This window comes from Coprococcus hominis (ex Arizal et al. 2022), assembly GCF_040094675.1.
Taxonomy (GTDB): domain Bacteria; phylum Bacillota; class Clostridia; order Lachnospirales; family Lachnospiraceae; genus Coprococcus_C; species Coprococcus_C hominis.
In genome coordinates this window covers 230686-288356 of record NZ_JBBNHG010000032.1, presented here as the reverse complement: position 1 = coordinate 288356, position 57671 = coordinate 230686, and the positions used below count along the sequence as shown (strand labels likewise).

Annotated in this window: 53 protein-coding genes, 1 tRNA gene and 1 pseudogene (2 of these 55 only partly in view); 5 read left to right on the top strand and 50 right to left on the bottom strand. The window is 45.7% G+C overall.

Features of this window, described 5'->3' with window-relative positions:
* The 8 genes from AAAT93_RS09510 to AAAT93_RS09475 all read right to left on the bottom strand — a co-directional run.
* A protein-coding gene (locus tag AAAT93_RS09510) for a S41 family peptidase (protein ID WP_227573160.1) crosses the window boundary here: on the bottom strand, positions 1-590 show its 5' portion. 664 nt of this gene lie to the left of the window's left edge; the window shows 590 of its 1254 coding nt (coding positions 1-590); it begins with the start codon at positions 588-590; the stop codon falls past the left edge of the window.
* 49 nt (positions 591-639) lie between these two features.
* Entirely contained in the window at positions 640-1845 is a 1206-nt protein-coding gene (locus tag AAAT93_RS09505) for a murein hydrolase activator EnvC family protein (RefSeq protein ID WP_227573159.1), read from the bottom strand.
* 11 nt (positions 1846-1856) lie between these two features.
* Entirely contained in the window at positions 1857-2765 is a 909-nt protein-coding gene (gene ftsX, locus AAAT93_RS09500) for a permease-like cell division protein FtsX (RefSeq protein ID WP_021985958.1), read from the bottom strand.
* Positions 2755-3444, bottom strand: a complete 690-nt coding sequence (gene ftsE, locus AAAT93_RS09495) for a cell division ATP-binding protein FtsE (RefSeq protein WP_021985957.1) — start codon at positions 3442-3444, stop codon at positions 2755-2757. Before ftsE ends, ftsX begins: the two co-directional genes overlap by 11 nt.
* A gap of 27 nt (positions 3445-3471) precedes the next feature.
* Positions 3472-4560, bottom strand: coding sequence for a PucR family transcriptional regulator (locus AAAT93_RS09490; RefSeq protein ID WP_021985956.1), 1089 nt, complete (start codon positions 4558-4560; stop codon positions 3472-3474).
* 231 nt (positions 4561-4791) lie between these two features.
* Positions 4792-5904 carry an ABC transporter ATP-binding protein gene (locus tag AAAT93_RS09485; RefSeq protein ID WP_021985955.1) on the bottom strand — a complete coding sequence of 371 codons (1113 nt, stop codon included), beginning with the start codon at positions 5902-5904 and terminating at the stop codon, positions 4792-4794.
* 188 nt (positions 5905-6092) lie between these two features.
* Positions 6093-6923 (bottom strand): YitT family protein, encoded by an 831-nt coding sequence (locus AAAT93_RS09480; protein WP_021985954.1) that lies wholly within the window; start codon positions 6921-6923, stop codon positions 6093-6095.
* Positions 6924-6998: 75 nt separating this feature from the next.
* Positions 6999-7553 (bottom strand): LytR C-terminal domain-containing protein, encoded by a 555-nt coding sequence (locus AAAT93_RS09475; RefSeq protein ID WP_227573158.1) that lies wholly within the window; start codon positions 7551-7553, stop codon positions 6999-7001.
* 213 nt (positions 7554-7766) lie between these two features.
* Here AAAT93_RS09475 and ymfI point away from each other — a divergent pair, with 213 nt between their 5' ends.
* A complete protein-coding gene (gene ymfI, locus AAAT93_RS09470) occupies positions 7767-8495 on the top strand; it encodes an elongation factor P 5-aminopentanone reductase (protein ID WP_227573157.1) in 729 nt (242 codons plus the stop codon).
* 37 nt (positions 8496-8532) lie between these two features.
* On the opposite strand, the gene AAAT93_RS09465 is transcribed toward ymfI, so the two are convergent.
* The 15 genes from AAAT93_RS09465 to spoIIID form a co-directional block, all read right to left on the bottom strand.
* The gene (locus AAAT93_RS09465) at positions 8533-9807 is read right to left on the bottom strand and encodes an ABC transporter permease (RefSeq protein WP_227573156.1); all 1275 of its coding nucleotides are present in this window, start codon (positions 9805-9807) and stop codon (positions 8533-8535) included.
* A gap of 1 nt (position 9808) precedes the next feature.
* Positions 9809-10756, bottom strand: a complete 948-nt coding sequence (locus AAAT93_RS09460) for an ABC transporter ATP-binding protein (RefSeq protein ID WP_227573155.1) — start codon at positions 10754-10756, stop codon at positions 9809-9811.
* Positions 10757-11019: 263 nt separating this feature from the next.
* On the bottom strand, positions 11020-12792 hold the full coding sequence (locus AAAT93_RS09455) for a Na/Pi cotransporter family protein (protein WP_118545459.1): 1773 nt from the start codon (positions 12790-12792) through the stop codon (positions 11020-11022).
* 66 nt (positions 12793-12858) lie between these two features.
* The gene (locus AAAT93_RS09450; protein ID WP_227573154.1) at positions 12859-15216 is read right to left on the bottom strand and encodes a sensor histidine kinase; all 2358 of its coding nucleotides are present in this window, start codon (positions 15214-15216) and stop codon (positions 12859-12861) included.
* A gap of 4 nt (positions 15217-15220) precedes the next feature.
* The gene (locus AAAT93_RS09445) at positions 15221-15919 is read right to left on the bottom strand and encodes a response regulator transcription factor (protein WP_118374365.1); all 699 of its coding nucleotides are present in this window, start codon (positions 15917-15919) and stop codon (positions 15221-15223) included.
* 127 nt (positions 15920-16046) lie between these two features.
* Positions 16047-16892: a nitrilase-related carbon-nitrogen hydrolase gene (locus tag AAAT93_RS09440; protein WP_227573153.1), complete on the bottom strand. Its 846-nt coding sequence runs from the start codon at positions 16890-16892 to the stop codon at positions 16047-16049.
* Positions 16893-16913: 21 nt separating this feature from the next.
* On the bottom strand, positions 16914-17837 hold the full coding sequence (locus AAAT93_RS09435) for an alpha/beta hydrolase (protein WP_118545451.1): 924 nt from the start codon (positions 17835-17837) through the stop codon (positions 16914-16916).
* A gap of 25 nt (positions 17838-17862) precedes the next feature.
* Positions 17863-18525 carry a DUF6320 domain-containing protein gene (locus AAAT93_RS09430; RefSeq protein ID WP_117780031.1) on the bottom strand — a complete coding sequence of 221 codons (663 nt, stop codon included), beginning with the start codon at positions 18523-18525 and terminating at the stop codon, positions 17863-17865.
* Positions 18518-19915, bottom strand: a complete 1398-nt coding sequence (locus tag AAAT93_RS09425; RefSeq protein WP_227573152.1) for a hypothetical protein — start codon at positions 19913-19915, stop codon at positions 18518-18520. Before AAAT93_RS09425 ends, AAAT93_RS09430 begins: the two co-directional genes overlap by 8 nt.
* Positions 19916-20063: 148 nt before the next feature.
* Positions 20064-20136, bottom strand: a tRNA-Thr gene (locus AAAT93_RS09420).
* A gap of 58 nt (positions 20137-20194) precedes the next feature.
* The gene (locus AAAT93_RS09415) at positions 20195-21880 is read right to left on the bottom strand and encodes an ATP-binding protein (protein ID WP_227573151.1); all 1686 of its coding nucleotides are present in this window, start codon (positions 21878-21880) and stop codon (positions 20195-20197) included.
* Positions 21881-21882: 2 nt separating this feature from the next.
* Positions 21883-22950: a metallophosphoesterase family protein gene (locus tag AAAT93_RS09410; RefSeq protein ID WP_117780029.1), complete on the bottom strand. Its 1068-nt coding sequence runs from the start codon at positions 22948-22950 to the stop codon at positions 21883-21885.
* Positions 22947-23330 carry a DUF3783 domain-containing protein gene (locus AAAT93_RS09405; protein ID WP_181985556.1) on the bottom strand — a complete coding sequence of 128 codons (384 nt, stop codon included), beginning with the start codon at positions 23328-23330 and terminating at the stop codon, positions 22947-22949. Before AAAT93_RS09405 ends, AAAT93_RS09410 begins: the two co-directional genes overlap by 4 nt.
* A 167-nt stretch (positions 23331-23497) precedes the next feature.
* On the bottom strand, positions 23498-24274 hold the full coding sequence (locus AAAT93_RS09400; protein WP_207738807.1) for a PocR ligand-binding domain-containing protein: 777 nt from the start codon (positions 24272-24274) through the stop codon (positions 23498-23500).
* An 88-nt stretch (positions 24275-24362) separates the two neighbouring features.
* Positions 24363-24617: a sporulation transcriptional regulator SpoIIID gene (gene spoIIID / locus AAAT93_RS09395; RefSeq protein ID WP_021985938.1), complete on the bottom strand. Its 255-nt coding sequence runs from the start codon at positions 24615-24617 to the stop codon at positions 24363-24365.
* A 343-nt stretch (positions 24618-24960) separates the two neighbouring features.
* Here spoIIID and AAAT93_RS09390 point away from each other — a divergent pair, with 343 nt between their 5' ends.
* Positions 24961-25602, top strand: coding sequence for a hypothetical protein (locus AAAT93_RS09390; protein WP_021985937.1), 642 nt, complete (start codon positions 24961-24963; stop codon positions 25600-25602).
* 68 nt (positions 25603-25670) lie between these two features.
* Here the strand turns inward: AAAT93_RS09390 and AAAT93_RS09385 are convergent, their stop codons facing one another.
* Entirely contained in the window at positions 25671-26456 is a 786-nt protein-coding gene (locus AAAT93_RS09385; protein WP_021985936.1) for a Uma2 family endonuclease, read from the bottom strand.
* Positions 26457-26723: 267 nt separating this feature from the next.
* On the opposite strand from AAAT93_RS09385, the gene AAAT93_RS09380 reads away from it, so the two are divergent.
* Entirely contained in the window at positions 26724-28109 is a 1386-nt protein-coding gene (locus AAAT93_RS09380) for an MATE family efflux transporter (RefSeq protein WP_118734728.1), read from the top strand.
* Between the two features lie 51 nt (positions 28110-28160).
* On the opposite strand, the gene AAAT93_RS09375 is transcribed toward AAAT93_RS09380, so the two are convergent.
* From AAAT93_RS09375 to AAAT93_RS09265, 23 genes are all read right to left on the bottom strand, one after another.
* The gene (locus AAAT93_RS09375) at positions 28161-29150 is read right to left on the bottom strand and encodes an aldo/keto reductase (RefSeq protein ID WP_117780027.1); all 990 of its coding nucleotides are present in this window, start codon (positions 29148-29150) and stop codon (positions 28161-28163) included.
* Positions 29151-29571: 421 nt separating this feature from the next.
* Positions 29572-32406, bottom strand: coding sequence for an excinuclease ABC subunit UvrA (uvrA, locus tag AAAT93_RS09370; RefSeq protein WP_118670993.1), 2835 nt, complete (start codon positions 32404-32406; stop codon positions 29572-29574).
* Between the two features lie 27 nt (positions 32407-32433).
* The gene (locus AAAT93_RS09365; RefSeq protein ID WP_227573150.1) at positions 32434-32754 is read right to left on the bottom strand and encodes a hypothetical protein; all 321 of its coding nucleotides are present in this window, start codon (positions 32752-32754) and stop codon (positions 32434-32436) included.
* A gap of 58 nt (positions 32755-32812) precedes the next feature.
* Positions 32813-34804: an excinuclease ABC subunit UvrB gene (uvrB, locus tag AAAT93_RS09360; protein WP_021985930.1), complete on the bottom strand. Its 1992-nt coding sequence runs from the start codon at positions 34802-34804 to the stop codon at positions 32813-32815.
* Positions 34805-34973: 169 nt separating this feature from the next.
* The gene (locus tag AAAT93_RS09355; protein WP_021985929.1) at positions 34974-35273 is read right to left on the bottom strand and encodes a Dabb family protein; all 300 of its coding nucleotides are present in this window, start codon (positions 35271-35273) and stop codon (positions 34974-34976) included.
* A gap of 60 nt (positions 35274-35333) precedes the next feature.
* On the bottom strand, positions 35334-35687 hold the full coding sequence (locus tag AAAT93_RS09350) for a helix-turn-helix domain-containing protein (protein ID WP_021985928.1): 354 nt from the start codon (positions 35685-35687) through the stop codon (positions 35334-35336).
* Between the two features lie 326 nt (positions 35688-36013).
* Positions 36014-38119: a glycoside hydrolase family 13 protein gene (locus AAAT93_RS09345; RefSeq protein ID WP_118545441.1), complete on the bottom strand. Its 2106-nt coding sequence runs from the start codon at positions 38117-38119 to the stop codon at positions 36014-36016.
* A gap of 357 nt (positions 38120-38476) precedes the next feature.
* A complete protein-coding gene (ftsH, locus tag AAAT93_RS09340; protein ID WP_021985926.1) occupies positions 38477-40372 on the bottom strand; it encodes an ATP-dependent zinc metalloprotease FtsH in 1896 nt (631 codons plus the stop codon).
* A gap of 30 nt (positions 40373-40402) precedes the next feature.
* Positions 40403-40924 carry a hypoxanthine phosphoribosyltransferase gene (hpt, locus tag AAAT93_RS09335; protein WP_021985925.1) on the bottom strand — a complete coding sequence of 174 codons (522 nt, stop codon included), beginning with the start codon at positions 40922-40924 and terminating at the stop codon, positions 40403-40405.
* Positions 40908-42326, bottom strand: a complete 1419-nt coding sequence (tilS, locus tag AAAT93_RS09330) for a tRNA lysidine(34) synthetase TilS (protein ID WP_021985924.1) — start codon at positions 42324-42326, stop codon at positions 40908-40910. The genes hpt and tilS overlap by 17 nt, the downstream gene beginning before the upstream one ends.
* Positions 42327-42395: 69 nt before the next feature.
* Complete coding sequence (locus AAAT93_RS09325; protein WP_021985923.1) at positions 42396-44393, bottom strand: SpoIIE family protein phosphatase; 1998 nt, start codon at positions 44391-44393, stop codon at positions 42396-42398.
* A 183-nt stretch (positions 44394-44576) separates the two neighbouring features.
* Complete coding sequence (locus tag AAAT93_RS09320; RefSeq protein WP_181985649.1) at positions 44577-44888, bottom strand: FtsB family cell division protein; 312 nt, start codon at positions 44886-44888, stop codon at positions 44577-44579.
* Between the two features lie 31 nt (positions 44889-44919).
* Positions 44920-45264: a spore cortex biosynthesis protein YabQ gene (gene yabQ, locus AAAT93_RS09315; protein ID WP_021985921.1), complete on the bottom strand. Its 345-nt coding sequence runs from the start codon at positions 45262-45264 to the stop codon at positions 44920-44922.
* A 30-nt stretch (positions 45265-45294) separates the two neighbouring features.
* On the bottom strand, positions 45295-45546 hold the full coding sequence (locus AAAT93_RS09310; RefSeq protein ID WP_181985554.1) for a YabP/YqfC family sporulation protein: 252 nt from the start codon (positions 45544-45546) through the stop codon (positions 45295-45297).
* Positions 45547-45631: 85 nt separating this feature from the next.
* Positions 45632-45871: an RNA-binding S4 domain-containing protein gene (locus AAAT93_RS09305; protein ID WP_021985919.1), complete on the bottom strand. Its 240-nt coding sequence runs from the start codon at positions 45869-45871 to the stop codon at positions 45632-45634.
* A 99-nt stretch (positions 45872-45970) separates the two neighbouring features.
* Positions 45971-46243, bottom strand: coding sequence for an HU family DNA-binding protein (locus tag AAAT93_RS09300; protein WP_021985918.1), 273 nt, complete (start codon positions 46241-46243; stop codon positions 45971-45973).
* Between the two features lie 173 nt (positions 46244-46416).
* Positions 46417-46965 (bottom strand): stage V sporulation protein T, encoded by a 549-nt coding sequence (spoVT, locus tag AAAT93_RS09295; protein ID WP_021985917.1) that lies wholly within the window; start codon positions 46963-46965, stop codon positions 46417-46419.
* Positions 46966-47132: 167 nt separating this feature from the next.
* The gene (locus AAAT93_RS09290; RefSeq protein WP_195540997.1) at positions 47133-47480 is read right to left on the bottom strand and encodes an Hpt domain-containing protein; all 348 of its coding nucleotides are present in this window, start codon (positions 47478-47480) and stop codon (positions 47133-47135) included.
* Entirely contained in the window at positions 47471-48301 is an 831-nt protein-coding gene (locus AAAT93_RS09285) for a substrate-binding periplasmic protein (protein ID WP_227573149.1), read from the bottom strand. The genes AAAT93_RS09290 and AAAT93_RS09285 overlap by 10 nt, the downstream gene beginning before the upstream one ends.
* On the bottom strand, positions 48298-48744 hold the full coding sequence (locus tag AAAT93_RS09280; protein WP_227573148.1) for a response regulator: 447 nt from the start codon (positions 48742-48744) through the stop codon (positions 48298-48300). The genes AAAT93_RS09285 and AAAT93_RS09280 overlap by 4 nt, the downstream gene beginning before the upstream one ends.
* Before the next feature lie 78 nt (positions 48745-48822).
* On the bottom strand, positions 48823-49038 hold the full coding sequence (locus AAAT93_RS09275; protein ID WP_021985913.1) for a hypothetical protein: 216 nt from the start codon (positions 49036-49038) through the stop codon (positions 48823-48825).
* Between the two features lie 4 nt (positions 49039-49042).
* A complete protein-coding gene (locus tag AAAT93_RS09270; protein WP_021985912.1) occupies positions 49043-49312 on the bottom strand; it encodes a hypothetical protein in 270 nt (89 codons plus the stop codon).
* 141 nt (positions 49313-49453) lie between these two features.
* Complete coding sequence (locus AAAT93_RS09265) at positions 49454-51571, bottom strand: glutamine synthetase III (protein ID WP_021985911.1); 2118 nt, start codon at positions 51569-51571, stop codon at positions 49454-49456.
* A 178-nt stretch (positions 51572-51749) separates the two neighbouring features.
* Here AAAT93_RS09265 and AAAT93_RS09260 point away from each other — a divergent pair, with 178 nt between their 5' ends.
* Positions 51750-53105 (top strand): sodium-dependent transporter, encoded by a 1356-nt coding sequence (locus AAAT93_RS09260; RefSeq protein ID WP_021985910.1) that lies wholly within the window; start codon positions 51750-51752, stop codon positions 53103-53105.
* 59 nt (positions 53106-53164) lie between these two features.
* A pseudogene (locus AAAT93_RS09255) lies at positions 53165-54821 on the top strand (SulP family inorganic anion transporter).
* Between the two features lie 85 nt (positions 54822-54906).
* On the opposite strand, the gene AAAT93_RS09250 reads toward AAAT93_RS09255, so the two are convergent.
* The 3 genes in view from AAAT93_RS09250 to AAAT93_RS09240 are tightly spaced (at most 37 nt apart) and all read right to left on the bottom strand, a layout consistent with a single transcriptional unit that may run on beyond the window.
* A complete protein-coding gene (locus tag AAAT93_RS09250) occupies positions 54907-55467 on the bottom strand; it encodes an alpha/beta hydrolase (RefSeq protein WP_195540994.1) in 561 nt (186 codons plus the stop codon).
* Positions 55468-55501: 34 nt separating this feature from the next.
* Positions 55502-57271 (bottom strand): RNA polymerase sigma factor, encoded by a 1770-nt coding sequence (locus AAAT93_RS09245; protein WP_117780018.1) that lies wholly within the window; start codon positions 57269-57271, stop codon positions 55502-55504.
* Positions 57272-57308: 37 nt separating this feature from the next.
* Positions 57309-57671 carry the end of an RNA polymerase sigma factor gene (locus AAAT93_RS09240; RefSeq protein ID WP_118374341.1) on the bottom strand. The gene runs 1458 nt beyond the window's last position, so the window shows 363 of its 1821 coding nt (coding positions 1459-1821); its start codon lies beyond the right edge, outside the window — the gene reads right to left on this strand; the stop codon is at positions 57309-57311.

Genomic DNA, 57671 nt, shown 5'->3' with positions numbered 1-57671 from the left:
GATTCGCCCTGACGGTAAATCTTCAGATGTGCCTTCGTTCCTTCTTCGCCACGGATCATATCTACTACCACAGAAAGCTCCTGATCGGTAATCTCCGTGTCATCTACCTGAACTAAAATATCGCCTGCCTTCAGTCCAGCCTGCTCAGCCGGGCTGTTCTTGATCGGACGTACGATTTCGACACGCATATCGGAATTCATCGTCACAACTGCACCGATACCTACATATTCACCCGAAGTATCTTCCTGCAGTTCTGCATACTCTTCCTTTGTATAATAGACAGAGTACGGATCATCCAGACCATCCATGATTCCGTCATACAACGCTTCTTCCTGCTTATCACGGTCAACATCGAAATAATAATACTTGTCAATCAGGGAATTGATCTCATCGACCTTCTTTGCAACTGAACTGTCCTGCCACAGATCCGATGCAACTACTGGTTCTGACGTATCTGCCTGTGTTGCATCCGAATCCGTCTGTACATCAATGGATTCCCGTGTATTCTTCTTTGACTCTGTCTGATTTCCACAACCGATACATGCAACAGATAACGCGGTTGCCAACGCCAAAGCCCATAGTTTTTTCATGTTCTTTTTCACGTCTACTTTTACTCTCCTTTAACCTTGCGCTTTCATCTTATTGTAAATACGGCCATGGATCAACATAGCTTCCATTGATTCTTAATCCAAGATGACAATGTGGACCTGTCGAATTTCCGGTACTTCCAGCAAGCGCAATGACCTGTCCACGCGATACCGTCTGTCCCACGCTGACACACAAGCTTGAATTATGCATATATGTAGTTGACATAGACGAACTGTGTGCAACCGTTACATAATTACCCATCGAGCTTGAGTAAGACGCCGCAATTACCGTTCCAGCCTCGCATGCTACAATCGGTGTTCCTGTCGGACATCCAATATCCAATCCCTGATGATATCTCGAACCAATACCTCCAGGACTCTCTCTCGGTCCAAATCTGGAAGTAACCGTTCCTCCAGTTGATACTGGCCACTGCAGGCTTCCACCTGTATATGTGATATTTACATCTGTCGGTGCCGTTGTTGTGCTTCCTGCAGCTGCTGCCGCGGCCGCTGCGGCTGCCTGCTGCTGTCTATATGCTTCCTCTGCGGCTGCGATTGCCTGATTGGTTGCCTCGATATCCTGCTCCAGCTCTGCAATCGTTGCCTCGTAATCACCGATGGATGATTCGTAGTTTGCTACCTGTACCTGCTTACCCTCGATCATAACCTCGACAGCAGCCTTGTTGTCTTCCACTTCCAGTTTGATATCCTCAACATCCTTCAGATCTTTTTCCAGACCGGCCTTTGTATCTGCGATCGTCTGTCGTGTCTCTACCAGATCATCAAACATATTCTTATCGTAAGAATAAATCTGATCTGCATATTCTGCCTGATTTACGATATCCGAGATATCGGAGGTTGAGAAAAGTACATCCAGATACGATGGATTACCATTTTCGTATGAGTATTTGATTCGCTCTTTCATCGCCTCATACTGTTCCTGCTCTTTCTCCTGTGCAGCCGTAAGCTCAGTCTGCTTCGTCTCAATATCTGCTTCGAGCTGAGTCTGCTGCGCCTCCAGATCCGTAATTTCATTTGTATATTCCGTTACCTGCGCATCCAGTTCTGCAATCGCATCCAGAATCGAATTCTGTTCTTTCTCCAACTGGGCGAGAACGGCTTCTGCTTCTTCCTTCTTGCTTTCCTTCTGATCTTTCTGATCCTTCAGATCCGAAATACTCGTCGCATTTACCGTCATACTCATGCTTCCAGCCACGGCAAATGCAATGATTGTTCTCACAAGCTTTTTACACTTCATATGCTTCCCTCCTAGACTTTCAAATGTTTCCGTGTTGTCAATAAACTACCAATCAAACCAAGTCCGATACCAATACCCGCAGATAATGGAATCAGAACTGCAAATATCTCCTTTGCCGGTACAAATGCAAATAAGCTCTGTACAACGGAGAACCGGCCGATGATGTACTGAACCACTGTATCATACATATAGTAGATCAAGATCAATGGAATCAATGATCCCACAAGTCCGATCACAACACCCTCTACAATGAATGGCGCACGTACGAAGAAGTTTGTCGCACCAATCAGCTTCATAATACCAATTTCTTCCTTACGCACAGTAATACCGATTGTAATCGTATTACTGATCAGGAAGATCGATACGAGCAACAGGATCACAATAATTCCGATGGATGCATAGCTGACAACGCTGTTCAGTGCTGCCACACCGTCTGCAGTTACCTCGGAGCTAAGTACCTTACGTACACCGGTCAATCCCTTTAAGTACTGTACAAATTCTGCCTGATTTGACAGATCCTTCAATGTGATCTTATATGATGCACTGTTCTTCAATGGGTTGTCCCCCTGGAATGCATCAATCGCTGCCTGCGGATCATCAAACTTCTCTTCTGCATACTGCTTCCATGCCTCATCTGCGGAAATGAAATCCAGCGTATTGACCTCATCACGCAGTCGAATCTGCTGACCGATCATCGTGATATTCTCATCTGTTACACCTTCATCAAAGAATACAGAGATCGTAACTGTATTCTCCAGATCCGTCATTGCTGTACGGAAATTCACGATCACACAATAAAATAAACCAAATAAGAACAGACAGGAAACAATTGTTCCGATTGATGCCAATGAGAACAAAAGGTTTCGTTTAATATTTTTAATACCCTGTCTGATACTATACATGAATGAACTAATCCTCATCGATATACCCACCTTTTTGCTCATCGCTGATTATTTCGCCATGCTTCAACGTGATTACACGTTTCTTCATCATATTGACGATCTCTTTGTTATGCGTTACAACGACAACCGTTGTTCCTTTCTTGTTGACATCCTCCAGAAGGCGCATAATCTCCCATGAATTTTTCGGGTCCAAGTTACCAGTCGGCTCATCCGCAAGCAGGATCTCTGGCTTATTTACCAGTGCTCTCGCAAGTGCAACTCTCTGCTGCTCACCACCGGACAACTGCTTTGGAAATGACTTATATTTATCCGCAAGTCCAACCAATGTCAACATCGCTGGTACCTGCCGGCGAATGTAGCGGCTTGGCGTCTCAATGACACGCTGCGCAAATGCAACATTCTCATATACCGTACGATCCTTGAGCAACCGGAAGTTCTGGAATACAACACCGATCTTACGACGGATCTTCGGAATATTTTTTCTCTTTAATTTACTGTAATCTGTGTCTGCAACCTTGATCTTTCCAGAGGTTGGATCTAACTCCTTTAACAACAGCTTAATCAGCGTCGTCTTACCAGATCCGGAAGAACCTACGATAAACACAAACTCGCCTTTTTCTATCTTCAAACTTACATCGTTCAAGGCATACGTCTTACTCGCCGGATACCTCATCTTCACGTGACTCAGTTCTAACATCTTATTATCTCCTTTTGAGCGTATCTTTTAATACTCTAACGATTCCATGTACTTCATATATTTCACAACCATAAGGGCAATCTTGAAGGTAATGGCATCCTCGAATACCCGGAGATCAAGTCCGGTACTCTTCTGAAGCTTATCCAGACGGTAAACCAAAGTATTACGGTGAATGTAAAGCTGACGGGATGTCTCAGATACATTCAGGCTGTTCTCGAAGAACTTGTTGATTGTTGTCAATGTCTCCTCGTCGAACTCGTCTGGTGATTTACCATCAAAAATCTCCTTGATAAACATCTTGCAAAGTGGAAGTGGCAACTGATAGATCAATCGACCGATTCCAAGATTGCTGTATGCGATAATCTTTCTGTCGCTGTAAAAGATCTTCCCTACGTCCAGTGCAAGCTTTGCTTCCTTATAAGAACGGGACACTTCTTTGATTTCGTTGACGATTGTACCGTATGCAACATTGACCGATGACATGGCTTCTGTATTCAGCATATCCACAATTACTTTTGCCGTCTTGCGCATGTCCTCGTAAGTCTCACTTGGCTTTATTTCCTTGACAAGAATAATATTCTTCTCGTCAACTGCCGTAATGAAATCCTTTGTCTTGCTGGAGAACAAGGTTCTGACTGTCTCCAATGCATTGGTATCCTTCTCCGTCTTTGTCTCGATAATAAACACGATACGTTTTACATCTGTCTCAATGTGCAGCTTCTTCGCACGGTTGTAAATATCCACCAAAAGCAGGTTGTCAAGCAACAGGTTCTTGATAAAGTTGTCCTTATCAAAACGCTCCTTATATGCCACCAGAAGATTCTGAATCTGGAAAGTTGCCATCTTTCCGATCATATAGACATCCTCGGCATCCCCTTTTGCCAGTATGACATATTCCAGTTCATTCTCATCATACACCTTAAAAAACTGGAAGCCACGAATCACCTGACTGTCCGCTGCTGATTCAGAGAATTTCACAACCTCATCCTCATACTCTTCCATTCCGCGCATAGTTGTCGCAAGTATCTTACCTTCGGTATCCATCACACAGAGTTCTACACGTGTAATTGACTTAATTCCAGTAACCGTATCCTGCAGTATCTGATTCGAAATCATTCGTCCACCCCTATTCTTTGTTGTGAATTTTTAAAAATTCTGTAACAAAATTGTAACATTTATATATTCTTCTGTCAATGTCAAATACTTTCCAATTATTCGACATTGCCTATACTCATACAAAGTACATTCTACACGAAAAATGCAAAAAAAAAAAGAGGAAACGCATAATTTTTATGCATTTCCTCTGAAAAATCACACTTTGTTCAAATTTTAGAACCAAGCACCTGACTAGTTGATGATGATCTCCTCTGTCTCCTTATCGAAGATGTGGATCTTGCTCAGGTCAAATGCGAACTGAACTGTATCACCAGGTCTTGCTGTTGTACGTGCATTTACTCTTGCTGTGATATCGAACTGATCGATTGTGAAGTACAGATATACTTCAGCACCAAGCATTTCGTAAATATTGATTCTTGCATCGATAACACTCTCAGGTGAAGACTCGATGAAGAGCTGCTCATCATGAATATCCTCTGGACGGATACCAAGAACAACTTCCTTATCAAGGAAATCACCGCTGATAAGCTTCTGAGCCTTAGCATCAGGAACCTTGATTGAGTGAGAACCGAACATAAGTAATACGTCTGCTCCAGACTTAACAACCTTACAATCGATGAAGTTCATAGGTGGCATACCCATGAATCCAGCTACGAACAGGTTGCATGGCTTGTCATACAGATTCTGAGGTGTATCAACCTGCTGGATGATACCATCCTTCATAACTACGATTCTTGTACCAAGAGTCATAGCCTCTGTCTGGTCATGTGTTACGTAAATGATAGTTGTCTGCAGTCTCTGGTGAAGCTTAGAGATCTCAACACGCATCTGAACACGAAGCTTAGCATCCAAGTTTGAAAGAGGCTCGTCCATAAGGAATACCTTAGGCTCACGAACGATTGCACGTCCCATAGCCACACGCTGTCTCTGACCACCTGACAAAGCCTTTGGCTTTCTGTCAAGCAGATGCTCGATATCAAGAATCTTAGCAGCCTCATGTACCTGCTTATCAATCTTCTCCTTTGGTACCTTTCTAAGCTTCAGACCGAATGCCATGTTATCATAAACTGACATATGTGGGTACAAAGCGTAGTTCTGGAATACCATCGCAATATCTCTGTCCTTAGGCTCTACATCGTTGACCATCTTGTCACCGATCCAAAGCTCACCGGAACTGATATCCTCAAGACCTGCGATCATACGAAGTGTTGTTGACTTACCACATCCTGAAGGTCCAACGAAGATGATGAACTCTTTATCTTCAATATCCAAGTTGAAGTCCTTTACAGCGTTGAAGCCATTTGGATAAATTTTATAAACATTCTTAAGTTGTAAACTAGCCATTTTGATTTTTCCTCCTTAGATTTTAGCTATAATCATCTGACTCATGATGTTTGTATGATACACCAAATGACCCGAAGTTGCCATATTACTATTCAACAAATAAGGCTGAAAAATATTGTGTAATTTGTATATGAAAAATTTTTTCATGATTTTTTTGTGGATTTTTCACAAACTTTACCGAATTCTGACTAGCTATATTTTGTGAAACCTTCACCATAAGCCTCCCGAATATCCCCCACAAAACAGATTGCCCGGTCATCCAGCTCATAAATTTTCCGCTTGACATTTACCATTTCTTTTGAACTAAGTGCACAGAGCAGCATCTGCTTCGGGCAGCCGGTATATCCACCCTGTGCCGGAACCCGCGTAACGCCCCGTCCCAGTTGTCCGGTAATGTATTCCGCAAGTGCTTTTTCTTCATTCGAAATAATATACATAAGTTTTGCATGGTTTGGTCCCTCCAGCACCAGATCAGAGACCTTTGTCATGACAAACAGGACAATCAGTGCATAAATTCCATTGCGAAGCCCAAACACGCCGATTCCGAACAGAATAATGATGCCATCCACGATTGCCATCAGCTTTGGAACGGATACATGCGGAATACGCCGATTGATGATCTGTGCTGTCATATCCGCACCGCCCGAGGACGCATTTTGCAGGAAGATCAAACCAAGTCCGCCACCCATGATCACGCCGCCACACAGCCCATCTACCAGTACATCACCTGTCAGAAGCGGCAGTGGACGGATCAATCCGAGAAACACAGACAGACACACCGTCGCATAGACTGTCCGGTAAAATATCAGCTTCCCAAGTACCTTATATCCTATGATAAACAACGGAATATTGACCGCCGCATTAACCAGCCACAGTGGGATATGAAACAAATGCTCCAGTAAGATTGCCAGTCCGGTCACACCTCCAGTTACCAGTTCCAGCGGATTAAAATAGACAACGACCGAGAAAGCCATCAAAAATGCCCCCACAGTCATCAGACCATACCTCTTTGCAATCATCACACAAACCTCCATACGAAAAAAGACTCCATACTAACCTCTAGTATGGAGTCCGCCATTGATTTTTATTCGCTTTTAATGATTGCTGTCAGATGCACCGATAATGATCACGACATCGTAACCGTCTGTGGATTCTGTCACATTGCTTGTCACAGTTCCAACTTCATAGCTGGCATTTGCAAAATACTGTACCAGTTCTTTGCCCACGCCATCTTCTCTTGCTACAATCTTTGTATCAGCGAGTGCTTCTGTGTAATCCGATGCATTTGTGTTTGCATATCCATTTGCATTTAATGTATCACACCATCGTCCTGCAAGTCCAGCAATATCGGTACTGTTCAGCACCAGGATCTTCCTATCCGTTGCACTGACTGTCTCAGCCTCCTGTGCAGCTTCGGTTGTCTCAGCCTCTGTGGATGGTGTGATCTGAAGATCATCCACCTGAGAATCCGTCAATGCATTCTCATCGAGGGTTGTCGCAGGCGTATCCTTCGCTGTGTTCCCCTTTAATGCCTGCATTACAAAAAATGCACCAAATGCCACAATGGCAAGTCCTAATATAATAACTGCCGCGCGAAGCAACATCGAAAAGAACAATCCTGCCGCCGTCTGCTGTTTTCTTCCACTCATAATTTTCTCCTATCTACGTCATACGTTGTTTCCATCTTTTTCTATTCGTATCTACCGTCGCTCATTCTAGTCTTTTTTTCAATACATTTTCCAAGTATAGCAAATGTTGTTGTTTTTTTCAACCGTTTATAGCATAATCATAGTATGGATTTTTTGTGAAGAACTTGCATCCTGATCATATATGCTACAACCAAACAAGGAGGTTCCAATCCTATGAAAACAGCACTTATTACCGGTGCTTCCCGCGGAATCGGCGAAGCCACCGCCTATCAGTTAACAAAAGAATACGACTGTGTTGCCATTATGAGCCGGAATACCGACGGAAAATTAAATACCGTTGCGAATCAGATTCACACCACAACCAATTGCGAATGCATTCCATTTACCGGGGATGTATCCGACTTTGCATTTGTCGAAGAATGTGTCCGGTCACTTGCTGCATCCGGACATCCTGTCGATACACTCGTCAACAACGCAGGCATCTCGCTCGTCGGGCTTTTTCAGGACATGACACCGGAGGAATTCGACCGCATCCTGCGCATCAATGTGACATCCGTCTACAACACCTGCCACGCTGTCATCCCAGATATGGTCCGCAACCAGCGGGGACGCATCCTGAATATCTCTTCCGTCTGGGGACTCGTCGGTGCCTCCTGTGAAGTTGCTTATTCAGCGACGAAGGGGGCCATCAACAGCCTGACGATGGCGCTTGCGAAGGAACTAGCCCCAAGTCATATCGCGGTCAATGCAATTGCTTTCGGTGCCGTGGACACGACCATGAACGCTCATCTGTCTGTCGAGGAGAAGAAGACGCTCTGTGAGGAAATCCCGGCAGAAAAAATGGCGGCTCCCGAAGAAGCCGCCGCCTGTATCTCTCATATTTTGGCAATGCCGGATTATATGACCGGCGAAATATTGAAATTCGATGGTGGCTGGATCTAGCCACCATTTTCCTTTTCTGAATTCTTTTCTGAATTCGTTATGAATCCTTCTTACGCAGGTTTTTGATTGCTGTTGTAAGCTTGATCGGATTTCCGTAACGCAATGTCGAACTCCGGAAGATCTTACCGCCGATCACACCCATAAGTGCAACGGAAATATACAGAATTACCGCAGATACGATGATCTCCCATGTCTGTACATGTCCCATCGCCACACGTGCAAACATGGCGCTGTAAGAGCTAAACGGCAGGAAGGAACAGACTTTCATCGGTACGCCATCCACCTTGTCAAGCTGAAGCAGCACAACAAAATATACGATCATGATAATCATCTGTGCTGATCCGGCAGACTTGTTCAAGTCCTCAATCTTCGATACCAGAGCACCAAGCGCACCGTACAGAAACGCATAGAACAGGAATCCGCCAATTCCAAATATGGCAAATACAACCAATACATTGGCTGGGATATCCAGGAACATGCCAAGGTCAATGCCCCAGAAATCTTTATTGTACTGGTACGAACCAAGCAGACAGACAGCAATGATTCCGACCTGAAATACCGTTGCCACGGCACCTGCAAATACCTTGCCGAACAACAGCGCCGTTGAATCGGTACTGGTAACCAGAATCTCGATGGAACGGTTGCTCTTCTCATTTGTAACAGAGGACGCAATACTCATGCCATACATGATGATGAGCATAAATATCAGGATTACCAGCACATAGCAGTACCAGAAATTCTGTGTGCTATCCTTGCCAAGCACATACTCGTCATGGGTAATCTCCTTATAGGATGCCTCCATGAATTCATTCAGATCCAGATCATGCTTCTCACAGTAATCCAGTTTGACAAGCATCCCCAGATAGCTGTCAAAGACGGCCGCATCGGAATTATCCATGCTCTTGTTATATACATAATAATCGTAGTCTGACAGCGAATGAACCGCAAATCCGGCGGCTGCTTCTTCCTCTTCAACCGCTTTTTTCAAAGTATCCTCACTGTCAAAGCTGACCAGATTTATTCCTGTTTCCATAGACCCCCATACCGAGCCATCCACGTCAATGATCAAAATTCCATCCGGATCGTAGACCCCATATGTATGCTCTGCATCCGCCTCTGCGGAAGAATCCTCCTTTGAAGCGCTGTCCTGAACGGTAGAATCCTTCTTATCTCCCGTAATTGCATCCTTGACACGCGGAACAAACATGATGCCCGCTGCCAAAACAGCAATCAGGATTGTAGATATCACGTATGACTTGCTCTTAAAATAGTTGTCCAGCTCAAACTTTAATATCGTGAAAAACTGTTTCATGTTATACCGCCTCCTTTGCTGCTTCCGCATCCGGTTCTTCATCCCCGACACAAGAGATAAAGATATCATTCAAGGATGGCTCATAGGCTCCAAACTGGTGAATTTCAACACCTGTCTGTTTACAAATATCAAGGATCTGCCACATATCAGCCTGGGTTTTCATTTCAAGCACCACGTACTTTTTAGTCACACGCTCAACAACTGCATAAGAAGACAGCTTCTCCCTGCAGATATCAGCCAGTTCCTGCGGGCTGTAATTATCCGCCGATATCGTCTTTCTGCCACGTCCGTACGTATCCTTGATATCATCAAGATGTCCGGCTAATACGACGTCGCCATGATTGATAATCGCGATATCCTCGCAGAATTCTTCCACATAGCTCATCTGATGGCTGGAGAAAATAACGATGCGGCCTTCACGGATCAATTCCCGGATGACGTCCTTTAACACCTGTGCATTGACCGGATCTAACCCGGAAAACGGCTCGTCTAATATTACCAGTTGTGGCTCACCGACCAGAGTTGCCGCAAGCTGTACCTTCTGCTGGTTTCCTTTTGATAATGTCTCTAATTTCCGGTCAATATATTCGGATACATGAAGACGATCCAGCCATTTTACAGTGCTCTCATTCGCCTGTTTCTTATTCATGCCACGGAGCATAGCAAGATACACCATCTGGTCACGTACTTTCTTCTTCGGGTAAAGCCCCCGTTCCTCCGGCAGATATCCAACCTGGCTTGCCGTCGGGTGAAATATTTCTCCATCGAGCATAATCTCACCGGAATTCGCATGGAATACATCCATGATAATCCGGATCGTCGTCGTCTTGCCTGCGCCATTTCGACCAAGCAGCCCGAGTGCCCGTCCGCTCTCCACCGCGAAGCTGACCCCATGCAGGATTTCTTTTTCCCCGAAGCTTTTTCTTATATCTTTTAATTCGAGCTTCATAACCTCTTCCTTCTTTCCTGTCTACCGATTTTGATTTTGTTATTCCCGCTTACCGCGTATTATACAAATCCAAAAATCTGTATAAAAATAACATGTCCCCAATATAGCAGAATTAATTGTCGTTTACAACTATCTGCCCCTGCATTTCATCTGTCCGCCAGATAAAATACAGGTCTATTGAAAACATGTTATGATCCGTCACCATGTATCCGCATGATGACCTGCATGCACATCCGTGCATATCTTTCTATTATTATCAACTGTTATGGCAGTGCATACTTCTGTTCATATGCGCGGTACTGTTCGTCGTACCACTTCGCATCCTGCTCTTTCACTTCTTTGCGATGCTCATGTGCATCGAGTTCATCATCCTCCACCTGGATTACGCAGGTAGCAATATTCGAGCAGTGATCGGAGATACGCTCGTAAGTATCCGAGATATCTGACAGACTAAGTCCAAGCTCAATCGTACATTTGCCTTTGCGGAGACGCTTGACATGACGTTTCTTGAGTTCTTTGTTCATATCGTCCATCAATTCTTCCAAAGGCTGTACAAGCGCTGCCTTATAACGGTCATTTTGCTCAAATGCATCGACTGTCATTGTCAGGATATCTTTCAATGCCTTGCTGTAGACAGCAAGCTCATCCATCGCCTTCTTCGAGAAAATCAGTTCTTTCTTATGCATCTGTTCCACTGCCAACAGTATATTCACCGCCAGATCCGAGATACGCTCAATATCTCCCAGCGAATGAAGCATCAGTGACAGGCGGTGTCCATCTTCCTTCGAAAGATCTTTCGTGGAGAGCCGGAGCAGATATGTGCCAAGCTGATCCTCGTATTTGTCGACGGTATCTTCTTCCTTGCGGATCCGTTCCGCTATTTCCTCGTCGTATGCGGTAAGCAATCCGACTGCACGTCCAACAGATTTCATGGAGAGCTCTGCCATCTCAGAAGCTACCTTCCGACACTGCATGATTGCGAAACCAGGTCTCTCTAAGAATACAGGATCCAAAAGCTGCAGTACCTTGTCATGCTTGCTAAGCTCATCCTCTTCCTCGTCGTCATCCTTGATGGTCTTGACAGCAAGAAACTCCAGGAATCCGGAAAGCGGAAGCAGCACAATCGTTGCGGCAATATTAAAGATCGAATGGATCGTTGCAATTCCTACCTCATTTGCCGCCTGCGGCAGGAATGCATAATGTACAAATGCATTGGAGATATAAAATACTAACATGAATACAACCGTTCCGATTACATTAAAGTAAAAATGAACCGCTGCCGCGCGTTTTGCATCCTTACTTGCTCCCACACTTGAGATCATCGCAGTCGTACAGCTGCCGATATTCTGTCCCATAATGATAGGGAGAGCAAGTGCATAGGAGACAGCGCCCGTGGAACAAAGTGCCTGCAAAATACCTACGGACACAGAGGAAGACTGCATGATTGTCGTCAATACAAAACCTGCAATAACTCCGAGAAGCGGATTCTCAAACTTCGTCAGAATCTGTGTGAACTGCGGAACATCCTTAAGCGGTTCCACTGCCGAACTCATTGCGGTCATACCATACATCAGAATCGCAAAACCAAGTAAGATCGTTCCGATGTTATGTTTCTTCTCACTCTTGCAAAATACAACTAAAATCGCTCCAATCACAGCCAGAATCGGCGTAAAAGAGGTCGGCTTCAGCATCTGAAGGAAGAAGCTTCCTCCGTCAATACCGGACAGTGACAGCAGCCACGAGGTTGCCGTTGTACCGATATTCGCGCCCATGATAATACCGACTGCCTGATTGAGCTTCATGATACCGGAGTTAACAAAACCAACGACCATAACCGTCGTCGCTCCGGATGACTGGATGACTGCCGTTACACCTGCGCCAAGCAACACAGCAGACCACTTATTGGAGGTAAGGCGTTCGAGAACCTTTTCCAGCTTACCACCTGACATCTTCGCTAATGCGTCTCCCATTATATGCATACCGTACAGAAACAATGCGAGACCACCAACCATGGATAGAACGTCAAAAATATCCATCTTTTTCTCCTATTCTCTTTATTGACATTTTATAAGCCGGTCTGCTGGATTTTACCCAAAATTCACCTAATTTTTACAGTTTCCGGTCTTTAACAATAATACAACCTTGAAGAGGTCTCCGTCAATCATTATTTCCACTTTGCCGTTCTGTAATTCCATCAGGCTCTGCGCAATGGATAGTCCGAGTCCATTGCCCTCTGTATTTCTTGAACGGTCGCCACGGACAAACCGTTCCTTTAATTCATCGCCAGAGATGTTGAGTGGTTCCTTCGAAATGTTCTTGAAGGTCACTGTAATCTCTCCCGGTTCTGCCTCGTCAATATCGATGTATACCCGGCTGTTTGGCTGGGCGTACTTGATGATATTTCCGATCAGATTGTCGAACACGCGCCACAGATGTCTGCCATCTGCCATGACATGGCAGTCTGCCTGCGCACCATATTTCTTCGTCAGATAATTCGTCACTACCGGCTGCAGCTTACATGCCGCAAGCCGCTCTTCGAATTCTCCGAGCGCCTGTTCTAAAAGCATTTCCACGTCGGTCGGTTCCATATGCACTTCCAGATTACCCGTAGACGCCTTGCTCGCTTCGATCAGATCCTCGATCAGCTTCTTGAGCCTTGCAGACTGTCGCTGCAGCACCCCCAGATATTCTGCTTCCTTGTCACTTAAATCGCCCTCCTTGGAGAGGATATCCACGTAATTGATAATAGACGTAAGCGGTGTCTTGATATCATGGGAAACGTTCGTGATAAGCTCCGTCTTCATCCGCTCGCTCTTCATCCGTTCTGCCACTGCCACGCGCACGCTGTCCTGAATACAGTTTAATGTCTCGCCATGTGCCGCAAATTCCGGCAGCATATGTGTCGTGTCGATCTTATAATCGGTCTCGCCGTCCGCAATCTTCTTCGCACCATCCTTCAGCCGATACATCTGCACGATCACGCGGATCAGGAATACCGCAAGCAAAGCCGCACATACCAGATCCAGCATGATTGCCAGTCCGGCAGAACCACTTGCAGCCACGAGGATCAACCGGAGCAGTGCGATTCCTGCCAATCCGCCAATCCATTTCCAATAGAGGTTAAAATGTCTTCCAAGGAAACGGAATAAATCCCGAAGCTTGCCAAACGCCCACTTTACAACCCGCACAAGCAGTTTACAAAGCCGCCAGATCAATGTGTTTGCAAACATTGCCCAGCCGGAAGCCTTCATTCTGGTTGATGTCGTCATCAGAAGCGGTGGGAAAAGCAATGCCACGACAGCCAGATAGATTGCTGCTAAAAACAGCTCATCAATCCCGGAATATACATAATAATTAATTACATTGACTCCCGTTGCAAAAACCGCGAAGAATACATACAAAAACAGATCATACGGTATCCGGTCGAACGCATTGCAGGTAATCTGTTCCTGCGCTTTTCTGTGTCCGGATGCAGTGATCAAAAATCCGCCCATAACCAGAATCAAAATGATCGAAGCAGCAAGCGTATAGGGTGCCGCCTTTACAACCGGCTTACAATACCGCAGCACGATCGACTCTGCATAGATATCACGTGCAGTCAGGTCGGATCTGACATAGGCATACAGCGTGTAAGAAACCGGTGTATACATATCAATGCCCTGCGTCAGGCTGCCGTCATAATCCAGCGTCAGGCTCTCATTGTATATCTGCACATCACCGGCTTTCTTCGTCGCACGTGCAACTGCCTTCTGATAAGCGGAATTGTTCGAGAGATAATAAATAAAATTTGTGTTGTCAAGCTGAATATACGGATCCGCATTGCCTTCGTCATCTACGGCACTGTCAACCACGGTCATATCCGCAAAGGAAATATTGCTCCAATCCCAGTACACGTCACGGATTGACATAGGAACTTCCCCGGATGTTGCAAATACAGTTTCGTCCGCTTCATAGCTGCTGTAATCCTCATCATATTCGTCCGGTACATAATTGTTCTTCCAGAAATCAATGATATCCTCCAGAGAAAGCTTACAGGTGATCGTCGTCTGTCCGGTATAGGTCATTATCCGCCTGGATCTTACGTCATGATACTGATACTCTTCTGCCTTGTAATTCGACAAGGTTGGATACTTCTTTGCATCATCCGGTACGACCTCGAAGTAGAAATTGCTGTTTTTCTCATTGAAATAATCCTTATAATACCGTATCGTATGATTCTCCTGCGTATCATCCTGACTTTCCACATATGCCTTGTAGTATTCGTCCACCTGATACGAGGAATTATCCACGAGATTTCCCATATAGCCATCGTAAATCGCCTCCGCCTGCATCTGGCTGGAACCGCCGTAGGAAATCGCCGCAACTACCACACAGCTGGAAACCGCTGCCATAAAAAGCGATACAGAAAGCAGGATTGCAGCAACCACCTTTGCCACTGCACTTTTCTTTAATTTGTCCATTTTATCATTCCTTCCCAAACATATACCCTTGTCCCCAGACTACCTTGATGTAGCGCGGTTCCGAAGGGTCTGCCTCGATTTTCTCACGCAAGTGGCGAATATGTACCGCAACAGTGCCCTCCTGTCCGAATGGTGCATCCTCCCAGACGGCACGATAAATATCCTTCGGTGCATACACCGTATTCGGATGTTCCATCAGGAATTTTAAGATTGCATATTCCGTCTTAGTCAGGTTCACAGGTTCTCCATCAATCGTAACCTTCTTCGCCCTGTCATCCAGACAAACCCCGCCGATCTCGAGCGCATCTGTCTCCTGCTTCTTCGGGACATTTCCGCCAAGCATCATGTAACGGCGCAGCTGTGCCTTTACTCTTGCGATCATAACAACCGGGTTAAATGGTTTGGTAATATAGTCGTCCGCACCGACGGAAAGTCCAAGGATCTTATCTGTATCCTCACTTTTCGCTGTGAGCAGGATGACCGGAACATTGGAAGTCTTACGGATTTCGTTCATCGCTGTGATACCGTCCATCACCGGCATCATGATATCCATCAGCACAAGCTGCACATCCTCGGTTTTCAGCTTCTCACAGGCTTCCTGTCCGTTGTACGCTTTCGTCACCTGGTACCCTTCTGCAGACAGGTAAATACCAAGTGCCTCCACGATATCCTTCTCATCATCACAGACTAAAATGTTATACATATTGTTCTCCTCTTCCCAATCGGTAATCTCCGACCATACAGGTATCCCTGTTGTTATGATACCTGTATTATCGCAAAATGAATTTTAAGATACTAGATTTCATATATTTAAGATTTTATTAAGAACGTTAAATTTCTTTTCGATCCTGCAATACCGGAAATGCCTTTCGGATCTTTGCCACATCGTTTTGTATGTCATATACGAGCAGTTTTTCTTCCTTACAAAGTGCATCCGTAAGTCGGATTTCCTTTGTCGGCACAAGCAGGCTGCCATCAGGTGCATATAAACCAGAATCGCCAGAATAATACTGTCCGTCCATATCGCCGCAGCAGTTCACACCTACTACATAACACTGATTCTCGATTGCGCGTGCGGCAAGAAGTGCTTTCCAATGTGATACACGTGATTCGGGCCAGTTCGCAGGCACGATAAAAAACTCAGTCTTCGGCACCATCGCCCGGAACTGTTCTGGGAAACGCAGATCATAGCAGATGCCAAGTCCCGCCCGAAACTCTCCAAGTGTTCCAGTACAAAGCGTCGTTCCTCCTTGGAAATGCTCATGTTCCTCGCCATAGGAAAATGGATGGATCTTTGCAAAATCCATTGCAACGCCGCCATCCGGCGTTACGATCGAATAATGGTTTTCACAGAGTGGTTCTGTCTTTTTCACCCAGCCGATACCAATTGTCGTGTGGTGCCGATCTGCAAGTGTTTTTATCTGTTCAATCGTCCAGCCGGTTGTTGGTTGGTTCGTCATGTCCGGAGTGCTATCCGTTTGCGCACGCGACTGTATCTCAGCATCCGGTTGACAAATTTCTGCCGTCACATCGGTATGCATCGAGAATCCCGTCAGGCTCATCTCCGGGAACAATACGATCTCCGCGTCCGCGGCTATCACAAATTCCTCTGCCCGGACGAGATTCGCCTGTTTGTCTTCCCATAGGATATTCGTTTGTGCCAGTGCAATCCGCATACGCTCTCTACCTCCACACGCTTACCACTGTCCCATCACTTTATGCATAAATGTGCCCACCTCTTCCCAGGCGCGCTTTGACTCCGGTATCACTGTGCCGCTCATCTGAAACACATGAAACATTCCTTCATATACTGTGAATCGTACCGGAACGCCTTGTTCTTTTGCCTTCTTCGCAACCGATGCCGCATCATCATACAGCATCTCGTGTGTCCCGACCTGAATCAGCATCGGCGGAAATCCGGTAAAGTTTCCGTACATGGGTGAAATCAAAGGGTTCTTCGCATCATTTTCCCCGATATAAGGGCTGTGCAACAGCATCTCTCCACCGCCATCTGCACCAAAGACCGGATCGATCTCCCGGTTCTTCGTGTACGATTCTCCCGTGATCGCCAGATCCGTCCACGGCGACATCGCAACTAATCCCGCCGGCATCGGCTCGCCATTTGTGCGCAGTTCCATACAGAGTGCCATCGCCAGACCGCCGCCCGCCGAATCGCCGACTACGATGATTCGATCGGATTCATAGCCTTTATCGCGCAGCCATTTATATGCGGCAACCGCATCTTCTAATGCCGCCGGAAATGGGTACTCCGGTGCCAGCCGGTAATCCACAGAAAGCACTGCCGCTCCACTGCTGATCTCGGCGTAAAGCCCTGCCATCTTCCGGTACTGTCCCTGCAACCCGGACATGTAACCACCACCATGAAGCTGTAGGATCACGTATGGATTCTCCGAGCCGTTCCATGTCAGATATTCCATCTTGAACAGTCCCATGTCGATATGTTCTACGGAAAGGTGCTCCGGGTATTCAAATTCTGTGTTCTGAATAGATTTTTCCTTTTTTCTCTGCCATGCCTGCTTTAAAACCGGGTTCTGGTTGACCATGGCTACGATATCACGCATCAGTTCTGCGCGGTGACTTGTCTTGTCGTTCTCCTTCATACATACCTCTCTTTTGATAATGATACTACACACGGAAGCGGCGGTTTAGTTCGAGCGTAGTGCTTCGCCCGCCAATCACGAAAATTCCGAAGAGCTGGACGAGTACGGTAAATACTGCAACCAGTGTCAGAAGCTTCCATGTGACAACTTCCAGGCTGACTAACAGCAGCTCAACGGCTGCGATCAGTGTCAGTTCGAGCTGCGGCATAATATAACTTCGCCAGTCGCGGCGTCGCACCATCATGAATACGAAGATTGTAATATTCGTCGCAATCACGACAACCGGAATTCCGATATTGACGGACCAGCCTGCATAGCCAAGAGAAAAATCGACTGCAAGCACAAGTGCCGCACTGATTACTCCCTGAAATATGATTTTCTGCTGTTCATCTGCAAGTGGCTGTGCGGTAAACGTAAATGTAAAGTACAGATACGCTATTCCTGCAAGACTTACCAGTGACCAGCGAACACCATGATAGGTCATATAATTTACGATGCCAAGCACGACCACACCGACAACCACGCAGAACGTCACGATGCGGATTGCGAGACGCATCCGCTGCTGCTTCGGGAGCATGTCCGGATAGACCGGCTGCACATGCTCTGTCTCCGACAGCGCGCCCTTGCAAAGTGGGCAGATCAGGCTGTCATCCTTCACTTTTATATTACAGCGATTACATTTACTCATAATACACTCCATTCGTCTCTACCGAGACATCAATTCCATCTTCTGCAAGCTTGCGGAAGAATACCTTCTGCACATCGACTTCCCGCACTGCCGAGCTGAATGTGAACACCAGCGTATCCTTATACGACACAACCGCTGCCTTCAGGTTCTGATTCTTCGACATGGACAAGGTTGCATACAGCGACTCCACATACGCGTCGTACGGGCTTGCAAGCTTCACCAGACCAAGGTTCGTCACACAGCCGGAGTTCGCCTTTGCAGACATCTGATAGATAATCTTCATCGCAATATTCTTGATAAAGAGCGGCGTTGCACGCAATGCCTTGTTCTTCTCGTTTGACACATTGTATGCCATGATCTCTTCTAGGTGTTCCTTCGTGATCTGGCTTTTCAGGCTCTCTGCCACCTGTGCCAGCACTTCTTCAAATGTATAATCTTCCCGCTCCGCCCGGAACATTGCCGACACGACCGCGAAGAAATTCTTCGTTGTCGCAGACCCATAATATGGCCGCAGATTTACCGGCACGCATACCGCAAGCGGACGCCGGTGCGGGATACTGTGCATATAGCCCTTATATACCGACCATGCAAATACACCGAGCAGATACTGATTGACAGTCACGCCATACTGCTTCGCCACGCGCTTGACATCCGGCAGATGCAGATAGCCGTGCATGATTCCGAAATATTCCCGCGGGAACATTTCCCCACGGATCACAAGTGCCTTCTCCGTCTTATAGCTCTTCTTCGCCGGACGCTTATAATGCTTCAGATAGCTGTCCTCCCGGTCGACAGTCGTCTCTTCATGCAATTCCATCCGGTCGCCCTTGCCGATCTCCGGATGCACCAGACGCAGATACTGGTACACGAGTTCTTTTAAGAACATCAGCGCACCATTGCCATCGGTCAATGCATGAAAGACTTCTAAGCTGATTCTTCGTTCATAATATAACACCCGGAACAGATACTCCCGGTTTAACAGCGGATTGATATACTGGCAAGGTCCCATGTCCTCCTGCATCACACGCGGCGCCGGGTTCGGATTATCCTCGAAATAATACCAGAATACACCAGTCTTCATACGCACATGCATGACGTCAAAATACGGAAGCACCATGTCGAGCGCCTGCTGCAATTTCTCCGGCTGGATCTCCTCGGTCAGTGTTGCCGCGATCCGGTAGACATTGCTTGATTTGCGGCTGGCAATCACCGGGAAGAGATTCGCGGTATTATCCAGCTTGTCAAATCGCGCTTCACGGATTCGTTTTGGCTGTCTCTTTACAGATTTCATCTTCGAATCCGTCGGTTTCACTTCCGGCTTTGTGTCCGATTTTTTCTGCGTATTCTGCGCTGTTTTTTTATTTGTCGTTTTCTGTCTTTTCTTACTCATTTTATTCAGTCCCAACTTCATCATGTACCTGCATGCGTCATTTTGTATCCATATCCTGCATAAATCTATACAATTTCATACATTCCCGCTCGCAGAACTTACACTAAGAAAAAAGCGGGCTGACATATCGTCAACCCGCATATCTCCAAGCTACTGATCGGATTCGAACCGACGACCTATTCATTACGAGTGAATCGCTCTACCAACTGAGCCACAGTAGCATGACAACCATCTTTCTATTCGCATAGAAATCCCAGCTGCATGTGATACTCTACCACACTAACTCAGATTTGTCAAAGCATAAGTTGACTTTGTATCCTTTATTTTTGACACCAACTGTTTATCATCCGTCAGAATCAAAATCTGCTCGGATGGAATCTCCTCTATACTCGCAAAAAATCCCTGCATCTGCGTATTGTTCATCTGCGGCAAGCCGTCGATCACAACTGGCATATGCTCTTTGCATAACCGTGTTGCAATTCCTACCCTCACTGCCATCCGCACCAATGGTAAATCCGTCGCATCAATCTGTGTAATATCCGTAAATGCGCCATTTTTCTTAATCACCAGTCGAAGCTTTTCATCAATCTTCGCGTCCTCATACAATCCACCTGTCACGCGCTGCATAATATCCGTCATGTGATCATTGATAATATAATTCCACTCTTCTACATAGCTTCTGGAAAGCTCCTGAATCGTATTGATAGCAAGCGTCGTCGCATAAATCTCTCGTTCAATTGCCTGTTTTCTGCCTTCGCACACACGGATTTCATCCTCCAGCTGTGCTTTCTGCTTCTTTCGCTCCAGAATCTCTGCCTCCGTTGCCCGCAGATCTTCCTTGAGATCCATATATTTCCGCGCGAAACTCATGTCGATCTCGACATCCTCATACGCCTCATTTTTACGTTCCAGTTCATAGACAATCTTCTTGAATTCTTCCTCCGAAGGTGCCTGATTTTCTCCATCCAGCGCGCCTTTTCTGTGCAAGCCGTCCACGATCGTCATAACTACAAACAATGCTGTACACACAACAAAGAGCTGCCGCACACCATCATCAAATGGAAGGATATATACAAGTGCGGCAATTACACCAATGACTAGCAATCCCGTCAAGGCAATCATCCACCAACGATCTGTCAGCTTCTTCGGTGCCTTATAATCCTTCAGCAAATCGGCATCCAGAAACACACTGTTTTCCTGCAAGGAATCCAGATGCTCGTTTAACTCATCGTCTTCCTCATACTTCGTGCCTTTTTCTGTATCAATTAACCGTCTGGCTTCGCGTTTCCGCTTCGCCGTCTCGATTGCAAACTCCTCATCATTGTCCGCAATCTTCTTACGGACTTCCTTCAGCGCTTCTTCGTCACCATCGTATTGTTTCAGTTCTTCTTTCAGCTCTGCAATCTGCTGCTCCGTCTCCGTCACATCCAGTGCATTTTTCTGGTCGCGCAGGATTGCCAGCGCCCGTCTTTTATCCAGATTGGAAGAACCGGTGGTTGCCAGATTGGTAACAAATGTATTGAGTTCTTCTGCTTCATTTTCTGTATCTTTTTGCTGACGAATATAGAGTGCATCACTATATGTCTTTTTGTCTACACCTGTCAGCGACTCATACAAGCTGTTCTTGTGCTTGAGCTTGCCAACACGACCATTCTTCACATTTAAGACCTGTGTCGTCATATTGTGCTTGCGGAAGCTGCGCTCCACCAGATACTCGTCTCCATCCTTTATCACATATGCCTTTCCAGAAAAGCCGTGTCCATCCATCGGCTTATGATGCGCCAGATCATCGTCCTCCGTCTCTGGAAATGTACCGATACCGTACAGCGTTGCATATTCAAAATCCGCGACCGTACTCTTACCCGCATTTCGCGTGCCATACACAACATTCACACCCGGCTTCAAATTGATCTCGTGGTTATGAAATTTTCCAAAATCTTTTAATAATAATTTACTGAAATACATCGTTATTTCTCTCCTGCTCCAAGCAGGGCTTCCATACAATAATGCAATGCCTTATCCCGAATCGCCTTATCGCCGCCTTTTTTATCGTCTGTCAGTTCGTCTATCAGTCTGCCAAGCAGATTGTCATGATTCGACACGTGCAGCTCGTCCATGTCGTAGTCGCATTCTGTCTTATCGATCACTTCGTTGATGCAATAGCGGCGTGTCAGTTCGCTTAAGTTGATCTCCATATTCTGAGCGGCACGTCCACGCAGCAAAATCCGGTAAATGTTATCCGCCCCCAGCTCCTGCATCTTTCCTTCTACAAGATTGCAGATATCTCCATTTGTATAGGTCGAATTGATATCCATCGCCATATTCACATATTTTCTGCATGCAAATGGCACAAATGTGATCGTCGTCTCACCTGAAGTTGACACCTCGCCTAAAATATAGCCGTGCTTTCCAGTCTCTGTATAAGAAAGCGGCTCCAGGGTTCCGGCAAATGCCATATGATTTTTCAATATATGTGCCGGCTTGTGCATATGTCCAAGTGCCACATACTGAAATCCAAGCTTTGCCACATGTTCCTTGGAAAATGGCATATGCTCCATGTCTCCGCCATGTCCAAGCAGAATATTGTATGCATCCGGCTTACCCGGTCGCATGCGTTCCAGAATCCGTCCAGTGTACGTCGCATGTCCATAGCTGTATCCGCTGACACAGACATTCAGATCCTCAAAATACACGCTTGCCGCCTGATCCCGTGGCATCACGATCGTATTACTCTCAAATGTATATGTCTCCCATGCGGAACCCGGATCAATATAGTCCTGATCGCCAGCAATAATTACCGTCTTTGTATTTGGAATCTTCCGAAGCTGGAAATCCAGTTCCTTCAAATCCTGTTCCGTCGGCTTTGTGTAAAACAGATTTCCCGCAATCAAAAGCAATTCAATTTTCTGTTCTTCGCATACCTCAATCACACGGTGAAAGGTACTGTAAATCTCCTTTGCCCGCACATCACTCCAGATTCTTCCGCGGTCTGGCTGCGCACCCAGATTGACGTCTGCTATATGTATGAATTTCATAGCGTTACCTTGCCTCCATGCAGGCTCTCATGTTCCTGCACCAGTTCCTGATATAAATCCAACACATTCCAGTGAATGTTATGTTCTGTCACAACTGCCCGATAATCGATCTGCGGCATGCCATCTTCTTTACATGCCGCAAGAAAACGATTCAACAACCCATCCGAAAACTCTGAAAATAATATCATCGGATCAGGCAGATCTTTTCCTTCGTACCAATCCCCGTTCTGTTCAAATCCCGGCAATCCGGCATGACAGCCGATTGGCTGTAAAAAGCGCTTGCGCGCAATCTTCTTGCAGGAATATCCAAGACGCATGCCAAGTGCTTCTAATTGTCTGTGCTGTTCCGCTGGAACACTGTATAAAAGTATCGTTGGCATCGCATCCGCCTCCATTCCCACATTACATACTTCTGATTATTTTATCGCATCGGTACATTGAAATCAAGCTTTTCCAGAAATTCACGAGAGTTTCACAAAAGAAAGGACTGTCCACCCTTTTCGCGAACAGCCCTTCTTAATTCGATCCATCACCCATGGATTTTCCTTTATTCATTTAACTCATGAATGTTCTTTGAAAGTTTCCGCAACGAGTCCACAATCTGGGAACTTGCCTGGCTCATACCATCTGCCAGCTTCTGCACTTCCGATGCAACTACTGTAAAACCACGCCCGGCTTCCCCTGCACGTGCCGCTTCTATCGCGGCATTTAAAGCAAGAATTCTCTGACGGCCGCTGAATTCCTCGATTTTCTGTGTCTTCTCACTTGCATCATCAATGTATTCCACGCACTCCTGGATCCCCGTCTGCAGTTTATCCAGCAAACGCTTATTCACTGCAGAAGTATAAGATGCGCGCACAAACATATTAATCACATCGCCAAGCAGCGTCGCTGCTGCCTCGATTTCTTCCCTTGTCTTAACATTCACCTTGTGCAATGCCCGAACATAGGCCTCTGCATCGATACCAAGCTCTCCCGCAGTCTTCCGGAATGCATCATCATCCGGATGCTCCGGCAGCACCTGTCCGCCAATTACACTTCCCAGCACCGTTCCATCATCTAGGGTAATCGGTATTCCAAAATCCACGAGTCCTGCATGGCAGGAATACACGCCCTTTCCTTCCCGGTCACACTTCTCGCAGCGTCTGCGTCCTTCTGCACTTCCACGAGTCAGATCAATACAAAACTCTGTAAAGTTGTAGCACTCACTGATGTACTTTCCATCTGCCCCAACAGCCACCGTTGCAAGTCCGGTACTCATCGCCCAGTTCTTCATGATGTCCTCAAACTTCTTCATGTCACAAAAATCTTCGATACGAATCATATACTTCCACCCCATCTCTCATGGCTTCGCCATTTCGTAATATTATACAAATTAGTATATCATTTTTGGTGGTTTTTTACAATCTTAATCAATGTTCCATATGTGCATATTTTTCTTTCGTCGCAAGTCCACCCCGGATATGACGCTCGGACTTGTTGACATCTAACACCTTCCTTGCCTCGTGTGCAAGACGCAGGTTGATCTGCTCTAAGCGTTCCGTGACGTCTTTATGTACGGTTGACTTCGAAATACCGAACTTCCGCGCAGCCTGTCTGACCGTTGCCCCCTCCTCAATGATGTATTCACCAATTTCAAGTGCCCGTTCTTCAATGTAATCTCTCAACTATACAAACCTCTGTTTGACTGTTTGTACAGTGTATGAAGATGGTTACGGTAATATGATACCGATTGCGGTTACATTATTTTGTTGTAATGTTCTATCATCTTGTCATATCCGAAAACAATATCAAAATATTTATATGGTGTCCGGCGAAACTGATTATCAAGAAAAAACAGTTGGTAGCAACTATCATATTATGTTATAATTTAATATAAGCAAGGAACAAATGACTACATATTGTATATATGATGGTTTGTCGCTACTAGATGTAATAGGTTGAACACCCCTCCAAAAATAGTGTATCGTTCAACATAATGATTTAGTATCAGGAAAGGAGCGATAACTTATGTCTAATTATAAGGATTATAAAGATGCCTATATGGTGTGTTTACGTGCATTGTTTGGCGATGTCTTGACACTAGACGAAGAAACGTTTGTGTTATTAGATGCCAGTTTTGCATTGGTGGAAAATGATGGCGATTATATTTGTTCAAAAGGTTTTGAACGTTGGCTGCAGGTGCAGTTACCATATATTTATGGTGCTTTCTTATCCAGAGAAGATTTTACAAAGAATGTATATGATGTAATGTATCATTTTGTAGCAACTGGGAAAGAATCGGCTTTAGAAAAATTAAAGGCAAAGCCTGTTAATGAAAAGATGGCTGACCGTGTTTATACAGTAACATTTCAGAATTTTAGTCAGAATGTATATATGCAATGGCTTGATTTGATTCAAACATGTATTACGTATTTGAATGGTTTGTCTGAATGGATTGATGAACAGGCATCAAATATGAGCGCGTCACATAGATATATGCTTACATTTATTTTGTTCAATTTTCCTGTTTTTGTACAGTTATTAATGCGTGATGAGAATTTTTTACAGGCATTTGAAATTGGTACAGAATATATGGCTGATAGATACCAATATGTTCATTATGAATTGCATGGTGATATGTTTGAACTGGCTGATGACGAAAAATGTTAAATGGATGAAAAGTTACATGTTATTACACAGAATCTTTAACCTCTATTCGAATAACTACTACTTTTTCATTACAACAGTTTCTCAATCTTCTTTATTAACGCCGCCAAATTGATTGTTAACCTGCCATCATACAGACTGACCGGGATATCCGCATCAATTCCATAAATCACAGGGAAGATTTCCTTGTTGAACTCATACACCATAATGCGCTTCTGGTATGGGTCCACAATCCAGTATTCCTTCACACCGGCATCCATGTATTTGGAAAGCTTCTTTCCATAGTCGCGAAGCCGGGTGGATTTTGAGATTACCTCCAGCACAAAGTCCGGCGCACCATATATGCAACGCACCTTCATCCGGTCAATGTCGCACAAAATGACGACGTCCGGCTGCAGCATCGTCTTATCATCACAGTCAAGCTGTACATCCACCGGCGAGATAAACGGCATGCACGGTCCATCATGCTCCAGAATAAAATTTGATATCTGCCTGTGAACTTCCCCTGCAATCAACTGGTGAATCGTCGAAGGTGCCGCCATATCATAGATACAGCCATCAATCAGCTCTACCCGGCGATCCTCCGGCAGCGCATAATAATCATCCAGCGTATACTGTCCCTGAACCTTTGCCGCGTATGCTGTTCCGGAATCCTCTACCATATCCGCATACAGGTAATCACGGTCGCCATTTTCAAAGATACGTGCCAATGCCTCAAGCGTATCATAGCGCGGCGATTTCGTCTCACCCGTAAAAATCTTCTGCACGGTTCCAAGCGGAACTCCCGACATCTGCGACATCATGTTATACGTGTACCCATGTTCCCGCTTCTTTTCTTTCATTTCTTCGATTGTCATATGCATCACTCCTTTGAAAAATTCTTTCATTACCGATACCTTTATATTTAGTATAATACTCTTCTATGTATAAATCAACCGTTTTTTACCCTTTTTATATCCAAATATTTGATTTTTTTATTCTATGTTACATCCGTTAAGTATCCGTTTTTATTCAGTTAAGAACTCGTTTCTACTAAAAATGCAACTTATAATTGACATTTTTTCTCGGATAGTGATAGTTTAATAATGAATAAATGGACATACTACAGAAAAATGGTGAAAAATATGAATGAGAACATAAAATCTGCCAATCCACTTGGCACACAGAAAGAATCCAAATTACTTGTCAAATTCGCAATTCCATGCATCATTTCGATGCTGGTAACTGCCCTTTATAACATTGTCGACCAGATCTTCATCGGGCAGGGGATTGGAATCAACGGAAATGCAGCGACAAACATTACCTTTCCACTGTCTACGACATGTACAGCAATTTCCCTGTTGCTCGGAATCGGAAGTGCGACCAATGTCTCCCTGAAGCTTGGCGCAAAAGAGGAGGAAGAAGCTGCCAATTACGCTGGTTGTGGTATCTGCCTGATGACGATCTTCGGCCTTGCATTATTCGCATTTACCTCGATCCTGCTTACACCCATGCTGAAATTCTTCGGAGCAACAGCGGAAGTTCTGCCGTATGCACAGGAATATACCCGCATTGTTGCGATTGGATTTCCATTTCTGATTGCAAACACTGGTATGAGCAAGCTGATCCTCGCCGACGGAAGTCCGCGTTATTCAATGATTTCCATGCTGATCGGTGCCATTGTAAATACGATTCTTGATCCAATCTTCATCTTTACATTGGACATGGGAATGCGTGGTGCCGCACTTGCAACGATTCTTGGACAGATTGTATCCTTCTGCATCAGTTTGCGATACATGTTTCATTTCAAGACTATCCGGTTGCGCAGACGGTGTTTCCGCATCCGTGGAAATAATTTTGCAAACATCATGCGCCTTGGTGCCAGTGCGTGTTTCAACCAGATTGCTATGACTGTCGTGCAGATCGTGATGAACAACGTCCTGTCACATTACGGTGCATCATCCGTCTATGGAAGTAATATTCCACTTGCCTGTGCCGGTATTATCACAAAGGTCAACATGATCTTCATGTCGTTCGTCATCGGTATCTCACAGGGCATCCAGCCGGTCATCGGATTTAATTACGGTGCAAAGAAATACAACCGTGTGAAGAAAACATATCTTCTGGCACTTGCTACCGCAACCTTCCTGTCGCTGATTGCATTTGCATGTTTCCAGCTTTTCCCAAGACAGATCATCCGTGTCTTCGGAGAAGGAAGTGAGCTGTACTATCAGTTCTCCGAACGGTATTTCCGGATTTATATGTTCTTCACCTTAATCAACGGCATCCAGCCTGTAACTGCGAATTTCTTCAATTCCATCGGCAAATCGCAGCTTGGTATTTTCATGTCACTGACGAGACAGATTCTCTTCCTGCTGCCGCTCATCGTGATCTTCCCGATCTTCATGGGAATCGACGGTGTCATGTATGCTGGCCCGATTGCAGATGTCGCAGCCGCTGTGGTCTGTGGTGTATTTACGATCAAGGAATTGCGCGAGCTGTCGCGGCTGAATTCACAACAAACTGTATAAATTACAAAAGCCGTGCATGGGTATTTCTACAACCCATGCACGGCTTGTTTTTTATTTTGTAATCCGATCGATCTTCTCGCGTTCTTCCTGTGTAAATGTCATATTTGCGAGCATGCCGATGTTGTCTAAGATCTGGGATGGTCTGGATGCACCAATCAACACACTTGTAATGTCGTTATCACGCAGAATCCATGCAAGTGCCATCTCTGCCAATGTCTGACCACGGTTTTCTGCAATCACGTTGAGTGCACGAACCTTTGCAATCGTCTCCTCATTGATAGCAGTCTCCTTCAGGAATCTGCCATCGGTACGGATACGGCTATCCTCCGGGATACCATTTAAGTAACGATTTGTAAGTAAACCCTGTGCCAATGGACAGAATGTGATGATACCGATGCCGTTTGCGGCTGCGTAATCTTTTAATCCATCCTCTTCCATCTCACGGTCAAACATATTGTACCGTCTCTGGTTGATAATAAATGGCGTTTTCATCTCCTTGAAAAGCTTTGCAATCTCGATTGTCTGCTCTTTATTGTAGTTGGAGATTCCGACATACAACGCTTTTCCGCTTCGTACAATGCCATCCAAAGCGCAGGCAGTCTCTTCCAGCGGGGTATTCGGATCCGGTCTGTGGTGATAGAAGATATCCACATAGTCAAGTCCCATCCGCTTCAGGCTCTGATCGAGGCTTGCTACCAGATATTTCTTGCTGCCCCAGTCGCCGTAAGGGCCCGGCCACATCGTATATCCGGCCTTCGTAGAGATGATCATCTCGTCCCGATATGGACGCAGACTCTTATCTAAGATCTTGCCAAAATTCTCCTCAGCAGCGCCATCATATGGGCCATAATTATTCGCCAGATCGAAATGTGTGATACCGTTATCAAAGGCTGTCTCGCACATATCCATCATCGTATCAAAATTTCCGTTCGAACCAAAGTTGTGCCAAAGCCCAAGCGATACCGCAGGAAGCTTCAAGCCACTTGCGCCACAGTAATTGTACTTCATATTGTCATATCTTGTTTCTTTTGCAATATACATGTTGTACCCTCCTCGTATACCCAACTAATTTTTTGCGAAGCAGAAAGTCCCATGTATATGATATATTCCGACACTGGCTTCGTGTTATATGAATATGTTTGAAGCTTAGAGATTCTTAATGTTCTGTAAGTTATCAGCAATGTTTGAACACGATGTTCAAACAAGCCGCCACTGAGCCACGGATGGCGAATTGGCGGCGTTTGCGTACGTTTTCGATGTTTTCAACAGAACATTTAGCATCTCTTAGCTTCAATATATCACATATTACACGAAGCCAGTGTCAGAATATATCTATAAAAACCTCGTCTGCTTCGCAATTATTATAAACAAAAGGAAAATCGAAAAGAATATAATTTCTTACGATTTTCCTTTAAAATTTTACCCTGAACGAATTCTTGGAGTATTCTTACAGCCTCAACTTTTACTTCTTCAAATATTTCTTGAGATACTGCCCCGTATAACTCTTCTTGCACTTGGCAATCTCTTCCGGCGTTCCGGTTGCAACAACTGTTCCTCCGCCTTCGCCGCCTTCCGGTCCGATATCAATGATATAATCGGCGGTTTTAATGACATCTAAGTTGTGCTCAATAACTACAACCGTATTTCCACCCTCACACAACCGACGCAGAATATCGACCAGACGATGTACATCCGCGAAATGAAGTCCCGTTGTCGGCTCATCTAAGACATAGATTGTTCTGCCTGTGCTGCGTCGGGAAAGCTCTGTCGCAAGCTTGATTCGCTGTGCTTCTCCACCGGATAATGTCGTCGATGGCTGACCAAGCTTGATATAGCCAAGTCCAACCTCCTGTAAGGTCGAAATCTTGCGCAGGACAGATGGCACATGCGCGAAGAACTCGCACGCTTCATCGACTGTCATATCAAGTACATCGTAGATACTCTTGCCTTTGTATTTCACTTCCAATGTCTCCCGGTTGTACCGCTTTCCATGGCAGACCTCACATGGTACATATACATCTGCTAAGAAATGCATCTCAATCTTGATGATACCATCACCACGGCACGCCTCACATCGGCCACCGGCAACGTTGAATGAGAATCGTCCTTTTGTGTAACCCATTGCCTTTGCATCCTTTGTATTCGCAAACAAGTCACGGATCAGATCAAAGACACCCGTATAAGTCGCCGGGTTCGAACGCGGACTTCTGCCGATTGGAGACTGGTCAATGTTGATAATCTTGTCCAACTGGTCAAGTCCTGTGATATCGTCATGCTTGCCCGGTTTTACCTTCGCGCGGTTCAGCGTTCTAGCAAGATGCTTATATAAGATCTCATTGACAAGCGAACTTTTTCCAGAGCCTGATACACCTGTCACGCAGGTCATCACGCCAAGTGGGAACTTCACATCAATATTCTTCAAATTGTTCTGTCTGGCGCCAAGTACCTCGATATATCCGGTTGGCGTTCTCCGCTCTTCCGGTACCGGAATCTTGATTCTGCCGCTTAAGTAGGCTCCCGTGATAGATTCCGGACACTGCATGATCTCCTCTGCAGTTCCCTGTGCCACAACTTCACCACCATTTGCACCTGCGCCCGGTCCGATATCAATGACATGGTCTGCCGCAAGCATCGTATCCTCGTCATGCTCTACCACAAGCAATGTATTTCCCAGATCCCGCAAACGCTTCAGTGCCGCAATCAGCTTATCGTTGTCTCGCTGATGCAGTCCGATACTTGGCTCATCCAGAATATACGCAACCCCAACCAGACCGGAACCGATCTGGGTTGCCAGACGGATACGCTGCGCTTCTCCACCGGACAAGGTTCCTGTCGCACGCGATAATGTCAGGTAATCCAGACCAACATTGATCATGAATCCAAGTCTCGCCTGAATCTCTTTTAACACCTGTGCGCCGATCATCTTCTGCCGGTCGGTAAGCTCTAATTTCGAGATAAAATCATGCAAGGCTACCACAGACAGATCTGTGACATCCGCAATGTTCTTTCCACCGATCGTAACTGCCAGCGACTCCGGCTTCAATCTCTTACCATGACACACCTCACATGGTGTCACAGTCATATAGGTCTCATAGTCCTGCTTGACCGATTCTGCAGTCGTCTCTCTGTACCGGCGCTGCAGATTCCGAAGCAGTCCTTCGTAATTTGCATAGAATGCATCTTTTCCGTTATACGCACTCTTATAGTGTACATAGATTTTCTCGCCTTCAGTTCCGTATAGGATCACATGCTTTGCCTCTTCCGGCAGATCCTTAAACGGCACATCCAGAGAGAATTTGTATTCTTCTGCGAGTGCTTCGAGGCATGCATGTGCATAACTCTTCTTATCACCACTCGACTGCCAGCCCGGTACGGCAATCGCACCCTCATTCAGAGTCAGACTGTCATCTGGAATAATCAGGTCAATATCAAATTCTGTCTTGAATCCAAGTCCCGTACAGCAAGGACATGCGCCAAATGGGTTGTTGAACGAGAAGCTTCGCGGCTCGATCTCCTCGATGCTGATGCCACAATCCGGGCAGGAAAAGCTATCCGAAAATAACATCGTTTCTCCGCCGATCACATCAACCTTCACCAAGCCTTCTGCCAGCTTCAGGACAGTCTCAATGGAATCCGTCAGACGGCTTTCAATGCCTTCTTTGACTGCGAGTCGGTCCACAACAATATCGATATTATGCTTCTTGTTCTTATCAAGCTTGATCTCCTCTGACAGATCATACATACTGTCATCCACGATCACGCGCACATAACCGCTTTTCTTTGCCTGCTGCAGCAGCTTGACATGCTCGCCCTTCCGTCCACGCACAACAGGCGCAAGCAACTGGAATTTCGTACCCGCAGGCAGCTCCATAATCTCATCGACCATCTGATCGACGGTCTGTCTGGCAATCTCTTTGCCACACTTCGGGCAATGCGGGATTCCGATACGCGCGTACAGCAGACGCAGATAATCGTAGATCTCCGTCACCGTTCCAACCGTGGAACGCGGGTTCCGGTTCGTTGATTTCTGATCGATGGAAATAGACGGAGAAAGACCTTCAATTGAGTCAATATCCGGCTTGTCCGCAAGTCCTAAGAACTGCCGTGCATAGGACGACAGAGACTCCATGTATTTCCGCTGCCCTTCCGCATAGATCGTATCAAAAGCAAGAGAGGACTTACCGGAACCGGAAAGTCCTGTCAATACTACAAACTGATCACGCGGAATCTTAATGTCAATGTTCTTTAAATTATGCTCTCTTGCACCTTTGATGGTGATATACTTATGTTCACTCATGACGTCTGTTTCCGCTTACTCCTTTTTCTAGCTAAATTTCTTAACCTTATCCATATACTTGTCTGTATATTTCTTCACGTTATCTTTCACCATGTCCTCTAAATCTGACATGCTGATCTTCTCCTTCTTGTCAAGGACAAAAAGTGCACACACTGCACCTGCAAGGAATATTGTGATTGTTCCAAGCATGCAAATCTTCTTTCTTCTCTTCTTTTTCTTCATCTGCTGTACAAATTTTTCTTCCTCTTCGAGGCAGATTGCATCCTCCTCATCTAAGATTTCTGCAACCTCTTCCATCGCAATTCCTTTTCTTCTTGAGATCTCCTCAATCAATTCATCTCTTTCCATCGCAAGCTCCTCCTTATTCATTTTATTTAAGACTTAGTATAACTAAAATAATTGTAAACTAATCATCATAATCCCGCAAGGCAATCTTTAATTCTTTCAACTCATCACGAAGCACGGCTGCCTCCTCGAAGTTAAGCTCCATCGCCGCCTTGTTCATCTTCTTCGTCAGACGTGCAATCTCGGCGTTCAATTCCTTCTTCGTCATGGATTCCGGATCTTTCTCGCGTTCCTTCTTCGCTGTCACGCTCTCACCCGTATCCAGACTGATCAGATCGCGGATATCCTTCTTGATACTCTGCGGTGTAATGCCATGTTCCTTGTTGTAGGCGTCCTGAATCTTCCGCCTGCGGTTCGTCTCGTCGATTGCATGCCGCATCGAATCCGTGATTGTATCGGCATACATGATCACATGTCCATCCACGTTACGCGCAGCACGTCCAATCGTCTGCACGAGTGATGTTTCTGATCGTAAAAATCCTTCCTTGTCCGCATCGAGAATTGCAACAAGTGTGATCTCCGGGATATCGAGTCCCTCACGGAGCAGGTTGATTCCGACCAGCACATCAAATACACCCATTCGAAGATCACGTACAATCTCCAATCGTTCCAATGTATCAATATCGGAATGCAAATATTTGACCTTGATATCAAGCTGCTTCATATAGTCGGTCAGATCTTCTGCCATACGCTTCGTCAGTGTCGTAACTAATATCTTATTGCCCTTTGCAACCTCTTTGTTGACTTCTGATACGAGATCATCCACCTGTCCTTCGATCGGTCGTACTTCTACTTCCGGGTCTAACAAACCGGTCGGACGGATAATCTGCTCGACGCGGTTCTCCTCGTGTTCCTTCTCATAATCGGACGGTGTCGCAGATACATATAAGATCTTATCGATCTTAGACTCAAACTCCTGAAAATTCAGCGGACGGTTATCCAGCGCTGACGGCAGACGGAATCCATAATCAACCAATGTCGTCTTTCTGGAACGGTCACCCGCATACATGCCTCGTACCTGTGGCAATGTGATATGCGACTCATCCACGATAATCAGATAATCGCCATCGAAGAAATTGAGCAGTGTGTTCGGTGTGGCACCCGGTTTCATACCCGCCAGTATCCGGGAATAATTCTCGATGCCCGAACAAAATCCTGTCTCCTGCAGCATCTCCATATCGAACTCTGTCCGCTCACGGATACGCTGTGCTTCCAGCAGCTTGTCATTCTCCTTGAAATATGCCACCTGCTGCTTTAGTTCCTCTTCTATCTCCACGATCGCATGCTTCATCTTCTCCGGTGCAACAACATAGTGCGATGCCGGGAAGATACAGGCAAAGGAAAGTGCACGCTTGATCTCACCGGTCAATGGATCAAACTCCACGATCCGGTCAATCTCGTCGCCGAAAAACTCAATCCGGATACCATCCTCAAACGTCGATACCGGAAGGATATCTACGATATCGCCCTTCACACGGAAAGTTCCTCGCGTGAAATCCATCTCATTCCGTGTGTACTGAATATCAATCAACTGCCGGATCAGTTCATCCCGGTCCTTCTCCATACCCGGGCGGAGCGAGAGCATCATGTTCTTATATTCTTCCGGATCACCCAAACCATAGATGCAGGATACGGAAGATACGACGACTACATCCTTCCGTTCGATCAGGGCTGATGTCGCGCTGTGCCGCATCTTATCGATCTCATCATTGATGGCAGAATCCTTCGCAATATACGTGTCCGTCGACGGCACATATGCCTCAGGCTGGTAATAATCGTAATACGATACAAAATACTCCACCGCATTGTGCGGAAAGAACGCCTTAAACTCACTGTAAAGCTGTGCCGCCAATGTCTTGTTGTGCGATATGATGATCGTCGGTTTATTTAATTGGGCGATGACATTCGCCATCGTAAATGTCTTTCCGGAACCTGTGACACCGAGCAGTGTCTGGCATTTCTTTCCTTCCTGAAAGCCCTTTACCAGTCCTTCGATCGCCTCCGGCTGATCGCCGGTCGGTGCATATTCCGATACTAATTCAAAATGATCCATGCTATTCTCCAGTTTCTAATCAATCAAATCTGCTATACGGTTCATTTTACCACATCTTTTTTTATTTGTATAGAACAAACGTTCTTTTCTTGATGAAATGCAACCCACAAAAATAACGGGAATGCCCTGCACTCCCGTTATCCTCTGCGTTTTCCATTCTTTTTATTCGTTACACTTCGTAATCCATGCACATACGCACATCTGTATATGGACGCACATACGTATTTGCAACTTCTACATGCGCCGGATGCTTCTGGTAGCCCTTCAGCATTTCCTCGTTTTCCAGCGTTGTGTCAAGCATAACCTCTGCATTCGAAGATGCAAGCGGATTTGTTCTTACATGCACCTCAAGAAGTCCAGGCACCTTACCTGCCAAGCCTTCCAGATGCTCCTTCATATTTGCAAGGATCTCTGCCTTCTTGTCCGCGTCTGTCTCTTTCAATGTCCACAAAATAATATGTTTAACCATAATTGCCTCCTTGATCGTATCGCTTATCTGTATAAGAAATAGCACAGGATGTCCCGGCTGTCAACCAATTTTATCGTTCTGCTCATATGCTTTGCGCATCTCCCGGATTCCCTCGATCATTTTCACAAGATAATTCATTTCCTCTATGGAGAAATCACGTGTCATCGTCTCAATCCGCATCTGACTGCTGGCGACATCATCTTCCTCCAGAATATAATCTGCATTTACATGCAGATATTTACACATATTCCGAAATATCTCACACGAGAAACCTTTTCTTCCGCTCTCAATCTCATACAGGAATTTGGAGGAAATGTTGATCTGCTCCGCCATATGCTCTCTGGTTATCTTCTGCCGTTCCCGTTCACTCTGAAATTTTGCTCCTATGCGCTCATAAAAAGCACGATCCTGCATGTTTTTACACCTCGTTTTCCACTGTGTCTATATATATTGGCAAACTACTCAGGACTTCTTCCCCCGCTTTCGTTCCTGAAGCATCATATATATCAAAATACCTAAAATCAAAACGACAAGCGTCAGGCATCCCCATGCAAGATATAGTTTTAACGACATTAGCACCACTTTATGCATACCCTCGCTTTTCGCAACAATCTGTTTTTATTCTCACATATTGGGTTTTTGCATAAAACTAGCTAAAGTTCCTTTTGATGCAACTATGGGTATAAAAAATCCCTGTTCCGTTTTCGAAACAGGGACTCAAATTATATATCATTTTTAATTTATACAGAAGGCTCTGTATATTTCAGTACAACCGCTGAAATCGGTCCAACTGTAATTTTCAACTTGTTATTTGCAACGACATATTCTGTCTCATCCATCTGATAGCCACTCTCCGTCGTCGTGATACAGGCTTTCATCACCGCACCATCCTGTACACCAAGTCTGCGCACATGCAGGTTCAGCTCATGTGGTTCGTAATCGTTGTTCAAAATCACAACCACTGCCTCGCCCGGCAGGAACCGTCCATAGCTGACTACCTTATATTCACCATGCAGGAACATCACAGATCCCTTCATCAGCGCCGCACTGTCTTTGTGTACCTTGATGATATCACGGTGGAACTGAATCAGCTCCTGATCCTCTCTGCCCCACGGATATCCACGCCGGTTATCCGGATCGGTCCAGCCGCAAAGTCCGGCTTCATCACCATAATAGATTGTCGGTGCACCCGGCCACGTCATCTGGAATACAACTGCCTCACGGAATACACCCTTGTTGATGTTCTCACCAGCGGCTTCCGGTCCCATCGTATGGATTCGTCCAACACGGCGATTTGTACGTGTCAGGAATCGTGAATGATCATGATTGGACAGCTCATTCATCGCGATTTCCAGAGAGTTCTGATTAAACCGCGACATATGGTGGCGCAACGCACCAGTAAATGCATCTGGATTTCCAAGCAGGTCACCGCGGAACTCATCACTGTGCTTCTCCACACCGGTCAAAAACCATGTAATCGGCTCCATAAATGCATCGTAGTTCATAACGGTATCCCACTGATCGCCCAAAAGCCATGCCTTTGGGTCACCATAATGCTCCGCAAGGATCAGTGCATCTGGATTTGCTTTCTTCACTCTTGTCCGGAAATCACGCCAGAAACGATGGTTAAACTCTTCAGTATAACCAAGGTCGGCAGCCACGTCCAGACGCCAGCCATCCACGTTGTACGGCGGAGAAACCCATTTTTCACCGATACGCATAATATATTCATATAATTTCTCAGATTCTTCGTAATTTAATTTCGGAAGAGTATCATGTCCCCACCAGCCATTGTATGTGCCGTTGTATGGCCACTGCCAAGGGTCCTGGAACTTGAAGAAACTTCTGTACGGGCTCTGATAATCCACATAAGCGCCCTTCTCATAGCCCTCCTGATTCTCGTAAATACATTCTCGATCCAGCCATTTGTTAAAAGAACCACAATGGTTAAATACACCGTCCAAGATTACACGCATGCCGCGCTTATGAATCTCCTCCACAAGCTGTGCGAACAACTCGTTGCTGGCCTCCAGATTCGCCTTATCTGTCACACGCATAATATACTTGCTGGCTTCCTTATTGACCTTGCAGCCCTCCGGCAGACATTCTCCGCCATCCTTGACGATCTTTCCAAAATGAGGATCTACATAATCGTAATCCTGAATATCATATTTATGATTGGATGGAGAAACAAAAATCGGATTCAGATAAATGACATCCACGCCAAGTCCCTGCAGATAATCAAGCTTATCCATAACACCCTGCAGATCACCACCATAGAAGCTGCGGACATCCATATTGTCCGGATACTTAAACCAGTCCTTGACCTTGCGCGTGCCTTCCCCGATATAGCAGTACTCGTTGTCCTCGACATCATTGGACGGATCTCCATTGTAGAAACGATCCACGAAAATCTGATAGAACACAGCACCTCTCGCCCATTTCGGAACCGAGAATCCCGGCGCAATCTGGAAATTATAATCTGGATTCAAATCCTTCTGTGTGCCAAGCTTGTTATAATAGCAGATAACATTCCCGGCAAGCACCATATAATAATAGTCTATGTCATCCGTTACCTCAGAAATGGTATATGCATAATAATCAAATAACTCGTCACTGCTTTCCACCTGCATGTTACAACGCTCCCCATTGTAAACCAGATAGACAGCATCTACATTGTTTCTTCCTGTACGGAACCGCAATGTCACCGAATCTCCAATCTTTAACTCTGCCGGATGCCGGTAGCTATCCGTTCCGTCCGCAAACAATGCACCGAAATTCAATGCAGTCTTTGTATTATATACATACTGTAATACTTTGAGAGCCTGTCTCTGATTCTCCACCATCAAGAGTATCCTCCCTAATTCTTTTTTGACGACTATCTATTATTTTAATACAGGACAGGAATTTACACAATAAAAAATTAAAAATAGAAAGGGAAAAGGACAGCCAACGATCGGCTGTCCTTTTCGGAGAAGGTATTTTGTTACTTTGGGGTGTAGCAAAAAACTATATAATGTATTGGGGGGTTACAAGTATTATTATACATATAAACCCTAAAAAGTCTGCCCAAACATTTAATTTTTTTCAGATTTTTTTTGTGCATATTCTCTTGAATCATGTCGCAAAAATTCGTTTTTTGTCGTCTTTTTGTGCATCTTGCACAATTCCATAGTTTCTATCACTACATTTTTCACAATCGATTACAGATTCAATCCGGTTGTATCCAGTCCATCCGGATAAGTTTCTGTTGGACTGACTTCAAAAAGTGCTTCAAATTCTGCACGGTTGATACGTTCTTTCTCCAGCAAAGCAGCTGCACAACGATGCAATACGTCAATATGACTCTCGATGATAAGCTTTGCTTCCTGATAACACTCATCCATGATCCGGCGCACTTCCTTATCGATCATCGCGGCGACCTTCTCGCTGTAATTTCTTGCATGCCCGAGATCTCTGCCGAGAAATACTTCTTCCTCACTGTTTACCTCGTAGTTAATCAGCCCAACCTTCTCAGACATACCATACTTGACAACCATCGCCTGTGCGGTCTGGGTTGCCTGCTTGATGTCTGCAGAAGCACCGGTTGTGATATCGCCGAAGATCAGTTCCTCTGCGATTCGTCCACCAAAGCTGACCATGATATCCTGCAGCATATGCTTCTTCGTCATAAACACATTATCATTCTCCGGCAATGGCATCGTATATCCGCCAGCACCACGTCCATTTGGAATAATGGATACAAGATGCACCGGTCCAACCTCGCTCAGTAAATGGAACAAGATCGCATGTCCACTCTCGTGGTAAGCGGTAATCTTCCGCTCCTTCTCCGGTACAAGACGGCTCTTCTTTTCACCGCCAATTCCAATCTTGACAAAACACTTGTCAACATCTTCCTTCTTGATAAACTGCCGATTCTGTTTAGCTGCACAGATAGCTGCCTCATTCATCAGGTTCTCCAGATCCGCACCAGCAAAGCCTGCAGTTGTTCTTGCGATCTCATGCAGATCGACATCATCAGACAACGGCTTGTTTCTGACATGGACACGAAGGATCTCCTCACGTCCCTTAACATCCGGTCTGCCGACCATAACCTTACGGTCAAAACGTCCCGGTCTCAAAATCGCTGGATCAAGAATATCCACACGGTTTGTCGCCGCAAGCACAATGATACCTTCGTTCGTACCGAAACCATCCATCTCAACAAGCATCTGGTTCAATGTCTGCTCACGCTCATCATGACCGCCACCAAGACCAGAGCCACGCTTTCTGGCAACCGCATCAATCTCATCGATAAACACGATACATGGTGCATTCTTCTTTGCATCCTCAAACAGATCACGCACACGGCTCGCACCAACACCGACGAACATCTCGACGAAATCCGAACCGGAAATCGAGAAGAACGGAACACCAGCTTCTCCGGCAACTGCCTTTGCAAGCAGTGTCTTACCTGTTCCCGGAGGTCCCTCTAACAGAACGCCCTTCGGAATACGTGCACCCAGCGTGTTATATTTCTTTGGATTCCGCAGGAAATCTACGATCTCCGCCATATCCTCTTTTTCTTCTTCCAGACCAGCGACATCCTTGAATGTATACTTCTGATCGTTCTCGTTTGACATATGTGCCCGGCTCTTGCCAAAGTTCATCATCTTGCCGCCACCGGCACCACCACCGCCACCGGCACCAGACATATTTGCCATGAATATCATAACAACGACCAGCAATACCACAATAAGCACGACTGTCGGCAACCATGTCCAGACGTTGCTCTGACCACTGACATCATGCAGCTCCAGGCGGATATTTCCGTTTCCTTTGCTCATGATAATCTGCTGTACCTTATTGACATCCGACACATAGAATTCTTTTTCTTCGTTTGTCTGACGATACGTGATGTATACCGTTCCTGTCGGTATCTCCTTATTCTGATAGATCTCAACGGAGCCTATCAAATCCTCGGATACTTCTGCCTGAAAATCGACGATCGTATAACCGGAATCTGTCTTTGAGTTTTTGTTCATGTACCAAATAATGCCACAGAACATCGCAAAGAACAGAATCAGGTAGATTCCGAGTCCTTTTTTTAATCCCTTCATGCTATGCTCCCTTCTGGATAAATTTATGTATTACTCAGAAATCACACCAATATATGGAAGATTTCTGTATTTCTGTGCACAATCAAGACCATATCCTACAACGAAGCGGTCTGGAATCACAAATCCGGTGATGTCCGGCTCCAACTCTACAACACGGCGATCCGGCTTATCCAGTAATGTGACTACCTTAAAGCTTGCCGGTTTGCGCTCCTTCAATATATTGATGAGATAAGAAAGTGTACGACCGGAATCCATAATATCCTCAATCAGTACCACGTCTCTTCCCTCGATACTCTCATCGAGATCCTTGATCATCTTTACAACACCGGAAGACTTGGTATCATTTCCATAGCTGGAAACAGACATGAAATCCATCGTCACTGGTACAGTCAGACGCTTTGCAAGCTCACACATGAAGAACACGCTTCCCTTTAAAACACCGATAATATGAATCGTCTTTCCCTCATATTCCTTGCTTAACTGCTGTGCGATTTCTGCAATTCTTGCCTCCACAGTTGCCTCATCAATCATAACATCAATCTTTTGTTCCATTCTGATCTCCTTTGCTTCCATACTGTATTTTCATAATTTTGTTTGTCTGCTCATCCACATGATACGCTGGCGAAAACCGCAGTCCAACTACCCATACGATTTCCTGTCCGCATGCAAGCACCGGCCATCCTGCCCGTTTGGTCCTGTCGATCTTCGCATCGATAAATACACGCGACAGTTTCTTCGTATTTCCAGCTGTATCAATCACGATATAATCTCCGTCTTCCGGTGTCCGGACACACAGAGTACCTTTTATTTTAGCATAGTCAATGAATTTCGTATAGTTTTTTTTCGGAATTGGCTCCGTAAAAGTAAAATCCTCAATGGATACGGAAAGTGTTCCCTGATTCGGGATTTCATAATCACCTGCCTGCGCAATCGCAAACCGGTAGTCCGTCATTGTCTGCACCTTATCCGAAAGGATCAGCTCCCCATAATTTCTTCTCGCATGGATACCATATGGAAGCTGTACACTGCTTCCAGAATCCTGATAGATCAGTGCCACAACCGCCTGTATATGCCGCCGCGTAATATCCTTCTTGCGCTGTGCAACCTGTCCGATTGCTTCCCATACAATATGCTCCTGCAGCACCGGTCCTACTTTATACAGTTCTGCAATCGAAAGTGTCACCGTTCTGCCAAAGGCATCCTCATCCTCTGTTGTATCGCATTGTTCCATCGCCTGCGTATGAATATAGTCATAGCTTTGTGCCGCATCCTGCGCCAGCTGGCAGATATGCTCCACCGCCCGGTCATTCAATTCCTTCATCACAGGCAATATACTGTGCCGGATCTTGTTTCGTGCATAGGCAAGCTCAACATTTGTCGAATCCAGACAAAAATCCTGTCCGCATTCTTCCAGATACGCTTCGATTTCTGCACGCGACACACCGAGCAGCGGGCGGATGATATTCCCCCTGCTCGCCGCGATCCCGGCAAGCCCGTTCAATCCACTGCCCCGAAGCATATGGAACAGCACCGTCTCCGCGACATCATCCTGGTTGTGCGCGACGGCGATCTTATCGAATTTCAGTTGCATAACCAGTTCTTCCATACACTGATAACGATACTCCCGTCCCGCTTCCTCAACAGTCATATTTAACTGCTTCGCATACGCCGGAATATCTTTCCGATATTCCTGATACAGGAATCCAAGCTTTGCACACAAGTCTTTGGTAAATGCGGCATCATGATCTGCCTCCGCGCCCCGGATGCCATGATGCACATGCACCACAACGATGCCCTGCGAAGGGATATGCAACACTGGCATAAGCGCCTTTAACACGCGTAGCAGGCACACGGAATCCGCACCACCCGACACACCGACTACCAGTCGATTTCCCGGTTCGATCAATCCGTGTGTCTGTATATAATTGTAGACTTTTTGCTCAAAATAATTCATACATACTCCGTCATTTGTCAGTTTTTACCATCCTTATATTAGCACAAACGATACCTTTCGTATAGCGATTCACAGATTTTTCATGACCTTGCACACAATAATCGTTGCATCATCCTTCAATCGTTTTCCACAGACGCTTCGGATATCCTGGATGACCGCCTCCACCACAGTCTCTGGCTCCTCATCCTTTAACGCTTCCAGCAGTGTATGCATATAGTCGTCTTTATTTTCAAACAAAATACTGTCCAGCACGCCATCACTCACCATGACAATCAGATCGCCGGCATAATATTTCTTACTGCTGCACTCGCATCCAGCATCCTCCATCACCCCAACCGGAAGCGATGTCGATTTGATACACTCCATCCAGTTTCCCCGGCACACATAAGTCGTTGCGGCGCCGTATTTTACCAGATGTCCAACTCCTGTGTACAGATCCAGCAACAACATATCCAGTGTTGTAAAATGCTCCCCCTTATTCTTCTCTGCCAGATACGCATTCACAAGCCGCACTGCCATCTCCTGTTCAAATCCGGTCATGACAAGTTCCTCGACCGCAGAGAGCAGCGCTTCACTGTCTTTCGCCGCCTGCACACCGTTTCCCATGCCATCAGCAATCATCAAAAGCGCCTGTCCATTCTTCAGATTCCCAATATAAAAATTGTCTCCCGATATCACATCTTCCTGACAGGAAAGTCGACGGGCGGCAGTCTGAATGCGGAACGCAGGCTTCTGATTTAATATAACAAGGTCATAGCTCCGTCCAACCATCTGGCGGCTGTCCTCCCCGATCTCAAACGGGATTCCCGTCTCCTTGCTTGCAATCTTGCGCACCGCCTCTGCGCCGACCAGTCTGCCACGTCCCACGCGGGCATCCGCATAGAGCTGGTATCTGCCATTCTGCGCCTTTAAGAGCGTCAGCGATTTCACATGTACGCCCATCCTGCCCAATTCCGACACGATCGCCGTCTCCGCATCCTTACGCATCGCAACAGGGCTGTCCAACTGCTTTGTAAAATCCTCCAGCATCGTTCCGATCTGTGAAAACCCAATCCGCTGCCCCTCCGTCCCTGCAAATGTATAATCAATCCGTTTCAACGCATCCGAGAAACTCCGCACGCGTGAAAGCGTAAGCTTGCCCCATTCTGCCCCGGAAAGTGCCATGGCATCCCCCTGCGTACGCACTTGCACGAACAGGCGTCCCGGTAAAAAAAACAGCACAAACACCGCAGTCGCAATCGCCTTGATGCCAGCCTCAGAGAGCATCTGCGGAAACGCAAAATATCCAAGCAGGCAATCGCTCGCTACAAAAATCAGAATGCTTCCGTATCGTCCTATATGCAGAAATTCGGTCAAACCATTTACAAGTACTGCGAGAAATACCCACGCAGCAAGCATCTGCATATCGTCTGCCCGGAGGGCATAGATGGCTCCGGAGATTGCCGCCCAGGAAACGCCAGCCGAAAATCCAAACCGATACGATATATAAAAGATTGTAAACAGGCACACGCTCGCAAGCACCTCGACGACTCCGCCAAGCTGAACCGGCATCCCGGCAAGTACGGTTGTTGCAAGAATCAGCACTGCAAGCATCGTCTGGGTGTCTGTTAAAAAAAGGAGCTTATCCCCACTCAGATTCCGATAAGAAAAGCAATACGCTAACATAAAAGAAAAAACGAGCGCACCTTCTGCGCACGCCAGAGGGATTCCGATTGCCCCTGGCAGCCAGAACGCCGCACCGATCTGGAGAACGATCGTCTCCAGTCCGACAAGGACAGACAACAGAAACGAACGCGGATATAATAGCTGCAACTTTCTGACGCGTACAAGCACAGCTGCCATCACCCAGATCAGTGGATAGATCATCTGTCCCTGTTTCTCAAAACCACCCTGCTCAAAAAATGCGCCGAGCAATCCGAGCAGCAACATCCACGGACTTCTCCCGCAGGCGCTGCCCGCACCAATGATTGCCGTCCCAAATGGTGCTGTGCCAAGCAGACTGCAATGTCCCACACAATATGCAATCAGAATATCTGCAATACCAGAAAAAAGCTTCGCCACTTTCATTTTCTCAATCCCCTCTACCCGATGGTTTCCGTCTGTTTCAAATTTGCCATACAAGTTTATACAATTCTTCCGACTGTGTATGTCTAACAGTGACAGCTGGGAGATAAAATTTATAGACATTTTTACGCAAAAAAGCTTCCGGCAATCTACCGGAAGCTTTCTGTCTTCTTATCTCTGATTCATTTATTCTGCCGGACGGATAACCAGCTCATCTGGTTTCACTAACCCGAGCTTGTCCTTTGCCACGTCCTCTATATATTCATTCGTCTGCATATATTTCTCCTGTGCATCGAGGTTCGCCTGCTCCTGCTTTGCCTCTTCGACCTTCAACTCCATCGTTTTCTCGGTCTCTGCCAGCTGCTTACTCTTCGTGTGCAGACTTGTCGCACGCACAATCGAAGTCACACATATAAATATAACCGCCGCAACAACCAGAAATGTGATCACCGGCGACTGACGATATCGAACTGATTTTTTTGTACTGCTTTTTGCCATTTCCATACCCACTTTTCATACCTAAAGATATTTACATTTTACCCTTATTATCGCTATTTTTCAACAATTTCTTGTGCTTTTTCGCGGATTTTTTTACCTTGTACAAGATGTTGTTTACAGATTTTAACAAGGTACAACTTATAGTGTAATGGAACAATACAACGCCAAACAAAATGCCAACCGCCATATACCAGTGCAGCACACCATCCCCATATACGTGGATGCACTCCAACGTCACATAGGTCCAGATCAGCCAGAAGCAGACATCTTCCATTGCTATTAAAATTGAATTATGAGATACCACGCGTCGAAATACACGCAAAAGATCATACGACAGTGTGAGGGCGATTCCCACGGCAACACTCATGATAAACATGGCTCCCTGTCGTATCAATACATCTGTCAATTATCGAAACAGCCGTTTGGCGATCGCCGCGGCTTTCTTCTTTCCCTTTTTGTCCGAATAAAGCATCCCCTGTATCGTTCCGGTCAACTGGAGTTCACCCTTCTCCATATCCAGCTTCTCTGCGTGCAGATTCTGCCCCTTGATGGCAAGATGATCTGCTGTTGTTTCTACCTCAACAAGCTCCGGTTCCATCGATATCACCTTTTCCAGTCCGGTGAGGCTCATATGTGCGCGTTGTGTAATATGTATCATATGACTTTCCATGTATGCTCCTGCACACTTGTTATAGCATAAATATATGCAGGCACTCTGCGATTTATGAGCCTTCTACCTTCCATCAGAGATATTCAAACATCTCTTTTGCATCTTCCTTTTTCGTAGAATCCGCGATCATTGTCACCTTAACCTTCACGGATTTATTACCAAACGATATCTCGATCACATCGCCAAGCTTCACATCATAGGATGCTTTCACGACTTTATCATTGACCATGACTCTGCCTGCATCGCATGCATCATTTGCTACGGTACGACGCTTAATCAGACGCGATACCTTTAAATATTTGTCCAAACGCATAGCACGTTCCTCCTTACTTTCCTCTCATATGAAAAAGCTGCCGCAGCATGCGACAGCTTTTCACTCTTTATCGAAAAATCTTTTCGGATAAGAATCAGATTAGTTTAAAGAATCCTTTAAAGCCTTACCAGCCTTGAACTTAGGAGACTTAGAAGCAGCGATCTTCATTGTCTCGCCTGTTCTTGGGTTACGTCCCTCACGAGCAGGTCTCTCAGCTACTTCAAATGTACCAAATCCAACTAACTGGATCTTCTCACCATTCTTTAACTCTTCTGCTACTGTCTCTGTGAAAGCCTTAAGTGCCTTCTCAGCTTCTGTCTTCTTAAGTCCAGCCTTCTCAGCCATCTTTGCAACTAATTCATTCTTGTTCATCGAAATTTCCTCCTATAATAAAACGATGTTTCCTGACCACATCCCCCGCGGTCGAATCTTGTTTTTATCAGCTTTGCCAACAAAGCCCTACGCATATTTATACCTTGTTGCCCTTTGTTTGTCAAGGAAAAAAGCCAAGTTTTTGGCACTTTTTGGGAATTTCGATGTCAATTTTACCCTTCCATCTGTTTCCCAAGGAATTTCGCTGCAATCGCCGCCGCTTTCACCTCAGATTCGCCGATTTGCCTGCTTCCTTCCCGGCTGAGCAAAATTACCGCGCCAATAGCATCGCCCTCGCAGATGATCGTCTGCACGATCTCTCCATCATACTCATTATCTCCGTGCCCGAGAATCCGGATAAACTTCTTTTCACCTTTCCGCGCCAGAATCGCTTCCCGGTCATTGATCGCATCCTCCAGTTCCCGGTGCAGGGATTTGCCGAGCAGATCCTTCTTGGAGATTCCCGCGACCGCGATGATCTGATCCCGGTCACAGACGCACACGCCACAACCAAGACTTGCTGCGATCGCATCAACATACTCCTGCGCAAATGCAGAAAGCTCTCCGATTGGTGAATATTTTTTCAGGACGATCTCACCATCCTTGTCGGTAAATATTTCCAATGGATCGCCTTCCCGAATCCGTAACACGCGCCGGATCTCCTTTGGAACGACAATTCTGCCAAGCTCATCGATCCGTCTGACAATTCCTGTTGCTTTCATTTGATTATTTCCTCCTGTTCTCCTGACATACTTCCATTTTTGTACTGTATGGGTAGTATGTGGAAAATCGAAAGAAATATTCGATTCTTATTTGAACAAATTAATAAACTTTTTTATAATACCTTGATTAACATTTTCCGAAGTTTTGCCATAGATTCCTCTTTATTTTACTGCAGTTTACGGATTGCATTCACAGTAATGTCATACTGCTCCTTTACTTTTTCAAACATCACATCTGTACCATCTAACTCTTTTGCACGAAGCTTCTCCGTCAGCGCTGAACTTACCTCATACAGCTTGTCAAATCCGAGATTGACACAGACACCTTTGAGCGTGTGTGCTGCACGAAATGCACTGTCCACATCCTTCTCCTTAAGTGCTGCCTCCAATGTCTCATAGGACTTGTCGTTCAAAAATCTGATTGCAAACCGCTGCACCATCTGCTCGCTGCCGAGACGGCTCAATACCTCATCGAAATTTGATCCCATCTCCTCATAGCATGCTCTTACTTCCATTCCTGTACTCCTTTCATGTCACTAAATGCTGTCTCTGGATTTAACCCGTATTTCTCTATAATCTTCCTTGTTGTTCCATCTTCCTGCATCTCATTCAATGCCTGTGCCAATTTCCCAATCACTTCGTTATCGCTTCCCTTTATAAACGCGATTCCAAGTTCTGAATTATACAAACTCTCGTCCAGAATCCGGTAAGCATCCGGATCGGTCTCTACAAATGTACGAAGCGCACTTTCATGCCCGGCAATCGCATCCACATATCCTTTTCTGAGACTCGCGTAAATCTCATCCATAGAAGAAAAGCTGAACAGATCCCCCACCTGTGGTGTCGCCGGATTATCCTGATTTAAAAATTCCCGTTCTGGTTTACTCGTCGCCTGTACTGCTACACGCGTTCCTTCAAGATCGGATAGTTGAAAAATATCACTGTCCGCATGCACCACAACAACCTGCCGACTGTTCAGATACGGTCCAACCCATGTATACTCTTCTTCCCGACCAGTCATCGTGAAGCTACCCCACAGACAATCCACGCTTCCTTCCTCCAGATATTCGTCCTTGTCCTCCCACACGATCTGTGTAAAGACCGGCTCGTATCCGATGCGGCGGCATGCCTCCTGCGCAAGCTCGACATCCACGCCTGCAAATTCACCATCCTCGTTGATATAATTAAACGGTTCATAGCTGTCACTGCCAATCACCAACTGCGGCAGTTTTGACGACTGCTGTGTGCCTTCTGTCGCGGTTGATCCACAGCCCGCAAGCAGTACACACCCCGTCATACATGTAGCTATAATCTGACGAAGTTTCTTCATTCTCATTGGTTCTCCCCCTCTTTTTTCTCCCTACAATATTTTCTTATCATCGCGAACATCTTCTGCTCATCGAGTGGCTTTGACAAATGTTCACTCATCCCCGCTTCTTTGCTCTGCTGGATATCGTCCGCAAATGCATTTGCTGTCATCGCTATGATCGGAATCGTCGCTGCATCTGGTCGATGCATCGCACGGATCTGCTGCGTTCCCTGAAAATCCTGCATTGTATTATCTTTACTATTATCCCCTTTTTCTGTCTCTGGCGCAAGTAAAAATCGAAACTCGATTGTAAAGGTCGTCCCCACGCCCTCTTCACTTGTAAAAGAAATCGTTCCACCAGCTCTTTCGCGATGGAAAGTCACACCGGCTGCGGCTGCCTGCGTCTCAACAAGCTCTCCCATCGTCTCTCCGCCATGCAGATGAACTCCAACATTCTCTGGAATCTTCAATCCCTCCCATGTATTTGTCTGTGGGAACAGAATGATATCCGTTGAATAAATCGTGCTGATTGCCTGTATGATCTGATATTATTTTTCTATGTATTCGGTGTTTTTTCGTGCATATCGATAATGAATCATATGAAAAAATGATACAAACAGCAAATACAACAAAACCGCGTACGCCATTGTCGTTGTACGATATGTAAACATTTCGCCCGACGTATAAAATACATACAAATGATTGTCCTTGTAGCTCCGACGCATGACATACCATGTCTGTCCGTCCGACTTTATCTTCTGCATCGTATTATCCGTCCCAGCCCTGTTTTTCCGCTGTCTCTACGACTGTTCCTGAAATGGATTTATTTTTCTTTGTTTCATCATTGCTATTTATGATAGAAGCGCCATCAGTGATAATGATGGTCGCCTCCATCGTAAAGTTATTTCCTGATAATAACGTATCTAACGATAATTCGTTATCTACTTCCTTATAGCCGGTGACATCCTCATAACAAAGCACCAATCCCGGCTGATCTTTCCGCGCCACAACCGCATACGCATAGGTTTTCCCATCCATCTCCGCATGCGAGAGCACCGATTTATTTTTTTATGTAAGAATTTCCCGAACTTCCGTGGTTGACAAATAATCCTTCCACATGGAATACTGGTTCGTGTCCGACTCTCCGACCGCATTCAGGTTCTTATCTTACATGTTGCATTACAGTATAAACATCAAATCTCCATAAGAAGGCATTGGCCACATCTCCTTATCGACGATCATCTCCAATGCGTCGACTGGAGTACGAAGTTCTGTCATGGCTGGCATGATCACATCCAGACAATATCTTGCACGTTCCGGACCTTCTTCCTTCTTCTCGATCTCAGCTGTTACCTCTGCCAGATGATTAAGTGCCTCGTAGCTTTCTGCAAGCAGGGCTGATGTCTTCTCCAGAAGCTTCTCCTGTACGCTTACATTGTAAGTCTTGCCAGCTGCACGTACCTGGTTGACAGATTCTGCAAGTACGGTTGTGTATTTGACAACCGCTGGAATGATCTGCTTCGTTGCCATATCGATCATCGTTCTTGCCTCAATGTTGATTGCCTTCGCATAAATCTCATACTGGATCTCCGCTCTTGCCTCAAGCTCTGCCTTTGTAAATACCTTGAAATGCTCAAACATATCAATGGCTGCATCCGTCGTAAGCGCCGGGATTGCATCGACCATTGTCGGAAGGTTTGGAAGTCCTCTGCGCTTTGCTTCCTCCTGCCACTCCTTGGAATATCCATTTCCGCTGAAGATGATACGCTTATGCTTTTCTGTATATTCTACAATCAGCGCGTTTAACTCTTTGTCGAAATCCTCTGCCTTCTCCAGTCTGTCGCAGGCCTCTTCAAATGCCTCCGCTGCGATCGTGTTTAAAACGACGTTGCAGTTTGACAGAGAATCCTGGGAACCAAGCATACGGAACTCGAACTTATTTCCTGTAAAAGCAAACGGTGATGTACGGTTACGGTCAGTTGCGTCCTTGCGGAAATCTGGAAGCGTTGTAACACCCGTTGCAAACTTCTCACCCTTGATACTATGGGTTGCCTCTCCATTCTTCAGAATCTGGTCAAGCACATCCTCGAGCTGGTCGCCAAGGAATACGGAGATGACCGCTGGTGGTGCTTCATTGCCACCCAGTCTCTGATCGTTTCCGACATCGGCTGCAGATACACGAAGCAGATCTGCATGCTCATCAACCGCCTTTAAGATACATGCAAGTACAAGAAGGAACATTTTATTCTCATGTGGATTCTTGCCTGGATCAAGCAGATTAACTCCATCGTCAGAAGTGAGTGACCAGTTGTTGTGCTTACCGGAACCGTTTACCCCTGCAAACGGCTTCTCGTGAAGCAGGCAGCGCATACCATGACGACTTGCAACCTTCTTCAAAATACGCATCATGATCTGGTTGTGATCCTGTGCGATATTGACCGGTGCATAGATCGGAGCCAGCTCGTGCTGTGCCGGAGCAACCTCGTTGTGCTGTGTCTTCGCAGCGACGCCAAGCTTCCAGCACTCCTCATTGACTTCCTTCATATATGCACTGACACGCTGACGGATCGTACCAAGATAATGGTCATCCATCTCCTGTCCCTTTGGTGGCATCGCACCAAACAATGTACGTCCAGTGTAGATCAGGTCCTTACGCTTTAACCATTTTTCTTTATCAACAAGGAAATATTCCTGTTCGGCACCAACGGATGGTGTCACACGTTTTGCAGTTGTATTTCCAAATAATCTTAAGATACGGAGTGCCTGCTTATTAACTGCCTCCATCGAACGAAGCAATGGTGTCTTCTGATCGAGTGCCTCGCCAGTGTACGAACAGAATGCGGTTGGAATACAAAGGATCCCGCCTGCAGAGTCATGACGTACAAACGCTGGAGATGTACAATCCCATGTCGTATAACCTCTTGCCTCAAATGTCGCACGAAGTCCGCCGGATGGGAATGAAGATGCATCTGGCTCTCCCTGGATCAGCTCCTTACCGGAGAACGATAACAATACCTTTCCATTTTCCTTCGGTGCTGTGATAAATGCATCATGCTTTTCAGCAGTCACACCGGTCATCGGCTGGAACCAGTGACTGAAATGTGTTGCCCCTTTCTCGATCGCCCACTCCTTCATCTCGTGGGCTACCACATCCGCGATCTCCAATGACAATTCCTTGCCCTCTTCAATCGTCTCCTTGAGTTCTTTGTAAACCTTCTTCGGAAGTCGTTCTTCCATGACCGCGTCGTTAAATACGTCACAGCCAAACAGCTCTGTTACGTTTACATTTTCTTCCATGTTGTCTTCTAAACCTGTCCTTTCACGTTTCCTTAATTAATTTTGAAAGTTCTCCCCTTGTATTATTATTTTTTTTATAGTATATTTTATGAAGTTTGCTTTGTCAAACAATATAATAGGTAATATGCCGCTATTTTGAATCATCTGGCGGCATTTTTATTCAGGAGGGAAAATATATATGCAGCGAGAATCTTTCAAATCCCGCCTTGGTTTTCTGCTTGTATCGGCAGGATGCGCCATCGGTATTGGAAATGTGTGGCGTTTTCCATATGTTGCAGGGGAAAACGGAGGCGGTCTTTTTGTGCTCTTTTACCTGATCTTTCTGGTAATTATGGGGCTCCCGGTTTTAACAATGGAGTTTGCAGTCGGACGTGCGAGCCGCAAGAGTGCGGTGCTTGGATACAAGGCACTCGAAAAGCCCGGCAGCAAATGGCATATCCACGGCTGGTTTGCCATGGCTGGATGCTATCTGCTGATGATGTATTACACAACCGTATCCGGCTGGATGCTTTCTTATTTTTATAAGTTTGCCACAGGTGCTTTCCATTCCGGTATGGACACCGACGCGACATCTTCCGTATTCACAGATTTGCTCGGTGATCCGCTTCAGATGACGATCTGGATGGTCATTATCGTGGTCGCAGGATTTCTCATCTGCAGCCGCGGCTTGCAGAACGGATTGGAACGGATCAGTAAGTTCATGATGCTGGCATTGCTTGCACTGATCGTGATCTTAGTTGTACATAGTCTGACATTATCCGGTGCAAAGGAAGGCCTGAAGTTCTACCTTGTACCAAATGCAAAAACCGTATCCGAGGTCGGTCTTCGAAATGTGATCTCTGCGGCTATGAACCAGTCGTTCTTCACTCTGAGTCTGGGTGTTGCGGCAATGGAGATCTTCGGAAGCTACATGAGCAAAGACAATACGCTTGCCGGGGAGGGCGTCCGTATCTGTGCTCTCGATACATTTGTTGCAATCATGGCAGGACTGATCATCTTCCCGGCATGCTTCAGCTATGGCGTGGAAGTCGGTGCCGGTCCAAGTCTGATCTTCGTCACACTGCCAAATGTATTTGTAAATATGGCAGGCGGAAGAATCTGGGGAACACTGTTCTTCCTGTTCATGACATTTGCCAGCTTCTCAACGGTTATCGCTGTATTTGAGAACATCATTTCGTTCTGTATGGATATGTTCCATATCAGCCGGAACAAAGCGTCACTCATCAACTGCATCATCATCCTGATCGCGAGCATGCCTTGTGTCCTCGGTTACAATGTCTGGAGCAGTGTGCATCTGATCGGCGGTCGTGACGTACTCGACACGGAAGACTTCTTAGTTAGCAACCTGCTGTTGCCGCTTGGTTCACTCGTCTATCTGTTGTTCTGTGTTACCAAATGGGGATTTGGATTTGATAACTACATCGAAGAGGCAAATACCGGAAAAGGGCTTAAAATCAGCCGGAAATTAAAGCCGTATTTCCAGTTTATACTTCCGGTTTTGATTCTGATCATTCTGATTCAGGGATTGCTGTAGCCGGATCCGGGGAGATCGTTATACTACATTTTAAATAAAGCGAAAAGGATTTTACTGACATGGAAAAGCTCAAATATATAAAACCGAAACTTTTTAGCACTATGAAAACATATACAAAGGAACAGTTTGTGAAGGATATCGTCGCAGGTATCATCGTGGCGATCATCGCATTGCCTTTGTCGATTGCACTTGCCATTGCCTCCGGTGTCAATCCGGAGCAGGGTCTGTACACAGCCATCATCGCAGGATTCTTCATCTCCCTGCTCGGTGGCAGCCGCGTGCAGATCGGCGGTCCGACCGCAGCATTCGTTGTTATCATCTACGGCATCATCGCCCAATATGGCATGACCGGACTTACAATCGCTACTTTTTTGTCCGGTATCATCATGATCATCATGGGACTGTGCCATTTCGGCAATCTGATCAAATTTATCCCGAAGACGATCACGGTCGGCTTTACATTTGGTATTGCCATCGGCATCTTCGCCGGACAGCTCAAGGACTTCTTCGGTCTGTCCATGGGAGCTGTGGCCATCCGAATTTGTTGATAAATGCGCTGCCTATGCGAAAGCATTTCACACGATTGACTGGATGACGTTCGGTATCGGTATGCTCGCGCTGCTGATCCAGATCTTCTGGCCGAAGGTATCTGCGAAGATTCCGGGCAGCCTGATTGCAATTCTCGTAACCACACTGATTGTCCAGCTTGGCAAGCTTCCGGTTGCTACGATCGGCGATCTGTACACAATTAAGGCAGGCTTCCCGAAATTCGCCGCCCCGCAGCTTTCGTTCGCCCTCGTAAAAGAACTGATCTCACCGGCATTTACAATTGCAATTTTAGCTTCAATTGAATCGCTGCTTTCCTGTGTTGTATCCGATGGTATGATCGGTGGACATCACCGTTCGAATGCGGAGTTAGTCGGTCAGGGTGTCGGTAATATCATGTCATCTCTCTTCGGCGGCATCCCGGCAACCGGAGCGATTGCCAGAACCGCAGCCAATGTCAAAAACGGCGGACGTACCCCGATTGCCGGTATCGTCCATGCGATCACCCTGCTGTTGATCCTGCTGTTCCTGATGCCGTATGCATCTATGATTCCGATGACCTGTCTTGCCGCAATCCTGATCATGGTTGCCTACAACATGAGCGGCTTCAAGACATTTGGCCACATGATCAAAACCGCACCGAAAAGCGATATTCTCGTCCTGATCACCACTCTGCTTCTGACGGTATTCTTCGATCTGGTTGTGGCTATCGAGATCGGTATGGTCATGGCCGCATTCCTGTTCATGAAGCGAATGTCCGATGTCGGTGAAGTGAAACCATGAATCTACAAAGAAGATCTGGACAAAAACGAGATCTCCGAGCACACGGACCTGAAGAATGTGCCGCGTAACACAATGGTATATGAAATTCTCGGTCCGATGTTCTTTGCGGAGACAAATGACTACCTTGCATTTACACACGAAAAACACAAGAATGTTCTGATTCTTCGTATGCGTGATGTTCCGGCGATGGATATCACCGGGCTGGAATCACTCGAAGAGGCATACAAGACATGCCAGAAGAAGGGCATCCACTTACTGCTCTCCCACGTGAACGAACAGCCACGTCATGTAATGGAGAAGGCCGGTTTCGTAGAGAAGCTCGGCGAAGAGAACTTCTGTGAGAACATTGATGTTGCATTAGCAAAAGCGGCAACGTTTGATAATTAAACATTCTGCTTACCATAACAAAAAGCCCCGATTGCGTCCGTGGATATATTTCCAATCACACCGGACTGCAACAGGGGCTTTTGTATTATATAATTGCTTTGGTCTTCTCCATCACATCCTGCAGGATTTTCAGATTCTGCATGGTATCGCTTGTCTCCAGTGAATGGTTGGCGTTCTCGTAGACGTGCATCGGAACGCCCTGCGCTTCACTCATCTGAATCACCGCAGGCACATCACTCCACGGATCAGCCGTTCCGATAAATGCAACCGCATGCTTCGGTGCGAAGGTGTAGGTTGCCTCAAGCGGCGTGTATAAGATATGTCGAATATCTGCTGCCATTCCCGCTTCTTCAAGCTTCTGTGCATAGGCAGATGCGATAATCGTGCCAACGCTCTTCGATACAAACAGTACTTCTGCATACGGTGTAAAATCGACCTCGGCAAGCTGTTCTTCCGCCTGCGCATACAATGCATGGAAAGCTGCCTCCATCTTCTCTTTGTTCCCACGGATATTCCCCGCCTGATAATCGTATTTCAAAGCGATCTGCTCGTAGCCTGCCTCTCCCGCCAGCTTCCGGCTGTAATATAGGAGCGGCTTGTCCGCATGGTATCCGATTCCCGGAAAAAATATTGCTAATTTCTTCATAGATTTGTTCCTCGTTTTTCATTTTGATTTGGTATTAGAATTTCCCATCCGCATCCGGTTTTGGACCACTATCCGTGTTCATATAGGAATTATCATCATATAAGGTCTTCCAGCTTGTCTTATATATATTTAAACCATCACCCAAGTCTTCATTTACCGTCGGTTTTATATATATTTCTGGCGCAGAATCAACAAGATTCTGCACTGCCGAAAAACCTGTTTCAACTGTGTTATCAAACATGCTTAATGCCTTTTCATCATGAATAAAAATTATTTGATATGCACTTCTGCCTTCCCCATCTGCACTATATGTAATCTTTGCAATATCAAAGTTACAGGTTCCGCCTGCAATTCTCCATCTGATATTATAAACATATTTACACTCCAAAGCCTGTTCATTTTCAAAATTTATCTTTTCTGCATTTTCATATATGATTCCATCATTATAAAGAACCGCGCTCTGACCATTGTCTCCATACCCATAATTGCAGGTGAAAATCTTTACAACGTTTCCGTCACGCATCGTAAATACATCCCCAATATCCATTCCTCCAATCACCGCGTTCCACTGACCAATTATTAACTCATCCGTTCCATCCCCATCGAAATCATCAATCACATAAAACGCATCTTTATTTTTACTCTTATCTGTAAAATTCTCGCTGGCTTCATAGGTTGTTCCCTGTTCAATGCACTGTTTTAAGTCCGCTAACACCGCTTCATAGGAAGTATACTTCGTAATAATTTCGTTTTCTGAAGCATCTCCCATTGTCGACACAGCCGTCTTTTCGGTAGTCGACTGATTTTCTGTCACAACGTGATGCACACCAACGCCGATTGCTGCTACCATTGCAGTCCCAACGATACCGATTGCAATTTTTCCACCAATTGTACCAAAGATTGCTGCCACACCTCCACTCGTACCAGAAGCTCCGACACTTCCAGCCGCTGCACCCGTTGCTTCTCCCGCGGGCACACCAGCTCCAACTGAGAACGCACCATTTGACACAGCTCCGGTTGCAGTTCCTTCTGCATCCATTCCGCTTACTGCTATCCCACTTCCTACTATCTGTCCAAATATGTCGGCCAACCATCCTGCAATGCTAATCGTATCAATCCCAAGTGTATATGCAAGGAAATTCTGATATGCAATCCACATCCATGGCACTTCTGCCAAACGATATCTTCTGATATTGGAATTTCCATTTTCCGAATCATCCACAGGCGCCAGTGCGATTGTCTGCAAAATAGCTGTCCGTGTCTGACTCAGTGTATATCTGATATCCGAATCTTTACATCCTGTCTTCACTGCAATCTCTGGCACACTAACACCAAAATAATAATAGTCCTGAAAAACGACACGATCCATCGGTGACAACGTAGTTACAATTTCCTGCACTCTTGTAACAAAAGAAGTATCCAAAACTGCATCTTCCGTTATAGTTAACGCCTCATCTTCCACCGCATAATCATAAAATTTCCCGTCTACCGCCTGTTCATAAGTATTCTCAACAGAATCATTATGAATCTCTGTCCATCCATTTTCCTTCAGATATCCCAGTGCCTCCTCATTTGCAAGCTCTGCAGCCCATTGGTAAAATCCGTTGGTCTGTTCCAGGCTTGTCACATTCTGGTAGATTTTATCGTATACCTGTGGCACCAACGATGTCGCTACATTTGAATCATGGACAACTGTATGAAGCATCGTGTAGACCGTGCTTACTGTCTCATTATAAAAGCTTTCATACCCTCCAAAATCTCCATTTTTAAATTTGTTAAGTTGCTCTGTAATGATTGGATTCATTTACTCCCTCTGATTGTTCACTTAAATGTTTTTTTATTTAGAATTTCCCATCCGCATCCGGGATTGATGGATCATCGTTCAAAATTGTTTCGTCCTCAAACATTGGTTTCCACGATAGTTTCTTATATGAATGTGCTTCTTCCTGCCCTGCCCATGTTGATTCATCAATTTCCGTATACTGTAGACTTTGATAATCATCGTCTAATTGCTGAAGGAATGTATCATATGTAACCTCTATCGGTCCACTGAAATAATCTGGTTGAGCACCATAACCTAATTCATAATATCTAATTACGCCATCTCTTCCACGCAATTCTAATAAACATGTACAAGAATAATCATCCTCCAACGACGAATCATAATATACCAAATCATAATTTTGATCATCGGAGGCATGTAC

Excerpts from the sequence above, each read along its gene's own strand:
- AAAT93_RS09505 (WP_227573159.1), bottom strand. The coding sequence starts at position 1,845 with ATGAAGTGTAAAAAGCTTGTGAGAACAATCATTGCATTTGCCGTGGCT.
- ftsX (WP_021985958.1), bottom strand. The coding sequence starts at position 2,765 with ATGAGGATTAGTTCATTCATGTATAGTATCAGACAGGGTATTAAAAAT.
- ftsE (WP_021985957.1), bottom strand. The coding sequence starts at position 3,444 with ATGTTAGAACTGAGTCACGTGAAGATGAGGTATCCGGCGAGTAAGACG.
- AAAT93_RS09490 (WP_021985956.1), bottom strand. The coding sequence starts at position 4,560 with ATGATTTCGAATCAGATACTGCAGGATACGGTTACTGGAATTAAGTCA.
- AAAT93_RS09485 (WP_021985955.1), bottom strand. The coding sequence starts at position 5,904 with ATGGCTAGTTTACAACTTAAGAATGTTTATAAAATTTATCCAAATGGC.
- AAAT93_RS09480 (WP_021985954.1), bottom strand. The coding sequence starts at position 6,923 with ATGATTGCAAAGAGGTATGGTCTGATGACTGTGGGGGCATTTTTGATG.
- AAAT93_RS09475 (WP_227573158.1), bottom strand. The coding sequence starts at position 7,553 with ATGAGTGGAAGAAAACAGCAGACGGCGGCAGGATTGTTCTTTTCGATG.
- ymfI (WP_227573157.1), top strand. The coding sequence starts at position 7,767 with ATGAAAACAGCACTTATTACCGGTGCTTCCCGCGGAATCGGCGAAGCC.
- AAAT93_RS09465 (WP_227573156.1), bottom strand. The coding sequence starts at position 9,807 with ATGAAACAGTTTTTCACGATATTAAAGTTTGAGCTGGACAACTATTTT.
- AAAT93_RS09460 (WP_227573155.1), bottom strand. The coding sequence starts at position 10,756 with ATGAAGCTCGAATTAAAAGATATAAGAAAAAGCTTCGGGGAAAAAGAA.
- AAAT93_RS09455 (WP_118545459.1), bottom strand. The coding sequence starts at position 12,792 with ATGGATATTTTTGACGTTCTATCCATGGTTGGTGGTCTCGCATTGTTT.
- AAAT93_RS09450 (WP_227573154.1), bottom strand. The coding sequence starts at position 15,216 with ATGGACAAATTAAAGAAAAGTGCAGTGGCAAAGGTGGTTGCTGCAATC.
- AAAT93_RS09445 (WP_118374365.1), bottom strand. The coding sequence starts at position 15,919 with ATGTATAACATTTTAGTCTGTGATGATGAGAAGGATATCGTGGAGGCA.
- AAAT93_RS09440 (WP_227573153.1), bottom strand. The coding sequence starts at position 16,892 with ATGCGGATTGCACTGGCACAAACGAATATCCTATGGGAAGACAAACAG.
- AAAT93_RS09435 (WP_118545451.1), bottom strand. The coding sequence starts at position 17,837 with ATGAAGGAGAACGACAAGACAAGTCACCGCGCAGAACTGATGCGTGAT.
- AAAT93_RS09430 (WP_117780031.1), bottom strand. The coding sequence starts at position 18,525 with ATGAGTAAATGTAATCGCTGTAATATAAAAGTGAAGGATGACAGCCTG.
- AAAT93_RS09425 (WP_227573152.1), bottom strand. The coding sequence starts at position 19,915 with ATGAGTAAGAAAAGACAGAAAACGACAAATAAAAAAACAGCGCAGAAT.
- AAAT93_RS09415 (WP_227573151.1), bottom strand. The coding sequence starts at position 21,880 with ATGTATTTCAGTAAATTATTATTAAAAGATTTTGGAAAATTTCATAAC.
- AAAT93_RS09410 (WP_117780029.1), bottom strand. The coding sequence starts at position 22,950 with ATGAAATTCATACATATAGCAGACGTCAATCTGGGTGCGCAGCCAGAC.
- AAAT93_RS09405 (WP_181985556.1), bottom strand. The coding sequence starts at position 23,330 with ATGCCAACGATACTTTTATACAGTGTTCCAGCGGAACAGCACAGACAA.
- AAAT93_RS09400 (WP_207738807.1), bottom strand. The coding sequence starts at position 24,274 with ATGATTCGTATCGAAGATTTTTGTGACATGAAGAAGTTTGAGGACATC.
- AAAT93_RS09390 (WP_021985937.1), top strand. The coding sequence starts at position 24,961 with ATGTCTAATTATAAGGATTATAAAGATGCCTATATGGTGTGTTTACGT.
- AAAT93_RS09385 (WP_021985936.1), bottom strand. The coding sequence starts at position 26,456 with ATGACAATCGAAGAAATGAAAGAAAAGAAGCGGGAACATGGGTACACG.
- AAAT93_RS09380 (WP_118734728.1), top strand. The coding sequence starts at position 26,724 with ATGAATGAGAACATAAAATCTGCCAATCCACTTGGCACACAGAAAGAA.
- AAAT93_RS09375 (WP_117780027.1), bottom strand. The coding sequence starts at position 29,150 with ATGTATATTGCAAAAGAAACAAGATATGACAATATGAAGTACAATTAC.
- uvrA (WP_118670993.1), bottom strand. The coding sequence starts at position 32,406 with ATGAGTGAACATAAGTATATCACCATCAAAGGTGCAAGAGAGCATAAT.
- AAAT93_RS09365 (WP_227573150.1), bottom strand. The coding sequence starts at position 32,754 with ATGGAAAGAGATGAATTGATTGAGGAGATCTCAAGAAGAAAAGGAATT.
- uvrB (WP_021985930.1), bottom strand. The coding sequence starts at position 34,804 with ATGGATCATTTTGAATTAGTATCGGAATATGCACCGACCGGCGATCAG.
- AAAT93_RS09355 (WP_021985929.1), bottom strand. The coding sequence starts at position 35,273 with ATGGTTAAACATATTATTTTGTGGACATTGAAAGAGACAGACGCGGAC.
- AAAT93_RS09350 (WP_021985928.1), bottom strand. The coding sequence starts at position 35,687 with ATGCAGGATCGTGCTTTTTATGAGCGCATAGGAGCAAAATTTCAGAGT.
- AAAT93_RS09345 (WP_118545441.1), bottom strand. The coding sequence starts at position 38,119 with ATGGTGGAGAATCAGAGACAGGCTCTCAAAGTATTACAGTATGTATAT.
- ftsH (WP_021985926.1), bottom strand. The coding sequence starts at position 40,372 with ATGAAGGGATTAAAAAAAGGACTCGGAATCTACCTGATTCTGTTCTTT.
- hpt (WP_021985925.1), bottom strand. The coding sequence starts at position 40,924 with ATGGAACAAAAGATTGATGTTATGATTGATGAGGCAACTGTGGAGGCA.
- tilS (WP_021985924.1), bottom strand. The coding sequence starts at position 42,326 with ATGAATTATTTTGAGCAAAAAGTCTACAATTATATACAGACACACGGA.
- AAAT93_RS09325 (WP_021985923.1), bottom strand. The coding sequence starts at position 44,393 with ATGAAAGTGGCGAAGCTTTTTTCTGGTATTGCAGATATTCTGATTGCA.
- AAAT93_RS09320 (WP_181985649.1), bottom strand. The coding sequence starts at position 44,888 with ATGGCAAAAAGCAGTACAAAAAAATCAGTTCGATATCGTCAGTCGCCG.
- yabQ (WP_021985921.1), bottom strand. The coding sequence starts at position 45,264 with ATGTTTATCATGAGTGTTGCCGTGGGAATCGCCCTCACACTGTCGTAT.
- AAAT93_RS09310 (WP_181985554.1), bottom strand. The coding sequence starts at position 45,546 with ATGATACATATTACACAACGCGCACATATGAGCCTCACCGGACTGGAA.
- AAAT93_RS09305 (WP_021985919.1), bottom strand. The coding sequence starts at position 45,871 with ATGCGTTTGGACAAATATTTAAAGGTATCGCGTCTGATTAAGCGTCGT.
- AAAT93_RS09300 (WP_021985918.1), bottom strand. The coding sequence starts at position 46,243 with ATGAACAAGAATGAATTAGTTGCAAAGATGGCTGAGAAGGCTGGACTT.
- spoVT (WP_021985917.1), bottom strand. The coding sequence starts at position 46,965 with ATGAAAGCAACAGGAATTGTCAGACGGATCGATGAGCTTGGCAGAATT.
- AAAT93_RS09290 (WP_195540997.1), bottom strand. The coding sequence starts at position 47,480 with ATGGAAGTAAGAGCATGCTATGAGGAGATGGGATCAAATTTCGATGAG.
- AAAT93_RS09285 (WP_227573149.1), bottom strand. The coding sequence starts at position 48,301 with ATGAGAATGAAGAAACTTCGTCAGATTATAGCTACATGTATGACGGGG.
- AAAT93_RS09275 (WP_021985913.1), bottom strand. The coding sequence starts at position 49,038 with ATGCAGAAGATAAAGTCGGACGGACAGACATGGTATGTCATGCGTCGG.
- AAAT93_RS09270 (WP_021985912.1), bottom strand. The coding sequence starts at position 49,312 with ATGGATGGGAAAACCTATGCGTATGCGGTTGTGGCGCGGAAAGATCAG.
- AAAT93_RS09265 (WP_021985911.1), bottom strand. The coding sequence starts at position 51,571 with ATGGAAGAAAATGTAAACGTAACAGAGCTGTTTGGCTGTGACGTATTT.
- AAAT93_RS09260 (WP_021985910.1), top strand. The coding sequence starts at position 51,750 with ATGCAGCGAGAATCTTTCAAATCCCGCCTTGGTTTTCTGCTTGTATCG.
- AAAT93_RS09250 (WP_195540994.1), bottom strand. The coding sequence starts at position 55,467 with ATGAAGAAATTAGCAATATTTTTTCCGGGAATCGGATACCATGCGGAC.
- AAAT93_RS09245 (WP_117780018.1), bottom strand. The coding sequence starts at position 57,271 with ATGAATCCAATCATTACAGAGCAACTTAACAAATTTAAAAATGGAGAT.